Genomic DNA, 57,671 nt, shown 5'->3' with positions numbered 1-57,671 from the left:
AAAATTGCACCCTGAGTACCATAATGAGGCCCCCAATGCCCCGCAGCACCAGCAGATATCTCAAATGTCCCATCTAAGCTTGGATCGGGCTGTGAAGTACCACGGTGCCTTGGCTGATGACATTTAATACAAGTATTACTTAAACCATCAGGATCTGCATATTGACTTGTACCATCAACTTCAAGATTAGCAAAAACGTTGTTCTCATTTTCGTTAAGAAACATATTCACAGCGTCGGTATAATGCAGAGTGTAATCTTCGCGCGTGTAGCTTGTGTGAATTTGGTGACAAGTATAACATGACATGGCTGCCGCCTCTGGATGAGAACCTCCAAAATTAGTTCCATCTTCAACAGCCTTCATAAAACCATTATGTGAATGACACATTGAACAGGAACCACCAGCATAGTTGGCATATCCCACATGCTCGGCTCCTCCGGTAAAATGCAAAGAATGTTCGAATTGAGCTGTTTTTATGGCTAGCTCGTTATCATTTGTATGACAGGAGATACAACCAGCAGTACCATCTATACCATTGGTGCCGTCAATACCATTAGTTCCGTCAGCTCCGGGAGGCCCCTGAGGACCTTCTTTTGTACAGCTGGCAAAAATTACAGCGAACACCATAACTAACAGCTGAATGATTTGTTTATTTCTTTTCATAACATTGGACTTAAAATTAACTTCATCAATTCTTCTTTTCTCCTTTGAACAATTTTAATCATTCTGAACTAGATTAGCACGATGTAAGTTATACGCGTATAAAATGATGAAAATCAACGAAACACATCTATAAACCTCATTATGTGGTATTTAAGTTTCCATTTTTAATTAAAGAAGATTATATCTATTTAAATTCAATCCAACTAAAGAAAACACTTATATCACTGATTTAATATACCTTTAAACTATACATCCATTAAACAATCACCAACTCTGTAACGTTAGCTATTTGGTATCTATTTAAAAATAGATTACTTTCATAAACTAGTAATAGCTAATTAAGTACCGTATGACCATTAGAAACAATAAACCCTCTGAATGTGACAGATGCCACGTTAAATTTATAGGATTTGAAAATCTTAGTCATGATGAATTGAGTGCTTTCAAAGAGTCGCACTGCAAAGTGCAATACCAAAAAGGAGAAACACTTATAAAAGAAGGTACAAGATGCAACAATATTATTTGCATCAAAAGAGGATATGCTAAGCTTTACATTAAAGGTCTTGAAGACAAGTCGATTATTATTAAAGTACTTAAAGAGGGAGATTTCATTGTCAGTCCAGGCTTATTCACCGATAATCTTAACCATTTTTCAGTTAGTGCCCTCACCGAAATGGATACCTGCCTGATAAGTGTCGACGCTTTTACAAATGCATTTAGAAACAATGTTAGTTTTGCTGAAAGTGTATTGAAATTAAACCATGGCATTACAAATGATTTATACAGTCAATTAATCAACTTTTCGCATAAAAAGATGACAGGCAGAATTGCCAATACGATCATTTACTTATCGGAGAAAATCTATAATTCACGTAATTTCTACACCACCCTAAGTCGTCAGGATATGGCTGATTTATCAAGCGTTTCAAAAGAAAGCCTGATTAGAGTTCTGAAAGACTTTAAGGAAAGCGGCATTCTTTCAGTAACAGGTAACCACATTGAAATAACATCACCTAAAACACTTTACAACATTAGTAGAGTTGGATAAGCGCACTAAAAAGCAAACTCGAGGCCTAACTTAAAGGCCCAGTTATCGGCAGCATCTGGTAATCGATAAGCTCCATATCGGTAATGAACTGATAAACCGTATTGGAAGATAAAGTTTGAAAACAAATTCTTGAGGTATAATCCAGATTCATAGTACCCTTTATTAATGGTTGAAACCCCGTTGGGGGCATTGCCCAATGCCACATTGGTACTTAAAACAATTTCTGGCTTGATACGATTATCATTATTTAGTGCTAAAGGGATTCCATGAGTAAAGTATAAAGCCGCAAACTCACTGGCTCCAAACTCATTTAGACGCATTGTTCCGAATGTATAGGGCACCAGAATCGTAAATGATTTATAGCCACCCAAGGCACTGTATAGTAATGTGCTTGGATAATCACCTGACAAATAACCACCCTCTATGCGAATGGTGGTATACATCGAATTAGTATAATTGAACTGCTTATGTATCCTGGATTCAAAACGGCGATATGAATATTTTTCTTCTGCAGAATTTCCATCACCAAGTGAAGCATTTACCCATATAACAGGCCAATTGGTACCATTAGAAATCATGCCAAAAGGTGAACTAACAAATGTTTCTTTATTGGCCCATTTGAATTTCACACCAGTTTCTTTTAAATCAAAGGATTCAGCAACAGCATCATCATTCATATAGCGATACGCTTTTTGTGGTGCAATATCGTATTGAGAATAGTACATCCCGGCTTTAAAAAACTTTAAGAAACGAAAATCAACACCAGTACTCCAGCCTTCACTCAAATCCATTGTTTCAATCAAAAAGCGTTTAAAGCGCTCCGTCGAAAGTGATTTAGAGGCATCCATAAACTCGTATGTTCCGGTAGCGTATACATCATCTTTATAATTGAAGTAGAAACGGTTGTCTTTATTTTTAAAAGGTGTTAAGTTAAACTTAAAGCCGTACTTGCTTCTCTTATCGCCAAAACCATATGTATAATACCCACCCGTTGAAAAGTTCTCCGATAGTTCGGGACTCGTATAAATCCCTGCTCCTAACTTAAGTCCTTCAAAATCGTTATAGTCAATCAGCTTCGATAAATCGAGCTGGAGGTATCCCATTGGCAAATAGCCCTTCAGCAGCGAAAGTTGCGTTTTTATTAAAGCATCTAAATGATTTCTCCTACCAATGCTATCTAAAATATGGTAGGTTATAGAGTCGCGTGCTGTCAATGGTTCATATCGGAAGTTATCAACACTTGCCGAGTGTTTCGATGAAGCAATATCTTCCATCACAACATTATCAAACTCTTTGGCATCAAACTGGCGATTTGTATTAATGGCTGTCACATAACTTTTCCCCGTTCCAACCAAAGGAAAAGGAAAGCGACGTGTCGCTCCGAGGCTTCCAAATTCCAAACTGCTTTCTAACTGTTTGGGAAACCATAAACCATTATTAGTTGGCTGGTACTTTTGACGAATAAACAATCGCATCCCATTTTCGGTACCTGCCGTTGTGGCCGACACGGTATTAATAGCCATTGACTGTCCATCAATGTGAAAGGCTCCGGTCATGCCCCTGAAACTTTTATCGGCTTTGGGACGATACGATATATAAAACACAGAATCACCAGCAGTATTAACATATGTAGCTTCCAGAATAAACTGATAAGATGACAAACCTGCTTTGGAAGCCGGATTTAGATACATAAACCCCAATAATTTAATGTATTGATCGTAAAATGAGAAAGGTTGTAACATCACCGGAAAAGAGGCCAATAAAGGATCTTTTAATCCACTGACCCGCCCTGATATAACCTTTTCTTTACCAACTCCTTTTTTTAAGTGTTTCTTCTCCGACACCGATTCAAACAGAAACATGTATCCTTCAGTATTTACACCCAATGAATCTTTGAGCTCTTTTATTTCTTCCTGGCTTAATTCAGCTGGCCACTCAAAATCGAGGGTCATTTTATGATACATGATGCAGCTAAACGGATCATAATTATCCGGGTTATGCCGATGCCTGTTTTCTACAACTTGTCGCATAACCTTTAAGGCTGGATTCTCTGACGGTAGGACATCTACAGCCGGCAGACTGTATTTGAGAGGACTAAGCCTGATTTTCCCATCATCTGCTAAGTCTTTAACCGAAATTACCTCAAGCTCGTAGCCCAAGCAACTCACCCTTAAATCCCTTACATAAACGTTGGTGTGAATTTCAAAGCGACCATCTATATCAGTCACTGTGCCTGCCCCTTCGCTGTATACGACGTTAACAAAAGCGATAGGCTGTTCAGTTTTAGCATCAAGTACCTGTCCTTTATACACTTGAATCTGCGACCACGAATAAAAACAGGTCGCCATCACTAAAAACAAAGTACCTAATATCTTTCTCATACATCAGCCAGCTATGGTTTACTCTATCGAAATTAAAAAACTGAATTGGAAATAAAAAAAATCCCCTGCTATTCAACATTAACAGGGGATAATATTATTTAAGCATTCCGGCTTTTAAACGCGTTACTTCTTTATCTGATAAATAGCGCCATTTACCTCGTGGCACATTCTTTTTGGTTAATCCCGCAAAATAAACGCGATCCAATTTCATCACCTTATAACCCAAGTGTTCAAACATACGGCGCACAATTCGGTTACGACCAGAATGAATCTCAATACCAACTTGTGTTTTATCTTCTTTCTCTACAAAACTAATGGCATCGGCATGAATTGGTCCATCCTCCAAAGTGATTCCTTGTGCCAACTGATCAAGATGACTGGCAAATACTGGTTTATCCGTAAATACATGGTAAATCTTTTTAGCATTGTATTTCGGGTGTGTCAACATTTTAGTCAAATCACCATCATTGGTTAGCAAAAGCAATCCTGTTGTTTGCTTATCCAGGCGTCCTACCGGATAGATGCGTTGCTGACAGGCATCATCAACTAAATCCATAACTGTATGCTTGGCATGCTTGTCCTCAACCGTAGTTACAAATCCTTTTGGTTTATTCAACAATACATAAACCTTTTCCTCCGGATTTAACCGATTACCATTGTATCGAACATCGTCTTTAAAGCTAACTGTTGTTCCCAGTTCTTTTACGACCTTAGCGTTTACAGTAATCTCACCTTTTTCAATCAACTTATCAGCATCTCGGCGACTGCAAACCCCTGAATTGGCAATATATTTATTTAAGCGCATGGTATCTTTCACCACGGGCACTTTGCTTTCTTCTGCTTTCTTTAATGGCTTACGGTGCGAAAACTCCTGCTTATTTTCTTCATCACCCTTGCGTTTAAACGACTTTCTTTCGTCTCTTTCAAACGCTGGCTTTCCAAATTGCTTCTTTCCGCCCTTTTTATTAAAATCTCTGCTCATTCTATAATCTGTTACCTCATTCACACACAAACATTTGCATGTGGCTCTAAATAATTCTGCAAAGTTGATAAAAAAGTGTTGAAAAAGAGACGATTCAATTAAAAATAAAAACAAAATATAAAATGAAAGATTTTTAATTTACCATCAAGCATAAATAAAAAGCTTTCGAAAGAGTCATATTTATGCAATATGCTTATTTAAAATGTTTCGTAAGAAAATATTGGCTTTTTAAAAAATATCAACCAAATTTGCATACTCATATAAAAATGATTGAATTATGACCTTAATAAAATCCATTTCCGGAATCAGGGGCACCATTGGTGGTCGCTCAGGAGAAGGGCTTTCTCCTTTAGATGTAGTAAAATTTGCATCGGCCTACGGCCAATGGACTAAACAAAGACACAACAAACGTATTAAAGTAGTAGTTGGTCGCGATGCCCGCATCTCTGGCGAAATGGTTAATAACCTGGTAATCGGCAGTCTTCAGGGACTTGGAATCGATGTGGTAAACATTGGTTTAGCAACCACTCCAACAACCGAAATAGCGGTTACCAATGAAAAGGCGCATGGTGGAATTATTTTAACAGCCAGCCACAATCCTAAGCAATGGAATGCGTTAAAGCTTTTAAATGAAAAGGGTGAATTTCTGACTGCTGCTGATGGAGCTGAAGTACTAAAAATTGCTGAAGAAGAAAGCTTTATTTTTGCTGAAGTGGACGATTTAGGTCAGGTCACAACAAACGATACTTATAATGCTTTTCACATCCAGCATGTGTTAGACCTTAAAATGGTGGATGTTGACGCCATTAAAAGTGCCAACTTCACGGTTGCTATCGATTGCGTTAACAGCGTTGGTGGCGTTGCTATTCCGGCACTATTAAAAGCTTTAGGTGTTAATAACATTATTGAATTGTATTGCGAGCCTAATGGCCAGTTTCCACACAACCCAGAGCCATTACCTGAAAACCTGACGGAGATTTCAAACGTGATTAAGGATAAAAAGGCAGATGTTGGTTTTGTGGTTGACCCTGATGTGGATCGTTTAGCCATCATTAACGAAGACGGTTCGATGTTTGGTGAAGAATACACACTTGTTGCTGTGGCCGATTATTTGTTAACTCATAAAAAAGGAAACACGGTTTCTAACCTTTCTTCATCGCGTGCTCTGGCAGATGTAACGCGTGCTCATGGAGGTGAATACGAACCCGCTGCAGTTGGTGAAGTAAACGTGGTTGCCAAAATGAAAGAGAACAATGCTGTCATTGGTGGCGAAGGTAATGGCGGCGTCATCTATCCTGAAAGTCATTATGGACGTGATGCATTAGTAGGTATCGGCCTTTTCTTGACGCATTTGGCTAAAAAAAGCATCACATGTTCTGAACTACGAGCGCAATATCCTGAATACCATATTTCGAAAAATAAGATTGAACTGACACCTGAAATAGATGTGGATGGTATTTTAAAAAGCATCGAGGATAAATATAAAAACGAAGACATCAACACTATTGATGGTTTGAAAATTGATTTTCCTGATAAATGGGTACAGTTGCGAAAATCAAACACTGAACCAATCATCCGCATATATGCCGAAGGACAATCGATGGCTGCGGCTGATGAATTGGCACAGACGATTATTAGCGATATCAAAGCGCTAATATAAAGTTAGTAGTTAACAATATTTAACAATAAGCTCGTTAATAAACGGGCTTATTTTCGTTTATATCTATAACTTTTTAACTATAATCGTAGTTCTAAACCCATTGGAATAAAAATATGAATAAGAGAATCTACTTTAGCTTGGCAATTATTGTCATTCTTGCACTTTTTTTTCTGTTACCCTCTTCCAATAATTCAGATATCTACCTGACTACCAAAATCAAAAAAGGAAAATTCATCTCAGAAGTATATGCAACGGGACAGTTACAAACCGAGAATTCTGAATTGATTGTTTTGCCTAAAGAGATGTCGAGCCGAAATATTGATTTGTACGAGATAAAAATCACGCACATCATTGAGGAAGGCACTGTTGTTGACTCGGGCAGCTACGTGGCTACCCTTGACCATGCTGCTGTTGAGGAGCTGAAAACCAAAGCTAATGACGATTTAGAAACAGCATTAAATGCCTATGAAGATGCTAAAATAGACACCAACCTCAACTTAAGCACTCTGAGAGACGAATTACTTAATGCCGATGTGGATTTAGAAGAGAAGAAACTGATACTGGAACAATCGGTTTATGAATCGCCAGCTGTAAAACGACAATCGAAACTGGACGTTGAGCGTTCACAGCGAGATCTGGAACAGAAAAAACGAAACTATACGCTTAAACAAAAGCAGGACGAATACAAGGTGTATCGCGCTTACGAAAAGGTAAAGAACAAACAAAACAAAGTGGACGACATCAACAAGCTTTTTAAAGTACTGGATGTTAAGGCTCCAAAACCAGGCCTGGTCATCTATAGCTTCGACCGCTTTGGAAAGAAAATTAAAGCCGGCTCAACCATTAGTCGCTGGAGATCCAAAATTGCCGAACTGCCTGACCTGAGTTCCATGATTTCAAAAACATTCATCAACGAAATTGATATATCGAAAATCAAAGTGGGTCAGAAAGTAAAAGTAGGTATTGATGCTTTCCCGGAGAAATCGTTCGATGGAGAAGTTGTAACCGTTGCCAACATTGGCCAGGTTATCCCCAATGGCGATGCTAAAGTATTTGAAGTTACCATCAAAGTACATGGAACCGATAAAGATTTGCGACCAGCCATGACCACCAGCAACGTTATTAAGACCGCCTCGCTGGAAGAAACACTTTATGCACCTATTGAAGCAGTATTCAATAATGATTCGCTCAGCTACGTTTTCGTTAAAGAAGGAGCCGGAGACTATCGAAAGCAAATAATTCAGACCGGCATCACCAATGAAAATCATGTTCAGATACTGAAAGGGGGAACCGAAGGAACAGTTCTACTATTAAATGAACCCAACGTAAGTGAAGATTTACCATTTGAAGGCATTGATATTTACCAGCAGATAAGTGCGGAAAAAGACAGTACCAACGTTAACAAATAATGCCGGATAAATGAAAAAATCACCAAAGCAAATATACCTGCGGTATTCACATAATGTGATTATCGCCATTGAGGCTATTCTTTCCAATAAAGTCAAGTCGCTTCTAACAGCATTGGGCATAATGTTTGGCGTGGCTGCTGTTATTAGTATGCTGGCAATTGGCAAAGGTGCTCAACAGGAAGTACTCGAACAAATCAAACTGGTTGGTGTCAATAACATCATTATCACACCAGTTGAACAGGAAATTGATGCTGATGGTAACACAAGTAACGGAGAAAGCAACAAACGCAAATTTTCGCGTGGCTTGCATTCGATGGATGCCCTGGCCATAGCACAAACCATCCCTTCAGTCAAAAAGGTAAGTCCGGTTGTTTCTATTAATTACCACGCCATAAAAGAAGGTAAAAGTTATCCGGTAACCCTCGAAGGCACATCAGAAGATTATTTTGAAATGTTGAACATCGGAATTGACAAAGGGCGAAAGTTTAGTCAGCAACAAACAGAAAAAGGCGTTCCGGTGTGTATTATTGGTAATAACATTAAGGAAAAATTCTTTAACCAAATTAACCCAATTGGCCAATATATCAAATGCGGACAAGTATGGTTACAAGTTATTGGCACCATCGAAAAACGAGATTTTACCAGCTCAGCATCTGATGAGATGGGCATTAGCAGTAGTGACAATAAAATCATCATTCCCATTAAAACCATGCTAATGCGTTTTCAGGATAAAGGAGCCATCAAACCCGAAGTAATGGATAACATGGCTGGTGGCGGCTTTGTGTTTTTTATGGGTGGCAGCGATGAAGAAGAAGCCCCTCAGGCGAAGGGAAAAACCATGCATCAGCTCGATAAAATCATTGTTCAGGTTGATGAAACAGAACAACTTTCGGCAACTGCTGATGTTATCAAACGACTTATTCTCAGAAGGCATTCCAACATGTATGATTTCGAAGTAACAGTACCTGAACTATTACTGAAGCAACAACAAAAAACGAATGAAATATTCAACATTGTGCTAGGCGCCATTGCGGGCATTTCACTCATTGTAGGAGGTATTGGCATTATGAATATTATGCTGGCATCAGTTTGGGAGCGCATCCGCGAAATTGGCACACGCCAGGCCATCGGTGCATCGCGCAAGGATATTATTGTGCAGTTTTTAGCCGAATCCACCTTAATCAGTATTTCTGGTGGTTTGATTGGAATTATTCTTGGTGTGCTTTTGGCCCACCTCATCCAAATAACAGCTGATATTAAAACCATTGTTTCCGTTTTCTCAATTGTTGTCGCTTTTGGCGTTTCGGCCACGGTAGGTATCATTTTCGGATATATACCGGCTAAAAGTGCTGCCAACCAAGACCCTGTTGAATCCTTAAGACATTAAACTATGCGTCGAATAAAATATATACTTTGCCTTTTTCTAACTGGAACATCACTCATTGCTCAAACGGCATCTGACTCCTTAAAGCAGCAAATGCGCCTAACGCTCGATGAAGCCATTAACCTGGCCAAACTACAGTCGTTGGCCAGCTTCAGATCTAAAAATATGTACCTGGCCAGCTACTGGGATTACCGTAGCTTTAGAGCTTCTCAACTTCCGGGCTTGAGAATCAACACTACCCCATTATACTACAACCGTTCTATTTCTGCTCAATACAACTCGGTTACAGGCGAATATGATTTTGTACCTGATGAACGCATTTCATCTGACATTGGCTTATCAATTAATCAAAACGTAACTTTTACGGGTGGTCAATTAAGTCTAAACTCTGATTTTTCGCGCATGGAAAACATTGAGTCAGGCAACATAAGCTATCGAACAGTTCCATTAAGTATTAAATTAAGTCAACCGCTAAATGGCTACAACGAGTTTAAATGGCAATCAAAACTAAAGCCCCTTGAATTTGAACAAGCAAAAAAAACCTTCCTTTCTGAAATGGAAGCGCTTTCGGAGCAAGCCGTTCGTGTATTCTTCAATTCAGTTGGTGCTGAAATAGACTTAAAAATAGCCGAAACCAACCTGGCTAATGCCGATACTTTATTTAATGTTGGTAAAGGGCGATTTCAAATCGGAACAGTCACCCAAGATGAACTACTCGATTTGGAGCTGACTTATCTGAATGCCAAAATGTCAAAAACACGTGCTAAAGTTAACCTGCAACAGGCACGTAATACTTTAAATTCCTTTTTAGGATTTGACAAAGACCTGGTAATCATTCCTCTTATCCCTGACGAAGTACCTGACTTAAAAGTTAAAGCTGATGAAGCCCTGACATTAGCAAAAGAAAATAACCCTCAGATATTGGCATTAGAAGCCCGTATGATTCAGGCCAATGAAAACATTGCCCGCACAAGATCCACCAGTGGCTTAAGTGCCGATTTAAGTGCTAATCTGGGCATTAACAAGCAATCCAAAGACTTTGATGAGGCGTATAAATCACCCTTTGGCGATGACCGTGGATTGGGAGTAAGTATTAATGCGCCCATCATTGATTGGGGTACTCGACGTGGGCAGGTTCTTATGGCCAAATCAAATAAACAAGTTACTGAAGCCGAAGTGAAGCAAGCCCTTATTGATTTTGAACAAGATGTTGTTATGAATATCCTGGAGTTTAATCTACAGGAAGAACAAGTAGCCATTTCAGCCAAAGCAGATACTGTTGCCCAGCTAGGTTTTAATGTCACCAAACAGCGTTTTATGATTGACAAGGTGGATGTGCTAAAATTAAATGCTGCCCGTAATAACCTTGACAATGCCAAGCGTAACTACATCAACGCCTTATCCAATTACTGGCGTGGTTATTATACCATTCGTCAAATCACTTTGTTTGATTTTGAGCGCAATGAATCATTAATCAAATCGTTGGACTACCTTCTTGACAACTAATTATGGACAAACGAAAACTAAGCCTTATAATTGCCCCAATCGTACTTCTTACTGTCATCATCTGGCAGCCATGGAAAACTCTTTCCAGTTCACACAAGACCATTAAAGTGGAAAAAGGGCTTTTTGAAACGACAGTAGAAGCTACCGGCGAATTAAAAGCCGAAAAAGCGGTTGATATAACAGTACCAGAAGTAAGTTTTAACGACGAAGTCGACATCTGGGCCATGAAAATACTAAGCCTGATTGAAGAGGGTAAAATTGTTAAGAAAGGTGATGAAGTTGCTCAACTCGAACCAACCGAAGTAGAAGAAAATCTGACGACGGTAAATGAAAAACTAAATGAGTTATACACCCTGGTTGAGGATGCGAAAATCGACTCAACACTGGCATTGGAAGCTCAGCGTGAAACCATTCAAAAAGAACGTGACCGAGTATTAGATGCTGAATTGAAAGTTGAGCAGTCATCCTTTGAATCGAAGGCCGTTCAGCGCCAAACAGCTATTGAATTGGAGAAGGCACATCGTTCACTTTCAAAATCAAAACGCGATTTAATAACCAAAACCCAAAAGCACAAAACCCTTATTGCCAGAAATGAACGAAAAGTAAAACGCTTCGAATACAAAAAAAACCTGCTTGAGCAACTCCGAAGCGAGCTAATCGTAACATCACCAGCCGATGGCATGATTATTTATGGTAATGGTTATAATGGCCAAAAAGTAAAAGTTGGCTCACGAGTTGGCCGATGGATGCCTTTAATTGCTACCTTGCCTGATTTAAATACGCTCATCTCAGAGATGTATGTGAAAGAAATTGACATCGCTAAAATTAAAATCAATCAGGATGTTAACATTACTATCGATGCCTTTCCTAAAAAGATATTTAAAGGACGCATTACCAGCATTGCAAATATTGGCCAGGAAATACCAGGCGAATTTCAGAATGGTTTTAAAGTAATAGTCAAACTGATGGATTTTGAGGAAGAACTGTTACCTGGCATGACTACAACCAACACCATTATTACTAATAGTTTTAAAGATGCCCTTTATATCGACAAAAAAGCGGTATTGGGCAATGACTCCATTAACTATGTCATTCAAAAGAAGGGCTTATCACTTATCCGTAAACAAATAATTACTGGTCTTGAAACCGACATGTACTACCAGGTTATTGATGGACTGGAGGAAAATGAGAAAGTCATTCTTCACCGACCAGAAAATTCTAATGATCTGGAATTGGTGGAGCTGAACTGACACAATACATCATTATTTTCCTGTCGTCTTGTCAATCTGTCATTTTTACTGACAGCATTTTTGTTTTTTTCGAAGCTTCACTGTCAATATTGCACAAAAAACAGTGCATTGTGTCTTGGCACACCATTTGATTAATAGCTCACCGTAATAATTGAAAACAATTAAAAGAACAACAATATAATTACATAACAATGGGAAAAATTATTGGTATCGACTTAGGAACAACCAACTCATGCGTTTCGGTAATGGAAGGAAACGAACCGGTTGTGATTCCAAACAGTGAAGGTAAAAGAACAACGCCATCTATCGTGGCATTTGTTGAAGGCGGCGAACGTAAAGTTGGTGATCCTGCAAAACGTCAGGCTATTACCAATCCTCATAAAACAATTTATTCAATCAAGCGCTTCATGGGATCGATGTACGACGAAATTCCTCATGAAGTAACACGTGTACCATACGATGTTGTAAAAGGTGATAACAACACTCCTCGTGTGAAGATTGATGACCGTTTATATTCTGCTCAGGAGATTTCGGCTATGACACTTCAAAAAATGAAGAAAACAGCTGAAGATTATCTTGGACAAGAAGTGACAGAAGCAGTTATTACTGTTCCTGCCTATTTTAACGATGCTCAGCGTCAGGCTACTAAAGAAGCTGGTGAGATTGCCGGTTTAAAAGTGAGCCGTATCATCAACGAGCCTACTGCAGCTTCATTGGCTTATGGTTTAGATAAGATGGACCGCGACATGAAAGTGGCCGTATTCGACCTTGGTGGTGGTACTTTCGACATTTCTGTTTTAGAGCTTGGTGACGGTGTATTCGAAGTGAAATCAACAAACGGTGATACTCACCTGGGTGGTGACGACTTTGATGATGCTATCATCGATTGGTTAGCGGAAGAATTCTTGAAAGATGAGAACATTGACTTGCGTAAAGATCCAATGGCTCACCAGCGTTTAAAAGATGCTGCCGAAAAAGCAAAAATTGAGTTATCTTCATCAACAAGCACAGAGATTAACTTACCATATATCATGCCGGTTGACGGTATTCCAAAACACTTGGTAAGAACATTGACTCGCGCACAGTTTGAGCAAATTTGCGACAGTTTGATTCAACGCACTTTAGAGCCATGTAAAACTGCTCTTAAAGATGCTGGTATGACGCCTTCTGATATCGACGAAGTAATTCTTGTAGGTGGTTCAACTCGTATTCCAGCTATACAGAAAATTGTTGAAGATTTCTTCGGTAAAGCTCCTTCAAAAGGTGTGAACCCTGATGAAGTAGTAGCAGTTGGTGCAGCAATCCAGGGTGGTGTATTAACCGGTGAAGTAAAAGACGTACTTCTGTTAGATGTGACGCCTCTTTCATTGGGTATCGAAACGATGGGTAGTGTAATGACGAAGTTGATTGAAGCTAACACCACAATCCCAACTAAAAAGTCGGAAACATTTACGACTGCAGTAGATAACCAGCCATCGGTTGAGATTCACGTATTGCAAGGCGAGCGTTCAATGGCTAAGGACAACAAAACCATCGGTCGTTTCCACTTAGACGGTATTCCACCGGCACCACGTGCAACACCTCAGATTGAAGTAACGTTTGACATTGATGCCAACGGTATCCTTCATGTAACAGCCAAAGATAAAGCCACAGGTAAAGAGCAAAGTATTCGTATCGAAGCATCTTCAGGTTTATCAGATGACGAAATCAAGCGCATGAAAGACGAAGCAGAAGCAAATGCTGATGCTGACAAGGCTGAAAAAGAAAAAATTGATAAGTTGAACGGTGCTGATAGCTTGATTTTCCAAACTGAAAAGCAATTGAAAGAGTTTGGTGACAAATTGCCAGCTGACAAAAAACAACCTATCGAGGCGGCTCTAGAGAAGTTGAAAGAAGCACACAAAGCGCAAGATATTGCTGCTATTGATGCTGCTACCAATGAGCTAAACACTGTTTTCCAGGCTGCATCGCAAGAAATGTACAACGCCAGCCAGCAAGCCGGCGGACAGTCAGGACCTGATGCTGGTGCTCAACCAGGACCAGACGCAGGTGCTCAGGGTGGTAAAGACGACGAAGTAACTGATGTTGACTTCGAAGAAGTAAAATAATTACTACTGACATATATATTCTAAAGAAAGTCTCCTTTTTAAGGGGACTTTTTTTATATTTTTGAAACCTGTTAGGTAAATAAAAGTAACACACAACAGGCACACTATTTGTGTCAGAAAACACCTGTTAAAAGCGTACATAAAGATGAAGTTATTTATTCTTTCAACCATCATTGCCATTGTAAGCCTAAATGCATCAGCTCAAACCGATGTATTTGGCAACCGCGTACCATCTAAAAAAAGTAAAGTGGCTCCTATTCCGGCCAATTATAATCAAACAGATGCCAATGGCTTAAAGCAAGGCCCCTGGGAAAAACGTTACACCGATGGTTCGCCATTGTATAAGGCAACTTTTAAGAATAATAAGCCCGTTGGAAAATACACACGTTACTACCCTAATGGTAAAATGAGCCTGGAAATAGTATATGATGAAAATGGTGTGTATGGTGATGCGAAGTTATTTAACGAAGATGGTCAACTTTCATCTCAGGGGAAATACAAGGGCCAATCAAAAATTGACACATGGACGTATTACAATACCAAAGAGCAGATACTGGCTACCGAGCAATTTATGGATGGACAGCCTCATGGTGAATACAAAGTTTTCTATACCAATGGTGCTGTTGCTGAAGTGCTAAACTGGCAAAATGGCAAAAAACATGGCGAGTGGTTGAAGTTTTTTGACAACGGAGCTCCTTTACTGCAAGCCAGTTATATTGATAACAAACTACAGGGCAAATATTTGTATTATTTCAAAAATGGTCAGTTAGAGATTGAAGCCAATTACAATAACGATAAGGAAGATGGTAAGTGGACCTTTTATCATGCCGATGGCAAAGTCAATTATGTTTTAAAATACAAAAACGGCACCTTGCTTAATCCGGAAGTATTGGATGAAAGAAGAGAAAAAGAACGGGCAGATTTCGAGCAAAGAAAAGACTCATTGAAAGATCCGGAAAAGATGCGAAACAATCCTGATATGTACATGAGAGGATATTAATGAAACAACTGATAGCCATATCTCTTCTTCTTATAAGCTTTACTATATCTAAAGCCCAGAATGGCTATTGGGTTTCTTTCACCGATAAAAAGGATTCCCCCAACTCCGTTGAACAACCCCAAGCCTTTTTATCGCAGCGTGCTATTGAGCGCCGGCAAAAGCAAAACATCGCCATAAGCGAAGAGGATTTCCCGGTTAATGCATCTTATGTTGATAGCCTAAAAAATGCTGGCATTGATGTCAGGCATACCAGTAAATGGCTCAATGGCGCTATTGTTTTCTCGGCTCATACTGAACTGATGGACACCTTAGCCAGGGTATCATTTATTGCTTCAGTTGAAAAAACAAAACAAGTAACAAGCGCCAAAACTTTCGAAAAGTTTGAAGCAATCGCGCCTTCATTAAAAAGCCAGGGCGAAAGTGATTATGGACAGGCCTGGAATCAAATCAGCACTGTCAACGGGCACAAATTGCATCAGAATAGTTTCACCGGCGAAGGAATGATCATAGCAGTGATCGATGCTGGCTTTTACAAAGCAGATGAACTCCCGCTTTTTCAACACCTCTGGGATAATAACCAGATACTTGGCACCAAAGATTTTGTTGACCCGCACTCCAATATATTTGCAGAACACCGACATGGCATGAATGTGCTCTCCATTATTGGAGGAAAGATGAGCCAGCAATTCATCGGCACTGCCCCAGATGCTTCGTTCTGGCTTTTGCGCAGTGAAGATGCCGATTCGGAATATCCAATAGAACCCGATTACTGGGTTTGCGCAGCAGAATTCGCTGACAGTGCCGGGGTGGATATTATCAACACCTCATTGGGTTACTATGAATTCGATTCGCCTGCAATGAGTTATACATACGATGATTTGAATGCCTCCAGTCGTGCATCAAGAGCATCCGATATTGCTTCGTCAAAAGGCATGATCGTGATAACCAGTGCCGGCAACGAAGGCAACGATAGCTGGCGTTATATTGGTGTGCCTGCCGATGCCAAAGAGTGCCTTGCCATTGGAGCCATGACTTCCGATAGCGTGAAAGCTGGTTTTTCATCCTTTGGCCTTGAAAACGGCCCCATCAAACCAGAAGTGACGGCCATGGGCGTTTCAGTGGCCGTTCAAAATACATCAGGTAGTATTAGTACCGGAAACGGCACTTCATTCTCTGCTCCTGTCATTACCGGGTTGGCGGCTTGTTTGTGGCAAGCCTTGCCGGAAAAATCAGCAAGCGAAATACGCCAATTGATTATTGACAGTGCTCATCAGAGTGACAACCCGGATAATGAATTAGGTTATGGCATTCCTGACTTTAACCTGGCTTATCATGTTGATGTTCCAGAACTAACAAGGGATGAACAACAATGGAGCATTGCTCCCAATCCATTTAAACAGCAGTTGATATTAAGTAATCAGGCCTATAAAAATGTAACGGTCTCGCTTATTGATTTAACCGGACGACTTCGATTTAAAAAGCAATACATCAACGAAAAACGCATCGTGATAAATGAAGTGGCTCACCTGCCTAATGGCATATACATCGTTTCAATCGAAAACAAACACTTCAGACAGCATGTTAAAGTGATAAAAAGCCGCTAATTCTATGTCGCAAGAACATCTAAGCCTTTCTGAACTTAATCAGAATATTAAAGAACAGATAAAAGATGCCTTTCCTTCAACTTATTGGGTTGTAGCCGAAATTAGCGAGATTAGAACTGTCAGAAGTGGTCACTGCTATCTGGAGCTAATCGAAAAAGATGTGTCATCCGACCAGGTTAAGGCTAAAGCTCGCGCTACCATCTGGGCGTTTACCTATCGGATGTTAAAACCTTATTTTGAAACCACCACCAAACAAACTTTGTCTGCCGGACTTAAGGTACTGCTTAAGGTTAGCATTGAATTTCAGGAAGTATATGGTTTCAGCTTAAATGTAAAAGACATTGATCCAACTTTTACCTTAGGCGATATAGCACGTCGCAAACTGGAAGTCATCAGGCAGTTGGAAGAAGATGGTGTGATGGAGATGAACAAAGAAACTTACCTGGCCGAAGTTCCGCAAACCCTTGCCGTTATATCCTCACCTACCGCAGCCGGTTACGAAGACTTTGTTAATCAACTGAAAAATAACGCCGGCAACTACAAAGTGTATCACAAATTATTTCCGGCTATTATGCAGGGCGATGAAGCTGAAAGCTCCATTATCAATGCTCTGGATCGCATTTATGAACACGAAGCCTTATTTGATGCCGTTGTTATAATCCGTGGTGGCGGGTCAACAGCTGACTTAATGTGTTTCGACAATTATGAACTAGCCCTTAACATCGCTCAGTTTCCTTTACCTGTACTTACCGGCATCGGTCACGAAAGAGATGAATCAGTTGCTGACATGGTGGCACACACACGGCTTAAAACACCCACTGCTGTGGCCGAATTTATCATTGAGCGGATTCATAATTTTGATGCTTATTTGATGGATTTAAAAGAACAATTTGTTGCCTCCACCCAACAAATGATTAACGATGAAAAGCACCGTTTTGAGATAGCTGCTTTAAAGTTTCAACCGGCAATTAAAACGGCTCTGTCACAAAAGAAACAATACCAGATAGATGCTGCTCACAGGCTAGACTTCACTGTTAAAAACTATTTTCAAAAGCAACAAAGTTACTTTGCGCACGTGAAAGAGTCGGCTCACTATCTTATTAAAAAGCAACTGCGTGCCGGTTTTCAAAAACAGCAGTTTGCAGTTACGCGCTTAAAACTTGAAACCTCGGCATTTGTTAAAAACCACAAGCAAAAGCTGGCCTTGTCGCAACGCACCATAGAATTAAGCGATCCAGCTAATATCCTAAACAAAGGGTATTCAATCACATACAAAGATTTCAAGACTATAAAAAATCTGCAAGTCATCAGCTTAGGCGATGAAATATTGACACAAACAAAAGATGGCGAAATTATTAGTAGTATTGAAAAAATAACGGCCAAAAGTTAACGGTATGTGCCTCTCTTTTTATATTTTGTGCTCTGTTTAATAAGCCTAGCACATTTCGATGACAACCAAACTCAATCAGGAAAGAAAATCTGTTTCAACGGGGTGCCTTATCGCACTGCTGTTTTTTTGTCTTACAATTAACGGACAAGAAGCTTCAGAACACAAAGCTTATCAATTGATTTCGTATGCCGAAAACACCAATTCGGTTGAAGAGGTAATTGACTATTGCGAACAAGCCATTGCCACAATCGACAACTCACTCGAAGCAAACACCCAATTTGACATATATCAAAAAGTGGCGCTTACTCTGTATAATCATAAGCAATATGGAGTCTCTAAAAAATACTTTGGCGAAGCATTAAAACTGAAAAGCAAAATCAACGACATAAATTTGATTGCTGACATTGAAGGTTACCTTGGATGGATTGAAAGTGCCAATAATCATTATGAACAAGCCATTGTGCACTTTAACGCAGCACTAAAGCTATATGCTCAAAGTAAAAATCTGGAAAAAACAGGTAATACATACAATAGCATTGGCGCCATGCATTGGTATCAGCGCAATTACCCATTAGCACTCGATAATTTTGATAAAGTACTGAGCATTGGTGAGAGAATGGACAACTCAACACTAATTCGGAAAGGGCTGACAAACAAAGGTGTTGTACTTAATACATTGTCCCAATACAACGAAGCCTTAGCATGCTTTGAGAGCGCTCTTGAAATAGCTCAGCTTGATAATGATAAAAAAAGCCGGGCCGCCCTGCTTAATAATATTGGAAACCTCAATTCAGAACTTAAACAGAACGAAACGGCGCTTCATAACTTTAAAGAAGCCCTGCAGTTATATATTGACTTAGATGACAAAGATGGCATCAGCGGCTGCTACAACAACATGGGTGAAGTTTACCTCCAGCTAGGTAATACACTTCAGGCACTGGAAAACTACCAGACATCATTAGCTATTTCAAAACAAGAGGGTGATAGTGCAAGTATAACCATTTCATATGTTAACATTGGTCGTGCACACCAAAACGGCCAACAGTACAGTAAAGCTATATCGTATTACGAGAAAGCATTAAAACTGATGCTTACGTTTGACGACCCTTCATTAAAAGCTGAAACATATCTGCACTTGGGGCAAACGCTGCTAATCAACAGGCATTACGATCAATCGAAGAGCTATTTGGAAAAAGCCTGTCAATTAGCCAATACGCTTGAAGAAAAATCATTACAAGCACAAGCTTGCAACAGCCTGTCAGAATGGTATAGTAAACAAGGTGATTATGAAAAAGCCTTAAGTTATAAGTCGGAGTATGCCGAACTAAAAGACGCCATCACGGATGAACAAGCCATGCTGAGCAGTGCCAGAATGGAAGCTGTGTATAAGTTATTACAGAAAGAAGAACAGATATCAATACTTGAACAGGATAATATTGATAAAACGGAAAGCCTGCAATTGGCGCGTAACACCCGCACAGTATACCTGATTATTGCCGGCATGCTGTTGGTTATTCTAATTGTATTGTTTGTGTCTTTTCGGGCAAGAAAAAAGGCCGAACATTTGCTGAAAGAGAAAAATGAAGAATTAAAACAATTAAATGCTACTAAAGATAAGTTCTTCTCTATTATTGCACATGACCTCAAAAGTCCGTTTAGCTCACTGATGGGTTTCGCCGAAATGTTAGCGCTGAATGCGGAGAGTAAAAACACCAGTGCTGTGGTAGAATACTCACAAATCATCCATAACTCAACAAAGCGACTGCTCGGCCTGGTTGAAAACCTACTGCAATGGTCGCGCACACAAATTGGAACGACAGAATACAAACCAAGCCAACTCGACATCTCGATACAGACGCACAATATCGTATCATTACTACGCCTCAATGCTGAGGAAAAAGACATTGTTATCAGTCCCAAAATAGAGCGCAACCTGATTGCCTGGGCCGATGAAAACCTGTACAACACAACACTGCGAAACCTAATTAGCAATGCTATTAAATTCTCGCGTATTGGCAGCGTTATTTATGTGACAGCAGGCATTAAAAACGATATGATTGAAGTGTCAGTTGCCGACTCGGGTGTTGGTATCCGACAGGAAAATTTGGAGAAGCTATTTACTGTTGACACCACTTTTAGCACCAAAGGCACCTTAAACGAAAAAGGCACCGGCCTGGGACTGGTTTTGTGTAAAGAGTTTGTTGAAATCAATAAAGGGACTATTTGGGCAGAAAGTGAACTGGAAAAAGGCAGTACATTTTATTTTACATTACCTTTGCTGCACAACAATTAGAATCCTATAGCATGACAAAAAAGAAGCTTACTTATAACGATGCCGTTAGTGAAATTGAAGAGATATTACAGCAAATTGAGAACGAAGAATTAGATGTTGATGATTTGTCGGCTAAGGTAAAACGTGTAAGTGCATTAATTAAAACATGCAAGGACAAACTGCACAAAACAGAAGAAGAAGTAGAGAAAATATTGAAAGATATTGAAGAGTAATTAGTCTAAAAGGTTAATTTGATTATTCATTGATTTGTTAATCTACTGAAAAAATGAAGTGTTCATTGAACAATTAATTAACTGAAGGCGTGATGAATTGGCTAATTGATAAATTGTTGATTCCTTGAACTAAGGAATAAGCGACTCCAACCCCAAACCCCAAACTCGAAACTCGAAACCCAGAACCCGAAACCTAAACTCTCCTCTCCCATCCTTTTTCCCTCCCGCCACCTTCCATCGAACAATTGAATTAAATAGTTGCAATTTTTAATTTGATTCGCCTATCTTTGTCTGTAATCAAAAAACGGAATTGAGATGAGAATAGAATACGACATTAAGTTGGGATTCAAAGACGTCATGTTCAGACCTAAGCGTTCGACGCTTAAAAGCCGCTCGCAAGTTAACTTGCAACGCACCTTTAAATTTATGCATACCAGCATCGAATGGACAGGTGTACCTATTATGGCGGCCAACATGGACACAGTTGGGACTTTTGAGATGGCTATCAAACTAGCCGAAAAAGAAATGTTTACTGCCATGCACAAACACTACACGGTGGATGAGTGGAACAACTTTCTAAAATCTGCACCAAAAGGTATTGAGAATTATATTGCTGTCAGCACAGGAACAGGTGCCAACGACCTTGAAAAGGTACAAGCCATTTTTAAGGACAATGAACACCTTAAGTTTATTTGTATTGATGTGGCCAATGGCTATTCAGAGCATTTTGTTGCTTTTGTAAAAAAAGCCCGTCAGTTATTCCCCGATAAAGTAATAATGGCAGGTAATGTGGTGACCGGCGAAATGGTGGAAGAACTTCTTTTGGCCGGTGCCGATATTATTAAGGTAGGTATCGGACCTGGGTCGGTGTGTACCACACGTGTTAAAACGGGTGTGGGTTATCCTCAGTTATCGGCTATTGTGGAGTGTGCTGATGCAGCCCATGGTTTAGGTGGTCAGATTATCAGTGATGGTGGTTGTGCTGTTCCGGGTGATGTGGCTAAGGCTTTTGGTGCTGGTGCCGATTTTGTAATGTTGGGCGGTATGTTAGCCGGGCATGATGAAAGCGGTGGTCAAACCATAGAGAAAGATGGCAAGAAATACAAGCAATTCTATGGCATGAGCTCTGCTATGGCCATGGACAAGCACGCCGGTGGTGTGGCCGAGTATCGTGCCAGCGAAGGCAAAACTGTGGAAGTGGAATACCGCGGCCCGGTCGAAGTAACCGTGCAGGATATTCTTGGTGGTGTGCGCAGTACCTGTACCTATGTGGGTGCGTCACAGCTAAAAGAGTTGACCAAGCGTACCACGTTTATCCGCGTTGCAGAACAGGAAAATCGCGTTTATACGAAATAATCCGATTGAATAAATTGATAGATAAAGCCGCTACTGTTAGCGGCTTTGTTGTTATATCAATTATTAGCGTAAATCAGCGTCATCTGCGGAAAATAAACTTCTCTTACAAAAATACCTCGCCAGGAATACGCAACTCAACCTCCTGCTCTGTAAGCTTTAAACCAGTATTACTAATAGCAGCTTCAACCACCTTTTTGTTATAATTATTAACCTCTTCGTGGTTTAAAAAGACATCCACATCCATCCAACGCGCTTCCAGTATCTCATCGGCATCGTTGATGAATATTTCGTGGCTTAAAGCCCTGGCCGTGCAGACAAAATACAAATTAGACTCGCCAAACTGACCGGCATTAAAATGCCCTATATTCATAATCGATTCCAGCACTACCTCAACACCTGTTTCTTCGAGCACCTCACGTTGCAAAGCCGCTTTTAGCGTTTCGCCTTTATCAATATGCCCGCCGGGCAACTTATAGCCGGGCTGAAACTTGTCTTTTATCACCAGCAACTTATTGTTGCGCAACACCACTGCCCCTACACCGGCAATATAGTTGCGGCTGGTGGGTATATAGGCATTCTCAGTCAACCGCTTTACCAGCATCACGCTTCTTTCGTCGCAATGATGAAACTCAAAACCCAGGTTGGTCAATACAGGTATAAAAGCAGATTGCTCGATATTAACCTTCACCCACAACAGCTTTTTATTGTGTAAGCTGAGCATAAGTTGTTCCAGCTCACTTCTAAAAGCAGCTTCTGACAGGCTGATATCGCTTGTTTCAATGGTTATTCCCTGGTAGCGGTCTTCGGTTATTGCTAGCATGCTTGACTATATTAAAAACAGGGACAAAGATACATTATTGAGGTTATAGTTAGAATAGCACTATCAGCCATTCGATGTTAACCTATGATACTAAATGAATCGCAGTAGGCAGCTAAATGCAATCTGCGACTTCGTTTCTATTACTTTGTAGTATCAGACTAGATTATAGCCAATATAGATACAATCGATGCCGAACAGGTATTACAACGGCCTGCCGTATGATGCGTAGCTTGTGTTGCGCCTGCGGCAAGCTATGCTTTATTAGCCATTGTTGGCGCGTCGTTTTTTATTATGTAATTAGATAAATTTCCCAATGTGTGCAATATCAATTTCTCCTTTGTTAATAATAACAATTCTTTCTTTCGAGTTTTTAATGAATTTTACATGGAGCTCACATTCATCTCCTAGCTCATTTACGCAGTAAAAAGTAAAGATGTCATTCCCATCATCGTCTTGAATCATTTTATTGCTCTTATACACATCATACACTTGTTTGATTTTTGTGTAGACGGTTATTCTTTCTTTAGGTGTATTGAAAACAATAAGAAAGGAGCCATCTTCCCATTTATTCCAATTATCTGTATTTTTCTTTATGGCTACTTTTGAGGTACGCATCTTATAGACACCTTCCGACGAGAATAAAGACTCTTTTTGTAACTCAATAAGTCCTTTGTTAATTTCTTTATCAAGTGCTTTCATTGCTTCCTCTAGATAATCGTCATTTGATTGGCATATACAGACTTGACTAATGAATAAACTCAATGCAAATGTAGTTAGTTTTAAAAGGCGATTCATTATATATTAATTAGGTTGTGTGTTTTTAAATTCTGACTATTATAAAAAAATAAGCGCCAGGATTTCAGCTATTTTGATGTCCCCATTTTACGTTAGCTTAAGAAATCCAAACCTTAAAAAGTATTAATTAACTTGATTTTAAATTAATACTATGGGTTTATAGGGGAATGCGCGCCAACGTTTGGCTAGATGAAGCGATTGGCAATTTAACGAAACCTTACCTCCAAAACTCCGCTGAGCCAAATCTTTTATTTGTTTTTATCTTTTCATCTCTAAAGCCAAATCAAAGATTTGGCGGTGGTCGATTACCAAACTTAACATCCAAGAACTCACTAACGCCAATTGCTTTATACTAGCGTGTTGTGCGTAGGCTTTTATTTCTTATAATAGTCAATCTCATCTCTCATTAAACTCTCAATTTCTTGCCAAAGAACTTCCATTCTTCTATTTCTATCTTCGTGTCCAATGCTTTGCAGTTGCTTTACATTGTAGTCTAAATCGCTAGATGCAGATAGATTACTTAATACCGTTTGAAATTCAACTGTATAATCATTAATCAATGACTTGCATTCTGCAATTTTAGGCAGTAATTTTTTACTTGAAACTAATTTTAATTTGTTGAGTTCCGAATTAACAATCATCATCGGTTGAAGCGAATCTTTGGTGGTTTCTAAAAGATTTTCATTGAATTTAAGCAGTGCTTTATTTATGCGTTCTTCGTCTCCAGAAATCATTTCAGCCATAAACTCTGTTGAAATTCCATACGCAGCCTTTGGGTCTTTTCTCAGATTTAAATTCATCTCGTCCATTTGGTCCATAAAATGAGAATAGACATCAAATCTTTTTTCTATTGCTTTATCAGCCTTTTGGTACTTTCGATTTAGTCTAAACTGAATAATACCCCAAATCCAACCTACGATTCCTAAACCAATTATAATATAGTCTTTAGTTTCCATTCTCTTTTTTTAGCTTACGCACAACGGCCTGCCGTATAAAGCGTAAAGGAAATTAACCTTAGATACTTTTCATATTTAACAGAGCCAAAGCGCTGTATTTTGTTTTAAGTTTTCATTTCAAAAGCCAAATCAGTGATTTGGCGGTGGTTGCCAATGCTCCAAACCAACCCAATTGCACTATGCCCTTTATGCTTTATAACGGTTTGTTAGCTACTGGCATTGTTAAATAAAAATAATCCTAATCAAATAATATGATAGTCCGACCAAGAGTAATGGTAATAAATTCAATATAGCTTTAACAATTCCATATTTATTTAAAGTCCGAAAACCAATTACCAAAATAGTCATTGTCCAAATCCAGAAGATTAAGGAAATAATTCTTAATGTCCAAAATTGAATTGTAGAGTCCAGAAATGGTTCTGAAATATACTTCACTGTCAATAATATAAAAAAGCTCAAAACCCCTGGAACTAATGAATAAACAATTGAGGTTCTCGTGTCAGCAACAAGCCCTTTACTTCCAAGCAATTTACCAAACCAATAAAAAATGTATGTAAAGATATAACTATATAAAACGATACTAATTCCTACTGATATGAGTATTAAAAACAAACACAATAAGACTAACCAAAATCCAGACGCTATTTCTGTTAGAAGTTCATATTCCATAAAGCAGGAATAAACAGCTAGAAATGCTCCAAATATCACAACAAGAGTGTTACTATTTGAGTCTAAATCTTCTTCATACAGATTATCTAACCTGTTAAAGACTACAGTTGGTTTATATAATATCTCAAATATATTATTCATTCTGAGTATGTTTTTTTGCTTGTAGCTAACGTTTTTATAAACGTATGGCATTTATTTCTTCTTTACGAATCCTAAAGGTGCACAATACATACCATATGGGCAAGTATTGTGCACCTAAATATGTTAACTACACAACATCTAATTCAGTGCATACAAACAGATATTAGCCATATAAAAGGGTGCCACAACCGGGCACCCTTATCACCTACACCACATGTTATTCTTGTTTAATTATTTGTTATCTGCAAATCGTCAGCATTATGGCGTCGGCGTCTGATGATGCTGTTGGCCGAATCAATTAATAAGGCCGATTTGGAGCATAGGTTGGTATACAATTCCGGGGCCACCTGAATCATAGCGCGCAAATACACCACCAGTCGCTCATTCACTACTTTCAACAATTCTCGTTTAACAGACGAAGCATTCTCCGTTAGTTGCCCAGCCGATCGGGCATTGTTCCAGGCTTCTTCTGCTGTTTTAAATTTCGTTTGTTCACCATCCAGCTGGCTTGTTAAGTCTTTTAAACCCGGCAATAGCTCCACCTTAGTGGCTACTTCGGGTTTCGCCATATCTTCTAAAAAAGACTCTGTTAAGGCCGACTGTGCACCATAGGCTTCGTTTACCAAATCAAAACCGTACTTATCAATAACTGTATCTACTTCAATGGCCGCTTCCCTTATTTGAGCATCCGGATGGTGCAGGTAGCCCTTTGCCAGGTACAAAAGCGAACGGTAAACACCATCGCGAGCCGCATCGAAACTATCTAAGTCAGATGCCGCTTTATCTTTATTAATAGCGGCAAGCAGTTGATTATTCAGTGGCTGAATCTGCTCTTTGAGCTTAAGCATGTGTGCATCGTCGGCAGGTGCTTTTTCAATTTCATTCAGAAGGTTAGTTGTTAAATCGGCCATTTCAGCCACACGAATGTCATTAAATACTTTACTAATTTTTCTCATAATACTTGTTTAAGTTATAATTGTGTAGGTGTAAGTTTTATTAGATAGTTGTGCATGTACAGGCAAAGCCTGGTGTATGGAAAAGTTAGGACATGCACAAACTGGTATTGGTCGACTGCCAAAAAAAGGAGCCGTGCACAAGCGTGCATAGGTCGTTTCACCCCAAAGTGGACCCATGCATAAACGTGCGTGGCTTGTTTATTGAAAAAGTGAAGGCATGCACGTTTGTGCATGAGTGATGCCGGAGTTTTTGCAAAAACGCTCTCCGATAAGTAGTGAGTTGACATGTCTGGTTAAATTGTGTTATCTACCTATTAATTGCACAAACACGAAAACGTAACACCCTTTTACACACTTATTTTACATTTCCTTGATGAACGACATTATTTTGCAGACAAACGGTATGTATTATATGATTAAAGGCACCTTCTATTTAACAGCTACTATACGCCTTTTACCAAAACCCTAAATCTCAAACCCTAAACCCTAAACCCCAAACCCCAAACCCTAAACCCTAAACCTTAAACCTCAAACCTTAAATCTAAATCACTACCTTTGCGCCATGCCAACAGATATAAGCATAACTAACTACTTACAGACCTATACACACCTGCCTTTAATCGATGTTCGTTCGCCGGGCGAGTTCGCCAAAGGACATATTCCGCATGCCATTAACATCCCGTTGTTTAGCAACGAAGAGCGTGCACATGTGGGAACGGTGTATAAACAAGAATCGCAGAAAGCAGCTATTGACCTGGGTTACCAATATGTAACACCTAAGCTGCAGTGGTTTATTGATGAATCGCTGAAAGCAGCGCCTGATAAAAATATTATTATTCATTGCTGGCGGGGTGGCATGCGCAGTCATGCTTTTGCACAACACCTTAAGGATAATGGTTTCAACGAGGTGTATGTGATTGAAAAGGGGTATAAGGCCTACCGCCGCGAAGCGCTCAACAATTTTAATGTAGGGACCATCAACCTGCTGGGCGGATACACAGGCAGTGGCAAAACACATATCCTGCATCAGATTGAGGCCACAGGCCACCAGGTGCTCGACCTCGAAGGACTGGCTTCGCACAAGGGTTCGGCCTTTGGTAATATTGGCATGGATAAACAGCCAACTACCGAACAGTTTGAGAATAACCTGTATTGGCAATGGCGTCAGTTCGACTACTCACAACCTATCTGGGTTGAAGACGAAAGCCCTAATATTGGCAATGTGAATATTCCGATGCATTTATTCCATAAAATGCGCGAATCGCAACTGTTTTTTATTGAGATAAGTAAAGAAGAACGTGCCAAACTGCTGGTTGAAGAATATGCACTGGGCGATAAAGCCAAGCTGGCCAACGCCATCAATCGCATATCAAAACGCCTGGGTTACGATGTCACTAAAAAAGCGCATCAGCTATTGGAGCAAGATAATTTTTATGAGGTAGCCCTGTTAACCCTTGGTTATTACGACAAATACTACAAACGCGGCATTGACAAACGTAACAAAGACGACATTCATTTCATTGATATGCCGGGCACCAATGCCATTGATAATGCCAATACCTTAATCGAATATACTAAACAACATGTCTGATATTAAACTCACAAAATACAGCCACGGTGCTGGCTGCGGATGCAAAATAGCCCCATCGGTTTTAACCGATATTCTTAAAAGCAACATCACCCCTATTCACGACGATAAGTTGATTGTTGGCAACAGCAGTCGCGACGATGCTGCCGTATATGACATGGGCGATGGCACGGCCATTATCAGCACCACCGATTTTTTTATGCCCATTGTTGATGATGCTTTTACCTTTGGCAAGATTGCGGCTACCAATGCCATCAGCGACATCTATGCTATGGGTGGTCAGCCCCTATTGGCCATTGCCATATTGGGGTGGCCGGTTGATAAGATACCTGCCGAAGAAGCATCGAAAGTAATGGATGGCGGACGCCAGGCTTGTAAAGAAGCCGGCATTGTTTTGGCCGGTGGGCACAGTATCGACAGTCCGGAACCCATCTTTGGACTGGCCGTGACAGGCCGTGTTGATTTGGATAAACTGAAACGCAACGACACAGCTACTAAAGGCTGTAGGCTATACTTAACCAAACCTTTGGGAGTTGGCATCTTGTCAACCGCACAAAAAAAAGGTGTGCTAAAGGAAGAACATGCCGCTATTGCGCCTGGCCTGATGAGTCAGCTCAATACCTTAGGACAGAAACTAGCCCCTATTACCGGTGTTAAGGCCATGACCGATGTGACAGGCTTTAGCCTGATTGGTCACCTGAGCGAGATGTGCGAAGGCAGTCAGCTATCGGCTAAAATCGATTATAACAAAGTGCCTAAGCTCGATATGCTGCAGGAATACATTGAGCAGAAATGCATGCCGGGCGGCACTACACGCAACTGGCTCAGCTATGGCTGCCAGGTTGAGCTAGCCGACGACAGCTATAAAAACATCCTTTGCGACCCACAGACGAGTGGCGGTTTATTACTTGCAGTTGAAGATGATGCGATTGAAGTAGTCGAAAACTTACTTGAGCAAAACAATATTGAACCCACCTGCTTTGGCGAGCTGATGGAGCAAGGCGATAAACTGATTTATGCAGAGTAATCAATGATTTGATAAAACACGATACTAAATAATAACCACCAAGTCACGAAGAGCACGAAAAACCCCCATGGCTCTGTATGATTTTAATTACGCTGTACTCTGCTGGCCTACGGCAAAAAAAGGATTGATATTTCTAATGTTACTTAGTGAGACCGGGAAGCTGAGAACTTGTTCGAAGCTCACCCGGCCGAAGTTAGTAAGAGATATATTATCAATGTTTTTTTTTGCAGTTAGCCTTGATTTTTTTGTTTCGTTTTTGCATTAAGGCAAAAATGAAAAGCCCGTCCGGCTAGAGGACAATGGTATGAGAATAGGCATTACTTACCCACTGTAATTCATATAGCACGAAAAACCCTTCAAATTTTCACTTAGCGTCCTTTGTGACTTGGTGGTAAGAAAACTCCACAATTCACCAGCTTTTCAAATTAACGAGTCAACTCTTAAACTCCTCTGAACATCTCTCCCACTATCTGAACTTCATACATTCATTCCGCTGTAGCATTCGCCGTATTTTTGTTTCAATAATTTAAGTCGAATAATATGTTACAACGTCTTCTCATCGCATTATGCCTTTTAGGTTTATACACTGGTAGTGTTACAGCTCAAAACAAACGTCCTAATGTCATCATCGTACTCACCGACGACCAGGGCAGTATTGATATGAACTGCTATGGTGCCACAGACCTCTATACACCAAACATGGATGCCCTGGCTGAATCAGGCGTGCAGTTTAACCAGTTTTACGTGGCGGCTCCCGTTTGTTCGCCATCACGGGCTTCGATGCTGACAGGACAAAACCCACACAAAGCAGGGTTACCCGGCAATGCTTCGTCGCAGGAAGGTCATGAAGGCATGCCCGCGGAGAAGATAACAATAGCCGAAATAATGAAGGAAGAAGGCTACAAAACAGCGCACATTGGCAAGTGGCACATTGGCTATACACCTGAAACAATGCCACTCGGACAAGGTTTTGACTATTCCTTTGGTCACATGGGCGGCTGCATCGATAATTATTCGCACTTTTTCTATTGGAATGGCCCCAACCGTCACGATTTATGGGAAAATGGACAAGAAGTATGGCACGATGGAGCGTACTTTGGCGACTTAATGGCCGAGAAAGCTGACAGGTACATTAAAGAGCACAAAGACCAGCCGTTTTTTATGTACTATGCCATCAATATGCCACACTACCCACTTCAGCCCAAGGGCAAGTGGCGCGATTATTACCAACATCTAGAGATGCCTCGTCGCGACTATGCGGCTTTTGTCTCTACCATCGATGAGTATATCGGTCAGCTTATCAGCACCCTTGAAGAAGAAGGCATTCGTGACAACACCATCGTCATTCTGCAATCGGACCATGGGCATAGCAACGAAACCCGCACGTTTGGAGGTGGCGGCAATGCAGGGCCTTACCGCGGATCAAAATTCTCCTTATTCGAAGGAGGCATTCGCGTGCCTGCTATCATCAGCTATCCGGATAAAATAAAACCTGGTCAGCAACGTCAGCAAATGGCTTTTAACATCGATTGGTTGCCAACTGTTGCCGATTACTGCGACATTTCATCATTACCAGATGCTATTGAAGGCTTAAGCCTTAGAAAAGTGATTGAAAAGAACAGCGCAAGCGAACATGAACAGTTTATTTGGAAAAGTGGTGGTAGCTGGGCCATACGAAAAGGCGACTGGAAATTGTTGGGTTACCCGCAAGACAATAGTGGCAAAGGAACACTTAACCCCGATGAGGATTTTCTATTCTTATCCAACATCAAAACCGACCACTCGGAAATGAAGAATCTAGCCAGTCAATATCCTCAAAAAGTTAAGGAATTAACTGCAGACTACTTACAATGGGCATTTGCCAGTCCTGATGACATCCCCCAAAAAAGAGCAACCATTCACCACAAAGCTGTTGGAAAACAAATTGAATTACTTACATCGCCCCATGCTAAGTACAAAGCTAATGGTGCTTCTACTTTAATTGATGGTAAAACAGGTTCACACTTTTACAACGATGGTGCCTGGCTGGGCTATGAAAAGAGTGATGCCGAATTAGTTATTGACTTTGGCGAATCAATCGTCTTAAACGAAATAAAGCTCAATGCCATGCACAACCCTGAAGCTTGGATATTTCTGCCACAAGAATTGGAGGTAAGTTGGTCGAATGATAATAAGACATTTAGCGCTCCTATTAAGAAACGTGTAGCTGAGCCAAAACAAAAAAACAACTATTCGCAACAGCAGATAGTTATTCAGCAGGAAGATGTACATGCTCGTTACCTTCGTATTACTGTTAAGAACATAGGTGTATGTCCCGACTGGCACAAAGGAAAAGGTCATCCGTCATGGCTATTTATTGATGAGGTCATCATTAATTAATCGAACAGGATTGTAAGAATTTCATTAGCACCCAAAAAAATTTGTATATTGAAAAATCAAATTTCAATGGGAACCTAATAAATGAAAGCGGCTCTAAAGCTAATCCTTTACATCTATGTCTTCTTTATCTGCGTTTCGGCAGCAGGCATGCAAGTGCCTGACACCGTCGTATTGCAACTAAAATGGAAGCACCAGTTTCAGTTTGCCGGCTTTTATGCCGCCATTGAGCAAGGATACTATAAAGATGCTGGCATAGCAGTAGTTGTTAAAGAAGGAAGCACCTCCATTAATTTTGTTGAGGAAGTGATTAGCGGGCGAGCCGATTTTGGTCTAGAGTCATCAAAACTTATTATTGCCCGTAACCAAAACCAACCAGTGGTGGCCCTGGCTGCCATCTTTCAGCACTCGCCAGAAATATTATTGACACGAAAAGACAAAGGCATCCGCTATATCGAAGACATGGAGGGCATGCGTATATCTATCGGACAAAATGGCTTAGCCTCTCCCGTTGCCCTCCTCAATAAGTTCAACATATCTAAAGACACCTACAGTTACGGTAGTAATGTTGGTTATATTAATGACTTAATCAATGATAGCACCGATGTCATATCGGCCTATATTACTGATTCACCATTTCAGCTTGAGCAGGCCGGTATAGACCCCTTGGTGTTTAAGCCCCGCTCCTATGGAATTGATTTATATGGCGATGTTTTGTTTACATCGCAACAAATGGTGGAAGATAATAAAGGGCTCACCGAAGGCTTCGTTAAAGCATCTATAAAAGGTTGGGTATACGCCATGGATAATAAAGAAGAGCTGATAAACCTGATCATTAACAAATACAATCCAGAGCTAGACAAAAAGTTGCTCGTTTATGAAGCCACCCAGATGGAAGACCTGGTAATGCCCAAGTTGATTGAACCCGGGCATATGAATCCGGATCGCTGGACTTATATTGCCGATACCTTTGTTGAGATTGGCCTGCTGCATCCGCTGTACTCGCTTGATGGTTTTTTATTTGAGGACTATCAGTTATTTAATAACCGGCGCACAAAAAAACTGTTGTTTATACTGTTGGGGGTAGTCATTCTGTCGCTTATCAGTTTGTTGATTTTCTTCTTGTTTAACCGACGTCTTAAGAAAGCGGTGTTACAAAGAACCGAACAGTTATCCGCCTTAAATTACAGTTTAAAGAAAGAGATAAATAAGAGCCAAATAGCACATGCAAACCTTACCTTAAGTGAAGAACGATTTAAGCTATTGTTTGAAGATTCGCCCATTTCATTATGGGAAGAAGATTTTAGCGCTGCAAAACAAATGGTCGATGAACTAAAGAACAGTGGCGTTAATGATGTTGAGCATTACATACGAAGTAACCCCGACTTTATAAAACAATGCGCTAGAGTTATCAAAATCAACAATATCAATAAGGCCACTATTCAATATCTAGAAGCAGACAACAAAGCTGATATTCTAAATAATATAGATAAGATTTTCAACGAAAAAGCATTATTAGATATCACAGAAGAAATCATATCTTTCTGTAATGGGAAAATGATTTATGAGACCGAATCAGAGCATATGACGCTCAAAGGCAATAAAATATATGTGTCTATAACGGTCAAAATACCTTATGGTCATGAAAATTCCTGGAGTAAGGTTATTGTTTCCCTGATTAATATTACAGATTTAAGGCAAACAACCGATGAATTAAAAATAAAGGAAGTACTGTTGCGTCAGCAAAACGAAGCTTTGAAAGGCATTAACGAAGAACTTAAAAAATCGAAACTCAAGGCCGAGGAGAGCGACCGTCTAAAAACAGCCTTCCTGTCCAATATGAGTCACGAGATAAGGACGCCCATGAATGGGATTGTAGGCTTCACTGATTTGCTAAAGGATGAAACAATAGAAAAAACAGATCGTGTGCGTTATCTTGATATTATTGAAGAAAACTCACAACAATTGCTGCGCATTATATCCGACATTATTGATATATCAAAAATTGAAGCTTCGCAACTGAAAATAGTCAAAAACGAGATAGACATAAACCAACTCTTCGAACGATTATTAGCTATTTTTCAACTTCGCCTGAAACGATTGGATAAAGAGCACATTACCTGTTGTTATAACATTGATGCTTCCCTTGCCGATTCAACACTGATTATTACTAGTGACATAACGCGTTTGCGCCAGATCTTAACCAATCTGCTTGAAAATGCTGCTAAATTTACCGAGCATGGCTCCATCGAATTTGGCGTGTATCCAGCTAATGACAAAAACTCTCTAATATTCTATGTTAAAGATACCGGAGTTGGCATTAAGAGGGAGCGCGTTGCGCAGATTTTTGAACGTTTTTTTAGAGAAGAAGAGCGCTTTGGGGCCAACCTTGGTGGTACAGGCCTGGGCCTATCCATTGCTAAAAACCTGGTTGAACTACTAGGCGGATCTATTAGCGTAGAAAGTGAACCGGGCAAAGGAGCCAATTTCTACTTCACTCATCCTTACAATAACTAACTCAATTTGTTCTGTTTTTTCTGACGCACCGTCAGCTTTATCATTTCATCCAGTTGCCAGATAATAATAAACAGTACCACTGTCATAATGGGGTACCTCAACGATTTAATATCGAAACCACCCAGCTCAAACTGAATCATTGGTAGAGTAATGCTTACCGCCAAACCAAAAATAGCTCCTATTAAGAAAAAGAACCATGACAGCCGAAGGTTTTTAATAATGGAATGTTTACCGTGTAATTCAGTTTTTACACGCGCCATCATTTTATCTTCAAAATCAGAAAATGGCATTTCCAATTGACTATCTTTCAGTAAGGCCTTGAGTCGTTTATCATGTAATTCATCCATCATCTTTAAGGCTTTATCAGATTATTAAACGTGATTCATTTTTTAATAAAGCATTTAGCTGCGAATAAAAGCTTTTGCGCGCCCGGTGTATCACCACTTTTACCTTACTAGTCGACCAGCCCGTTACATCCTTTACTTCTTTAAGCGACAACTCTTCGAGGTAAAATAGGCGCAAAGCCAGACTTTCGTTGGCAGATAGTCGACTTAAAGCTTCATTAATGTAGTATTTGCGTTCATCACTCTCAAGGGCATCAAAGGTATTTTCTTCAATGGTGTCGGCCACCGATACCAGAGGCTCATTTTTCCATTTCTTTTCCTTATCCAGCTTACGGAAAGCGATATTAACGATGATGCGATACAACCAGGTACTGAATTTCGATTGTCTTTTAAACATATGCATTTTCTCAAATGCTTTCATAAAAGACTCTTGCACCACCTCTTCAGCCAAAAACTCATCCTTTACAACAGAAACAGCAATGGAGAAGGCCATGTCCTGGTACCGCCTTATAAAGTAACGGTAGCCCTGCTCATCGCCTTCTATTACCTTTTTGATGTAAATATCTTCCACTACTGGTTTTTCTTTTGGTCGGTAAAGTGAGCTAAAATCATTCCCAAACCACCAAACAATATGGTTGAACCAAATACAAATGGTTCATCTATTCGGCCCAATGAACTTGGAAAGATTGCATGTGTCATTACAAACCCAAACATTAATCCAAAGGCAATACCAACGGCTAACAAACCAAACTTTAACCAGGGAAAACGAAACCCTTTTCGCTCTGGTTTTTTGGCGTAAAAGTTACTGGCATCGGCGCCTTTGTCAATTAGTAAAGTGCGTTCTTTTGTGCGTGCTTGCAGAAAAAAGTACCAAGAGAAAAATACGGCAGCAAATAGTGTCAACCAAATAATTGCAAGTGCAAAATCATTCATAATCCTATCTTTTTATTTGTTTCTCTGGTGAGATACAAGATAGAAAAGAATGGTTACAAATTTTTCAAATAAATTAAAAGATGGATTCGATTGCTATACGACCTGTTAATACCATCCACCCAAAAACAGAAAAGAAAATACCGAGAAGTGCATAAAAGATACGAGCTCCTCTACGCCCCATGGCCTTTACCATTGTTTGAGCACGGCGCTGTTTAAAAAACCATTCCCAATTCGTTAGTGCAGCTACGAAAATAATGGCACCAACTCCCATCATCAGGTAAAAAAGAATATCCTTGTTCATTTGTTAAAGCTTAATTAGCTAAACATCTTTTCAATTTTTACAAAGCTGGAAGGCATAGCAAAAAGCACCACTTTATCATGTGGTTCAATCACCGTATCTCCACTGGCAATGATGGCTTTTTCGCCACGAATCACACCACCTATATTAACGTCCTTAGGCAAGCTTAATTTACGGAGTGCTCCTTTGGTGATCTTGGAATCAGGCTGCGCTATTAACTCTAACACCTCGGCATCGGTAGCAGTCAGGCATTTAACATGCGACACCTGAGCTCTTAATGTATAGCGATAGATGTGGCTGGCTGCAATCAGCTTTTTATTTACCAAGGTACCAATGCCAATATTCTCAGCTAAGTCGATGTAATCGATATTCTCCACCTCAGCAACCGTTTTTCGTACGCCCATTTTTTTAGCCAATTGACAAGCCAAAATGTTCACTTCGGAGTTACCTGTTACTGCCACAAAAGCATCCATCTTTTTGATACCTTCATCTTTTAATAACTCCAGATTACGACCATCACCGTTAATCACAAGCGTATCGGCTAATACATCTGCTAAACGAGCTGCTTTTTCCTTATCTATCTCAATCAGTTTAATGCTGTAATTTCCTTCCAGCTTCTGAGCTACTTTTTTACCAATACGGCTACCTCCCAAAATCATCACATTTTTGATTTCGAACTGTTTCTTACCGGCATCTTCCATCACTTGTTTAACAGCCGACTTAGTGGTAATAATATAAACCAAATCGTTGTGCTGAAGGGTTTCTTTGCCTCGCGGTATAATGGTCTCACCGTCGCGGTTGATAGCTACAATATTATATTCCTGGTTTTCGTACATGGCCGAAATCTCAGCCAGGGTTTTATTAACAATACGGGCATTGTCGCGAACTTTAAGGGCAAACATCACAAGCTTACTACCTGTAAATTCGTACATCTGACGGGTACCAACCTGCTTGAGTGATGCAAACACTTCTTTGGCGGCTAACTGTTCAGGATAGATTAACTCATCAATACCCAGCTTACCAAAGAACTCTTTGTTTTCCTCAAGTAAATACTCATGGTTATTAACCCTGGCTACAGTTGTTTTTGCCCCTAACTGTTTTGCCAGGATACACGATAAAATACTCATATCCTGGTAAGGCGGAACGGCAATAAATAAGTCACACGACTTAACATTGGCCTCACGCAAATCTTCAATGGAAGAGATGCTACCAACAATAGTCATTAAATCGAAATGAGAATCAATTTGCTTTAACTTCTCTTCATCTTCATCCATTAATATAACATCATGATTAGCAGAACAAAGCATTTTGGCCAAATGCGTTCCTACTTCCCCTGCACCTGCTATAAATATTCTCATAACCTTTGTTTATTCTTTAGTTTGAATTGCCGCCTGGCAAAAACAACGCAAATTAATAGATAATACTTCTAATCCTCCAAATAAAAATGAATTTAAATCACATCAGCTTTCCATCGACAACAAAAAGAACACCATCCTTTGATATATCATGCACATTCTCAATATATGTTGAATGCTCTTTTAACCACTTTCGTTTATGGTACCATTTCCAACCATTAGATATAACCAATTGACGCACACGCATGCTGGCTCTTAGTTCTGCCAGAGTCATTTCTGGCTTACCAAGCAAAATCAGTAAATCAATATGAGAATGCTCCATTTGATGTTCCCACACAGCACGCTCTGACACGATAGCAATACGTTGATTACCTATTAGTTTAACAATGGGGCGATAATTCTGTTTATCCACAACTATAGTTGAAACCTTACTGTTGGCTAAACAATATGCCCATAAACCACCAAAAGCAAAATCAATCTCTTTCTCTGTCAGCTCTTCATTTGTATAAATAATATTGGTACTTGCATTGAGGTAGTTAACCACACTCTTACCTTTCACGTTGGCAACATAGAGTAACTCATCGGGTAAACGCTCTTTTCTGATATACACACTGGCCAATGCAATTATTAACGAAATCAGAGCATATTTCAAATAACGAACAAAGCGATAATCAACATACACCAATAAAAAGATAATTGATGTATATATACCTAGTAATTGAAAACTATTAAGGTATAGATTGGTAATTATTGAGTTAGGCAAAGACTCAATGTAAAGGGCAGTTTGTTCCATAAAAGTCAGAAGGTCGCCCAATGCCGGAACCAACACAGCCAATACAAACGATGAGAATGAGAAAACAGAGCTAAATACGGCCAGCACTAAAATTGGTGTCACAACAGGAATCAACATAAGGTTGGTAATAACGAAATAGAGTGGAAATCCATAAAAAGCATAGATACAGATTGGTAATGTGCCAATTTGAGCCGCTAATGAAACCGCAGTAATAGACCAAAACCAACGAAAAGGCGGAAACCTAAATCGAAACCAACTATTGATTTTAGGATAGAAACACACAATGGCCGCCACCGCACTATGGCTTAACCAAAAGCCAATATTAAATATTGATAAGGGTTCAATGATCATGATGATAAACATGGACGCTCCTAATAAATTAAAGATGCCAGTTTTTCGTTTTGATATTCGTCCAATCTCAAGGATTGTAAACATTAAACTTGCCCTTAAAACCGATGGAGAAAAGCCTGTTATAAAAGCATAAAGCCACAAAATAGATATAACCAAACACGCTACTGCCACATTGCCTTTTTTTAAGCCCAAAGCTGTCAATAATGAAATTATCAACATATAGATGATTCCCACATGCAGCCCACTCACGGCCAACAAATGCATGGCTCCTGCATTTGAAAAAGCGACCTTTTGCTCATAAGTTAACTTACTTTTATCGCCAAGAAATAGAGCATTTAAAATAGCTACTTGCGATTTTGTGAGCCCTGCCGATACAAACCGTTCTCTTAGATAGAGCTTCAATCGAGCACTTTGTATAAACAAACTATTAGAAACACCCTGATTACTTAACTTTTGATATTCACTAATAATAAATCGAAAAGCAATTCGCTGATTTCGCAGATACCCCGAATAATCGAAATCAAACTCACAATCGGGTTCTGAAAATGGTATAAATCGACCAATTGAATGGATAACAGCACCCGGATATAGCGTTTTATCTTCTTGTTTCTTAGGGATAAATACAATACCTCTGCTTTTATTGGCCATTGCTAATGAATCATTGTCAATAGCCAATAAAATGGCTTCATATTTATAGTTTTTATTTGTTTCGCCAATGTTTTCTACAAGCTGCAGTTTAATGGCTTGTTTTCTCTCCAATGAAAATGTTTGTGGCATGCGCATTTGCATATAAAACATAGCAAAAAGGAAGAACAGCATAAAACCAGCAAAACCTGTTATATATCGGTATTGATATAAAGCTGCGTGCTTAAACCAATAACTAACACTCGCAAAACATAAAAAGGCAATTAGCACTGCGAATAATAGCTCTTGTTGGTGCTCAGGAATTTGAAAAGCAACATATATTCCTGTAATTAACGGAATTATAAGTCTTATGAAAGGTGACCTTTTGAGAAACAGATTAAGCATAGGATTTTATCAATTAAATAAATTTATGATATCCTACTCTTAAATTCAAGTTATCATCACGAACTACATATCTTCCCTGTAAGGATATTAAAAATGGCTTTACAGAAGTACTTTACATCTGTTAAAAATGGAGCTTTTTCTTTTGCAGCCATATATATGCGCTCCGCAACAACATTTCCCTCACTATTTGGCATATTTAGAGCTACATACGGTGGAATACAACCCGGCTTAAATTTTATTCGTTTTTCTTGCACATCTTTTGGCAACTCGTTAAATCGCGTCTGACTTAAGGGACGCATACCAACGATAGCCATATTCCCTATTAAGACGTTAATAAGTTGAGGCAGTTCGTCCAACCAATACTTTCTAAACACTCTTCCCCATCGGGTTAATCTAAAGTCATTGGCAGGTTTTCCTACTTCATTATAGCCATTCAAGCGAATAACATAATCTTGCAGGTATTCAGAGTACGGGTGCATTGTCCTGAATTTATAAACCTTTATTAATTTTCCATTTTTACCAACACGCCGCATACCAAAAACAGGCGAATAAGATGGGTACATATTATGATCTGGTTCATGCGTTTTTATTACCACAAAATATATCTTACCCTCTATCTCTTTAAATTCAATAATTTCAAAACCACAACTAACCAGGCGCCCTAACACCTCCGCGACAGTCAACCACCTATACCGACCTTTTGTCAAGTAAAAATATAGTTTTCTCAACTTAGGAACCTTAGGCCAAACCCGGTGGACAAAGAAGCAATACAACCAAACCAGTTGTGTCCAGAGGTTGTGTTTACCTTTAAAAAGCTTAATTTTCTTATTACTTGTAGATTCAACACAGCCAATAAACAAACCAGCATCAGGAAGGCATTCATTAACCTTGCACAAGTATTTGTTAATATACCTCACATCATTTATCTGTCGAATATTAACAACACTTCGAAGATTGGCTTGTTTTGATACGGGAATATGCGTATGGGAATTGTCAGAAATTAAGGCGGTTGAATGTGATTCGATGGCAACATGTTGATTGATGTAATTGCTCACTTTCTTTGTTAATGCAGAATTCAACACTTCCTTCGAAGGCACATTCTCTACGATGAGGTCGGTGACCAATTGTTTTGGTACCGACAAAACTCTACCAATGGCACTTATCGATTCAACATTCCTCATTTTCCCGAATAATTATCTCACCATGCAATTTACGGGCTTCTATTACATTTGTACAGTTGCTTTACACGAGCATTAAGTGTTCATCAAATAGCTAACCATCAATATTTAATATTCAACATTAATATTGTAATATTCCCGTATAAAAAAACAACGTTTATCAAAAACACATTATCTATAATTGATTTTTACGAATGTCAATAAATTCCTGATAATCGTTAAGATTGTTTTAATTAAAAATTATGCTTTAACTTTCTTACCGGTTGAGTTAATATTTAATTTATCAATAAATTCAACTAACTGTGGCACTTTATAATTAGCCAACTTGCTGGCACAATACTGTTTTACTAACTCTTCCGTGATATTATTTTTTGTTGTATTAATCACCAAAATAGCCTTTATAGCTTCACCTAATAGCTCATCTTCTACGGCTTCAATTGAACAGTCAATAACGCCGTCAATTCCAACAATCACCTCCTCAATCTCTTTGGGGCTTACCCGACGACCGCCAACTTTAATAATCTCCTTCTTTCTGGCAGCATGATAGATAAAACCATCTTCATCAACTTTGGCCAAATCACCAGTATAAAGCCAGTTGTCTCTTATTGTGCTTGCAGTTTCCTCTGGTTCATTATAGTAGCCAAGCATCACATTATCTCCCTGAGCAATAATCTCACCTATCTCGCCAGGCTTAACCTTTTCTCCTTCTGAGTTAACAACTCGCAACTCTACGTTTGGTATGCCTTTCCCTAACGAACCTAATTTATCGCTCAAACGCTCAACAGGCAAATAAGACAGTCGTGCTGTAGCTTCAGTCTGACCGTACATCACAATGAATCTTATATCAGGCTGACTCTCGCAAAATTCTTTAATAAAAGTAGTATGCAATTTACCGCCTGCCTGTGTCACATATCGCAAGTGCGAAAACACAGTATTTTTGAAAGAATCTGATTTACGAAGCAATATCTGAAAATGACTGGGTACGCCTGCAAATCCGGTACATTTATACTTTTGAAAATCATCCAGCACCGAACTAAGAAAGATAAAGGTATTATTGAGCACCACACTACCTCCCACTTTTAAATGTGTATGCAGTAATGACAATCCATAACAATAGAAAAACGGCAAAACAATCTCAATTATATCGTCTTCTGTCAATTGCAGATATTCTATTATTGAACTTGTATTGGCGATAATATTTTTATGAGAAATCATAACGCCTTTAGGCTTAGCAGTTGAACCTGAAGTAAATATAATTTGCGCCAAAGCATCTGGCTCGATTGCACTGTGCTGCCAAGTTGCTAACTCATCTGTATTAATTACAAAATCGATTTCACTTTCAGTTACAATTGTTTCTATTTGCGGATTAAGTCGTTTTCTCAATTGGACTGAAGTTATTAAAAGTACGCTTTTGCAACGGCCAACAATATCATTAAATCCCTCAGCTTCAATAGTTGGATTAAGTGGTACCACAACATTACCCGATTTCATAATGGCTAAATAGCTGATCACCGAATGTGCTGAATTAGGCATCATCAGCATCACATTCCGACCTCTTCCAATCGTAGTTTCAAGCCAGCTACTCAATTTCAGCACTCCATCTATCAATTTTGGATATGTCAATGTAGCCCCTCGCCCAAGAATAAAATCTCCTGATCGTTCCTGATGATCTTGCAATAAATAATCGACACAATTCATGATATGAGTATTAATAGTTATGAATTGGCGGCATGCGAAGGTATTCCGTCGTCTTCTTTTTTCGTTCAAAATTTTTAAACACCTTTTCCACTTCGTCTACTTCTTTCTGCAACGCTACTGCAACCTCTGCAGGTGAATAGTTATTTTCCCATCCGTACCACAATAAATCCATCATTTCAAAAGGCATCTGGTAAAAGAATTCTTCCTGTGTTTGTTCGGCTGTATAAGTATCGGTTGTGGGAATCCGATCAATTATATTCTGCGGAACTCCTATATGACGAGCCAATTCATATACCTGTGTTTTATATAAATTGCCAATTGGCATCACATCAGCACCGCCATCGCCATATTTTACAAAAAAGCCTTGCTGTACCTCGTGTTTATTTGGAGTTCCGATGACTGCATAGTGCTTCGCCTCGGCATGGTAATACAACATGGACATACGACTGCGCTGCTTAAAATTGGAAGCGGCCACAATTTGCAGGTATTCATTCATAGGTAGTCGCTCACTTTTTTCAGAACCATCTGCAAATATTACAGTCACGTAAAACACCGGAGGCAAATTAGTATTAAGAAACTCCTGAGGAATGCCAATCTTCATTTTATCAACCAATGGATTGAACTCCGGTATAACTCGTTTGACTGCCTCATCGCGTCGCGAATAACATCCAAAACCATCTAAAGCTCCACTGATATTCTCTTCAACTACCTCAACACCATATTTGCTGGCTAACTCCAGTGCAAACGCTTTACTGTCATCGCTTGAATCTTTCTCGGGCAACATTACTCCAACTACATTTTTTGCTCCTAAAGCTTTAACGGTCAAAGCTAATGTGACTGAAGAATCAATTCCTCCACTAATTCCAACAATACCACCTCTGCGTCGTAATTGCTTTGCTACATCATCTTTGAGTTTCGCCACCAGATGCTCTATTGTAGCATTAACATCGGCGAGTTTAATTATGTCTTTTGTAAATTTAGGTTTAGCCATTGGTAAAAGTTTATTGAATAATTATTTGCTTATTTTTCACGTCTCCTTTTAACAGATCTTTTTCATTCAAACTTTGATGAGCAGAAATGAACTTGTGATGCAGTATTTGTGTAGATAAAACCGCAATTAAGGCCATATTATCTTGCTCGGTAATGGGTTTTCCACTTTGCATTTTTTTCAATAAAAGGCCTATTTTCTCTTTACTAAACAAGCCTGCATTGCTAATCTCATCAGGATTTAAATATTCTTCCAACAATGATGGTTCATTCAAGATGGCTTGTGCAACAGGAGCACGGTAAGCTTGCTTCGGTCGATTCAAAACCACCCCAGGCAACTGGCCTTTCATCATTTCTTTAAGGAGCACCTTTTCGTTTAATCCACGAATTTTGAATTCATCAGGTAAGGTGGCACAAAATTCGGCCACCCTATGGTCTAAAAATGGATAACGGCCTTCGACCGAATTAGCCATAGCTACCCTATCGCCTTGCGATGATAACAGATAACCTGACATAAACAATCGTGATTCTATCAATTGCGCCTTTTCAAGCAAGGTAAAACCTTCTAACTCTTGCTCTAATTGCATTGACAGTTCATCAACAGGATGATAGTATGCAAGCTCACTGGCAACATCTTTAGCAAACAAATTAGTTAACTGCTGCCCATTTTTCCATCGTAACAAATGTGAATAAACCGGCGAATTAGTTTGATTCAGCTGATAGCCAAAAAATAATTTCAACATCATTGACGATGCATCCTTCAATTGTGGAATATAGGGATATAACGTTCTCAACAGTAAAGGTCTGATTTTTGAGTCAGGCTGTCGTGCCCAGAAATGCCGAATAATGGTTTCTTTAAAAATATTATACCCACCCAACATTTCGTCTGCACCTTCGCCAGTCAAAACCACTTTAATACCATGCTGTCGCACAAGAGATGAGAGTAGCATCATGGGTACAGGCGATGTGCGTAAAATTGGAGCCTCGGCATGATAAACGGCTTTATGAAGTGCCATAGCAATAGAAGAGTTATTGCACGAGATGCTTTGATGATTGGTATTGAAGTATTGCGCCACCTCATTTTGGTACGATGATTCGTCATAGTTATGTTCATCAAAGCCAATGGAAAAAGTATTTAATACATGAGGTTGAATCTCTTTAACCAAAGCTGTCGTTACGCTCGAATCCAAACCTCCACTTAAATAAGCGGCAACTTTCACATCGGCTCGCAAGCGTAAATCCACACTACTTTTCAATAAACTACGAAGTTCTTCAGCTGCTTCGTTTAGTGTGCCGGAGAATTTTTCTTTATTAAAATTATATCGCCAATAAGACTTCACTGCTAATCCCTCATGATTGGCTATAAGATAATGACCTGGAGGCACTTCCTTAACGTCATCAAAAACGGTATTGGGCGAAAGAGGTGCCCAGAATATCAGTGATTCTTTTAAGCCTTTTATGTCAATGGCTCTATTCGTTATTGGATGTTCAAACAAACACTTCACTTCTGAAGCATAAATCAATTGTTCTTCTTTCTGCGTATAAAACAAAGGTCGGATACCAAAGCGATCACGAGCTAAAAACAGCGATTGCCTTTTTTCATCCCAAATAGAAAATGCAAACTGACCATTTAATTGCTCTAGACAAGCCGGACCATATTCTTCAAACATGTGCAATACAACCTCTGTATCGCAATTGGTTCTGAAACGATGTCCTTTTTGCTCAAGTTTTTTCTTCAGCTCAATGTGATTATATACTTCCCCGTTGTAGGCAATCCATAAAGTTCCATCGCTATTACACAAAGGCTGCTGGCCTGAGCTTAAGTCAACAATACTAAGGCGCACATTGCCCATGGAACACTGCTGATGAATGTAAAGCCCTGTTTCGTCGGGTCCACGATGCCTGATGCGGGTAAGCATTTTATTGAGTACATGCTCTTTTTGCCCCACATTAAAACCATCGTTAATAAACCCAACAATACCACACATAGGCCCTAGTTAACAAGTGACTTTTTACGTTCTAAGAACGCTACAATAGTATTTATACTCTGGAAATTTTCTTCAGTCAAATCGGAATCGTCAGTTTTAACGCCCATTTGCTCATCCAAAAAAGTAATCAGACTTAGCAAGCCCATTGAATCAAAAATACCTTCTTCAAAAAGCTTTGTTTCATCTGCTATTGTACTTTTATCAACAAATGTTATTTCTGATATAAATGTTCTGATATCTTCTTTCATGATATAATATTTGATTTAACTACATTAACGCTGTCCATAATTGGCAATTCCAACCGTAACAACTATACACCACATTACGTTGAATATTTCTCCCCTTAATAGGATTTATAAGTTAAGGATATAAGCCTTTAGATGCTTCCTTTTTTGTTATACAGGATGAATCTTTACACTAATGTTTAAATATTGATGGCTAAAAACTAAATTCCCTCACTTATAAAAAACTATGAAGCCATTCCTCAATGTTGGTAAATCCATTTTCATCATCATCAGCATGAGGTTCTGCAGGTAAATCTAATTTCCTTTCACCTGCCTCATAGACCCAGCCACCCACTTCAGATGGTAGTGCAATTCGATTACCTGTTTGTTTAATAACATCATTAATTATTCGGCTATCAATTTCGTCTCTTGATTGGGCCTGTGCACCACAGTTTTTTATTAAGTAATTCGTTAATATAGTTGCATTTATAACTTGAACATTCTTGACATCATCAGACATTTCAGTATTAAAAACCGCTTTATTGCCGGGATTGTGTAACATGTCACGACTATATTGATCAGTAGAGTTAACACCTTTGGTCATATTGCCATGTACATAAACTTTACCATTGTTTTGAAAGTTTTCATGAATAGAAAGCAACTTATCATTGCGGTTTCTCTTACCTAGTATGTAATAGTTGCCTACTATATCAGCTTTCATTGGTGTTTTACCCTCCCCCGACATACCTAAATAAACAGCATGAGTATCGCTATTGTAGATTAAATTATTGATAATCTGAACACCATAAGTGTCTCCCCAAACAAGCGGATTACGATCAGAATTATGCACAAACATATTTTTGATAACACTTATCCTTTTTGAATGCATAGATAGAAGACCTTTGGAATGGTTCATATGAGTAAGGCATTCACTAATGATACAATTGCTAATTGTAATTCCATCCCCCCCATTTAAAATACCAATGTTTTCATCAAGTGCCCATGAAACACTGCAATGATCAACCATAATGTTGTATAGCTTTGTTGAATCATCAGCAATATTAATTCCATCAATTTGTTTGTTAGATGCTGTTCCTGGTCTAACTTTTATTCCCTGAACTAGCACATCATGCGATGATATTCCTAAAGGATAATTTTTAAGAGTTATTCCAGGAAAAGGAGCTGTTTGAGCAGCAATAAACACGTAAGGAGAATTAATTCTCAATGTTCTATTTAATTCAATAACTCCGCTAACCTCGAAGATAATAATCCTGGGATACTGACGATTGATAGCTGCCCTTAATGAGCCTGGTCCTCCATCATTAAGGTTGGTTACCTTAATAATTTGTGGCAATTGTTCTCCTGCATAAGCGCCACGCGATTGTGCCCCAAATCCTTCAGCACCAGGGAACATACCTTGAGCACTTGTAGATGAAATGACACATCCTATTAACACTATTAAAACTATACTATACTTCCATTTTTTCATTATTCAAAAGTTGATGATACAGCTTAATATATTTCTCTGTCATTTGTTTTTCAGTAAAGCGTTCAAGAATTATTTGCTTACCATTTACCCCCATTTGAATAGAGCGTGTTTTATCTGACAAGAGTTCCAGAATCTTTTCTGCCATTGCTTGTTCGTTTCTAACTTCCACTAAAAAACCAGAATTATCAGCCTCTACCAATTCTCTATTCCCTTCTACATCTGAGGCTATAACGGGCTTTTCAAATGCCATATATTCCATAATAGAGTTGGAGATACCTTCTCCAAATGAAGCTAATATGCCTACGTCAAAAACCGAGATAAAACGATCCACATCCTGCCTTTTGCCTAGAAAACGAAAGTGTCTTTTTTGTTTTTCAGGAATCATTTCTTTCACATCTTCTTTGTCTTCTCCATCTCCAATGATAATAAAGCAAACATTTGTTGTTTGCTTTAAAACCAATAATGCTGATTTGATGAAAGTTGGATAATCTTTTCGCCAATTGATACTTGCAACCATACCAATTAAAGCCTGGCCATTAGAAATGTTAATCTCTTTTAATGTTTCTTTTCTATTATACACAACATTCAGACGCTGTATATCGAATCCATTAGAAATCACAACTCCCTTTTTATCACTCACTCCATAAGCTTTAATGCCTACGTTAGAATTCGAAACAATCACATCTGAAAGTGGAAAAGACAACTTTGAACGGTTCCAATCCATTGTAAAAGGCTTACATTCCGAATTGGCAATCATCCCATTAACTAACTTCTTCTTGCACCATAATGACGATAGTCCTGCCAGCACAGATGGAACACCACCCCAGGAGTGAATGACATCTGGGTTCGTTTCTTTACATATTTTAAACAACTGAAAATAGGTAAATACATCAAATCGGAATCGTTTTTTAAGTACAATCAGTTTAATGGGTAAATCATGTACTTCTTTGTAATGAATGGCGTCACGAAACAGTACCAGGACAATTTCATGCTGAGCACTCAAAAGACCTTTTATAAGTTCTAAAAGGCGACGTTCACGTCCTCCCATGACTAAATTATCTGCAACATGTAAAATCTTCATCTGTATATACCTAGACTAATTTTGTAATTGAAACCGTTCTTTAAGGACTTTTCGTTTTTGCTGATCGGTCATTTTCTTTAAATCGAATTTGGCCGGACTCATTAAATACATCCGCTTTTGTATTTTTGTATTCATGATTTTTTTGGCCGGATTACCCATGATTAAGGAGTCGTCTTCAAACTTCCCTTTAACAACTGCACCTGCGGCCACAATGCAATTTTCACCAATTACTGTATTCGGTAAAATAATGGCATTCATTCCAATAACCGTATTGTTACCAATAACAATCTTTCCAAAAACATCCAAATCGGGATACTCATCCCTATAAATCCATACTGCACCATCATGAGTGATAAATCGCACTCCATTCGATACTGCTACATGATTTCCTAAAGAAATCAGATAGGGTTCTGTTGAAAAATCAGCATTAAATATCATGCAATCATCACCAATTTTTACGCCTCGTTTCCTTAAAATAGCTATACGGATTTTCCCAACGGTTATTCGGGTCAATATTCTGGCCGTTAAATGTAAAATTTTACTAATCATAGAGCTTATCTATTAAACACGTCTATAATTTTCTTACAAAACATTGGATATGCTTTTTCGGCTAAAACAGTATTCGGATGCGAATCAGACGGGTCTTCTGCATATTTGTCTAATAGATACAAACCTCCTTCTGTTTCTAATTCTCTAAAGTCCCATAAATAAACATTATCATCGGGCTTATCCCATTCATTTTTCATCCACGAATAAAACTCATTCATATTAAAAGCCCACTCTTCCTCTGATTTCTTTTTCGTTAAAGCAGGTGGCGTCCATAACAAAAATTTAGTATCGGGATACTTCTGAAATTCTTTATGGAGTGCCTCATATTGCAACTTGTAATTCTGAATAGTACGTTCCTCAGAGTTAATATCAATATTATCCTCATCACTTTTAAGCTTACTGACAGGGAAACAATGCTTTAGAATTATCACTCTATATTGCTTAGTAAGTATTTTTAATGTAGGTTCTTCCAAATAATATTCTTCATGCCCATTTTTAACCCAGATATTGTAATAGTCGTAAGGGTAATTATTCCAACCATAAGGTTCTTTGGCCGGGAAAGCTCTCTCTTCTATTTGGTAACTTGTACCGTGTTGACGATTGTATTTCTTGAACCAAAGTTCCATTGCAGATGTTAAACCAAGTTTTAATTTTACTTTCTGTACAAAAGTATTTCCCCCACGCCATATCGTTTTACCTGTACTGTGGTGTAAAAAAATCGCTTTAGAATTAATAGAATTAGGTTCCATATTATCATTATTTGTTGAACATGACATGACAACACTTAAAGCCAGTGTTATAAAAAGTAGTTTCTTACTCATATGCCTTATTGTTTTTAAATCCCCTTAGTTTGTTAAAAAATCTAGCCCACCATTATTCAAATAATGATGTTTGAAAAAATTACAAAAAAAAGTAGTTGTTGACCACTCATTTTTGACCAACAGTCAAAAAATCAGGCACCAATGACATATATTTCTTAGTTTAGGGATAAATGGTTATTTCATGAAGAATATTGGAATTCTCATACGCTCCCTAAAACCAGGAGGTGCTGAAAAGCAAAGTGCATTACTTGCATCTGTACTAAGTGATGATTATCGTGTTTTTGTTTTTTATCAATACAAAGAAGCTGCACCAGCTAACTTGAAGCTCATTAATCACGAAAACATAGTACAAATTCATCTCAATGGTAATATTGTATCTAAAATAACTCAGTTAAGAAAAGTAATTGTCAAAAATGAAATTCAATGTCTGTTTGCTTATCTAAGCAGTGATAACCTAATTGCTTCATTAGCCACCTTAGGACTTTCTAAATGTATAGTATTCGGAGGCATCAGAAGCTCTAAATTACCTTATCATAAATTCATCATTCTTAAATTCTTACATAAGCATTTTCAAAAAGCGACTATTTTCAATAACCACTCAGGTCAAGATCAATTCATTAGTCATGGATTTTTAAAAAACAAATCAATTGTCGTACCTAATGCCATTAAGATTAATGGTTCCTCTCTTTATGAAAACCACAATGAACAAGTAATTATAATTAGTGTAGGACGCTTCGTAAAAGCCAAAGATTATCAAACGGCTTTATTTTCAATTAAAGAGCTAACAAGAATAAGTTCTAAAAAAATCATGTACTACATTGTTGGATTTGGACCTGAAGAACAAAGCATTAGAGATATTATCTTCAAAGAAAACTTAAACGATAAAGTTGAGATTATTATTAAACCTGATAACATTGAAGAGTATTATAAAAAAGCGGATATTTATTTGTGCACATCCATTTTTGAAGGGTTATCTAATTCTATTATGGAAGCACTTAATTATCATCTTCCTGTTGTTGCAACCGATGTAGGTGATAACAAACGATTGGTTATCCATAATCAAACCGGTTTTCTGACCAAAAAATCAGACCCGGTTGAAATTTCAAATCATTTAAAGTACATTATTGATAATCCTAAACTTGGAGAATCTTTGGGAAAAGAAGGCTTCAAACATTTAAAGGCCAACTATTCAACCGACAAATTTAAAGAACGTTACAAACAACTCATAGAAAGTCAATAAAATAGTTAACACGTATTTTAACCAGATACAAACACCTTGCACATGAAAAAGTCCAAAGTTGTATTTTACGGCATAAAGTACTTCCCTTCTAAAGGAGGTACCAGCAGGGTAGCTGAAAACATTATCAGTCAGCTAAAAGACAAATACGACATTACCATACTTTGTTATAAAAATAAGATGGCTAAGACTCATATGGATGGAGTTAATGTTGTTGAGTTTAGTCAATGGCCCGGAGGAAGCTTAGGAGCATTACTATACTTCCTGAAAAGCGCATTATATCTAAAATTCAGAAGGTTTGATTTAATTCATTTGCATAAAATTGATGCAGCTTTCTTCTTACCCCTATTCCGTAGAAAAACTAAAATAATTGCTACATCTCATGAATCTGCATATTTAAGAGACAAATGGTCGTCTATTGAAAAATGGTATCTCCAAAAAGCAGAAAAGATATTTCTGAAGTCCAGTGCCACGCTGACCTGTATTTCAAACCCATTGACTAAAATTTATAACAATGGCTCTAGTGATAAGGTCACTTATATACCAAATGGTATTACAATTAATGATGAATACAAAGAAAAGGAAGCCATTGAATTACTTGAAAAATATCAACTTCAGGCAGGTGAATACTACTTCTTTGCTGCTCGAAGAATTATGAAAACCAAGGGTTGTCATACAATGCTGGAAGCACTTGATAAGCTGCAATTCAAAGGTAAAATTGTTGTTGCTGGCGACCTTAGTCATACCAAAGAATATGTTGGTGAGTTAAAGGCTAAATATAAACACCTTAACGTTATTTACCCTGGTTATATTGGTGATTTACCACTTTTATTAACGCTAATTAAAAAAGCCCGACTATTTATCTTTCCTTCTGAAACTGAGGGTATGTCAATAATGCTTCTTGAGGCTGCTTCAACACTGACACCAATTTTAGCCAGTGACATAAAAGAAAATAAAGAAGTTTTTGACAATGAGCACCTCACCTTTTTTGAGGATCAAAACAGCAGTCATTTAGCAGAACAAATTCAGTTCATCGAAGCCAACCAGCTTGAAACAAAGATTAAAGCCCAAAATGCTTTATCACATATAAAAACAAAATATGACTGGGCAAATATTGCGAATTACTATGATCAAATTTACCAACAAACCATAAACTAACTACTGCAATGAAAGCCCTCTCAACATTAAATCCCGTTATTGTATTAGATATAACGCATGCCGGTTATGGCATTTTAAAATCTCTATATAGATACAAAATTCCATTATATGGTTTCACTTTCTGCCATGAGCATATTGAATTAAAGACCCGTTATGCCCAAAAAACTTTCATATACAATTCGCTGGAAAACCTTAAATTTCAACTTATTGAACTTTCTAAAAATTCAATTCTCAAGCCTGTACTGATGCTGACCAACGATGAGAAAGTTGAGTTTGTAATGAAAAATCTCAATGAATTAAAGCAATATTTAATCATTAATGTCCCTGAACCTAAAATCGCCAACTCTCTCACAGATAAAATTTTACTTAAAAAAATCGTTAAAGAACTAAAAATTAGAGTACCACAAACAGTTAACATTGAACAAAAGGAAGATAGTCTAAAAGTCAAAGAGTTAACATTACCGATTATCGTGAAACCTTTTCTCAAATCTGACGAATGGCATAATGCCGGTTTTTCAAAGGCACATATTTTTGAAGATTATAATTCATTTGAAAAGGTGTTTCCAAAAATGTTTGAGGTAGAACCACGCATAGTTGCTCAGGAATTTATTCCGGGAGGTGATAATAACATTTACTACTGCTTAACCTATTACAATAGCAATGGTGAATGCATCTGTCATTTCACTGGTCAAAAGATAAGACAATGGAAAGTTTTAACAGGTTCTACAGCTTCAACAAGGCCTACCATCAATCCATTTGTAACCAATGAAACCTTGCGAATTTTTAATTCACTCAAATTAAAAGGCCTTGGTTCTATAGAGTTTAAAAAACATGAAATAACAGGAGAATTTTATATGATAGAACCTACTGCCGGCCGTGTTAACCTGCAAGAATATATTGCAACATGTGCCGGTGTAAATATCCCCCTTAAAGCATATTGCGATATGACAGGTCATAAGATACACCCACTCGAAAAAGTAAATCCAAATGTTATTTTTATTGACGAGCGCTCAGAGCTCCTCAGCTTCTTTGAATATAATTCCCAAAAGAACTTAAGTATTTATAAATGGTTTGAAAGTGTAAAAGGAAAAAGATACTATAGATTGCTTAATAGCTTCGATTATAAAATTTGTCTGAGTATTCTACTCATTACTACAAGAAGACTATCCGGATTTTTTTTAAGAAAATCCTTAAACATCAAAAGACCATAATATACTATACATCAACCAGCATCACTACACACCTAGCAATCACATCATAATACTGCAAACCGTACTTTATTTGCTTGAAGCTGTTGAGCTATCGTAACTGTATTTATTATTGAATTCAAATAGATGATTATTGGCATATACATATCTTGAATGTGGCTCAACAAATAAGGAGTCTGCTAAGCTCAGTTTTCTTATAAAAGATTGATATTTAATATTAGCTAAATCTGCTAGAGTATAAAAGAGGTTATCGTTTGTGGACAACATTTCCTTATGCATTTGTATATTATCAAATTTAGTCCAATTATCATCTAAATACTTATTAGAACACCATATAAAAAGAGGTATGTGAGTCTCTATCTCCGTCGGATTAGCAGCTCCATATCCAAACAAAGAATGACCGGCATCAAAAAGATGAGTAGCATGATCTGATGTGAATAGAAAAAAGGATGATTTCTCTTTATCTTCCAACTTTTTAATTACGCTAGTTAACACATAGTCTTGAAATAGAATTGTATTATCATAGTCATTAATAAAGATATTAGCATTTTCAATAGAAAGAACAAAATCTTCTAAATTACTATTGGGTGTAAAGGTATCAAAACTTACAGGAGGACGCTCGTGTGCACCTCGCATATTAATAACTATAAACTGTTTTGAATCTGCACTTTGCCTCAATATTTCATCAACTGTAGGTATTATTCCAAAATCGGTATTATCTGGGTAATTTGTTCTAAGATTATAGAAGAAATCAGCTTCATCCCGATTATCTAGATACCGCAAAGCACCACTTGAACTCGATATCCAACTAGTCTGATAACCAGCCTCTTTAAAAAGAGAAACGATGGTCTTTTGAACAAAAGCATCGTTATATGTTTGTGCTGATGCCTGTGTAAGTAATAATGGGAAAGCATTGGCAGTACAATTGGCATTAGAATAATGTTTAGAGTATGAAACTAAATTATTCAACTGTTTTAAACCAGGACTTGTCTCTTTACAGTATCCGTTAACCGACCAGTTTTTATAACGCATTGCTTCTCCAATGACAAAAATAACTATCTCTGGTTGTCGATTATCAGCAACTTGATTGACATTGAATTGAAATTGACTCTTTAATACCTGACTTTTTTTATTTCGATGATTATGAACCATTAACCTTGCTGTCCGATAATAAAAATTAAACGGATGCTCATAGATATAACAACTCCTGATGATGAGTCTTACACGATTCTTACCCGAATAGAATTCAGAATTTTCCCTCAGTTTCAAAAATGACAATCCAACTGAAACAGCTATTAAGACAAAAGCACTAACAATCAACTTATTATTTATCAAGACTCTATTATTAAAGCTTTTATAACGCTTAAGTACAAAACTATAACAAACGAGCAGCAATATTGGAATTACAAAGTACACTCTAAATTTTTCAAAAAATTCAACTAACTCATTATCCGAAAGGTAGTAGAGTGCCTTTAAACCATCGGAACTTATATACCAATTAACCGCAACAATATTAATCACCTCAGCCACAGAAGAAAGTATATAAGGAATACCAAGAAGCAGATAAACATAGAAATATGACTTAACTACTTTTAATAACAAGATGCCCATTGCAATTAGCAGGCATATTTTTGAAATTATAACCCCTATGCTTAATACATCATTTTTAAAATGTAGCATTATATCAGGAATAATTAATATTATCACTGATAATGCGATTAAGACAACCTTTGTCAGCTTTAAATTCCTGCGGCGCATTTTAACAATAGTTTATTAATTATTACTAATAGCTTTACCGGAAGCTATTATTTAGCACTATATATTAGAAACTTTCTTATTTCACTCCGGTATACAAGTATTTATTTAGCCAGTTTTCAAGATTAGTGAAGCCATCATTATTATCATCACTATGAGGATTATCTGGTAATTCCAAAGTGTGCTCACTAGTTTCTTTTACCCACCCACCAACTTCATGTGGAAGAAGAATTTTACTCCCAGTATAGTTTATTACATCATTAATTATACGCTCATCTATACAATCTCTATTACCAGGTTGAGCACCACAATTCTCGATTAAATATTTTTTTAAGTTGGCAGTTGACAGTAAATGGACATGTGGTAATTTAAAAGGAATATCTGCAGCTTTTAATGACATATTTGCTGGATTGTGAATATACTTATCACTCCAGGGATCATCATCATTCACATTTTCGGTTTTGTTACCATTCAAATACAACTGACTTTGAGGATTAATGCCAGGATTGATAGATATAATGTACTCATTACGATTTCTTTCACCAGGGAAATAATAATTACCAATAGCTGCAGCTCTCATTTTTCTTTTCCATTCACTCATTGAACCGAAATAAATAACATGAGTATCACTATTGTAAATCAAATTATTTGCAACTAAAGCTTCTTTTGTATCTCCACTAACTAAGGGATTACGATCTTCATTATGAACAAACAAGTTTTTTATAATGCTTACTTGCCCTGTACTAGTCGCCAGCATACCACATGAATGGTTCATCTGATTAAGGCATTCACTAATAATACAATGACTAACCGTAACTCCATTACCACCATTAAGAATACCAATATTCTCATCAAGAGCCCATGAAATACTGCAATGATCAATGATTATATTATGAAGTTTAGTTGAGTCATCAGCAATATTAATCCCATCAATTTGTCGACCAGAAAAGTTACCAGGTCGAACTTTGAGTCCTTGAACTAAAACATCGTGAGTAGAGATTCCGAGTGAATAATTTTTTAATGTAATTCCTGGATATGGTGCCGTTTGAGCAGCTATAAACACATAAGGATCATTAATTCGTAATGTATGCCTTAATTCGATAACACCTCCAACTTCAAAAACAATAATTCGCGGATATTTTTTATATACGGCAGATCGAAGAGAGCCTGGTCCACCATCTTTGAGGGTAGTTACTCTGATTATTTCAGGTAATGTATCGCCACCATATGCTCCTCTCGACTGCGAACCGAATCCTTCTGCACCAGGAAACATATTTTGAGAATGAACTTGAATGCAAAAAAACAATAGAGCAACAACTTTTATAAACCCTTTTTGACAAATCATCAAAAAACTATTGCTATAAAGCTGCTTAATTATCAATTCTCTAATACAGAATCTTAATAAATCTGCACTTTTATGTAATTCCATATCTAACTCTGAAGATTTTCACTCACTTTTTTTTCAGAATCGATAAATTACAAAAAGTCATACCGAAAGTCAACTACGTGATTATTAACAACTAATAAAGAACTCAAATACAATCATAGTTTACACTCCCAATTTTGGGCATCATACACAATAAGTTCAGTACCTCTATTTAACGTGTGTGCCGCATGTGCTTTCAAACCTAACGTTTGAGGATTTACCTCTTCAACCAACTCCTCTTTATATTCTTCCTTACTAAGTTTGACAACTTTATTTATTTTGATACACCCTCCGTATTTGTCAAAACAATCTTGTGATGGACGATATAGTTGGCCATTTTCCCAATAAAGCTTACCGGCAGGACGTGCTGCCGAGCTATCTGTTACAATTGGGTTTTGTGGATGTGGTATCCATTCCTCATTAATAAAATCTTTTGCGTAGAATAGGAACAACTGATCATACGAACCTCCATCAATCATCCCTTTTGAAATGGTAAACATCCACCACACATCATTATAGTACAAGGGTGTAAAATCTAAGAAGCGTGTATCACTTTGAATTTTCTTAAGAAACTTCCATTTGTACGGAAAATCCGTTGCCTCATATAACCTTAAACTCTTGTCTGCAGCTGATTCCGGAATCATATACCAAGTATTGTCAAGTTGAAATATATTAGGATAAGACAAATGAAAATCCTCAACAACAATATTAGAGTATTCTTTTATAGCATTATCACCATTCAGTTTTGCTGCCACTAAATGCCCTTTACCTGTGTCTGCATTAATCTGCTCGACAAATAAGTATTTATCAATGATAAAAGGATCGGCCCAACCATCTTTTCCTTCAGGAAGAAGTTTTGTGAACTTATTTTGCTTGTTTTTAATGACTACAAACCATCGTTTATAAAACAGTAATTTCCTAAAACGTTTTATAACTCTTGACAAGACTGTCTTACCCCAATGAATATAAGTCCTCAGCAAACCAGGTATTCTAAAACATGACGGAGCTGTCCTTTCCATTTTTTTATTAGAGCACCAGATACTTTCTATTGATTGTTTAAATGCTGCTTTGAAAAATCCACTGTTTTTATCAATACTATATTCCATTGTTTGGAACATATGATTCCAAATAGCTTTTCCATCAGAAAACAACTGATATGGCTGCCTGGCCAATAAAAAACGTTGTAAGAAAGCAACAACTCCCTTAAAACCATAAAGCGTCAATTCTTTAGGAAGATAATACTGTTCTTTAGCAACCGACTTTTCTCTCTTGTCAAAATATAAGCTTGTCGATTCTTTTTCCACTTCGATATCAAGCTTTGTGCAAACAATAACATTGTCTTGATTACTAAAGTACGCCTGAATTTCTATAGGTTTGAAATTTTTAAACTTCTGTCGGAAAATTAATTGCTCAATAAGAACAATTGGTAAAAATACTTTTTTGTTATTCTCACCTTTTGTCTCTAATCGATCATATAAAAGGTAAATTTTCAATGCTGGATTATCATTGGCTAGTGAAGTAATTACCTCAACTAACCAAGCAGGCAAAACAACTGAATTAACACTGACAACCAACGGCTTAATTATTTCTTTTTTAACTATATATTCTAAAGATTTGTTATCCATCAATTATTCCTTTGATTGATAATTCGGCCCTTTTTTTCCAGGTATACTTTTCCT

At 38.2% G+C, this 57,671-nt stretch carries 46 protein-coding genes (1 of these 46 running past the window's edge); 20 read left to right on the top strand and 26 right to left on the bottom strand.

Features of this window, described 5'->3' with window-relative positions; all coding sequences use genetic code 11:
• Window positions 1–662, bottom strand: partial view of a hypothetical protein gene (locus tag J1N10_RS05435; RefSeq protein ID WP_262325666.1) — the 5' portion only. The gene continues 457 nt to the left of window position 1, outside the view; the window shows 662 of its 1,119 coding nt (coding positions 1–662); the start codon lies at window positions 660–662; its stop codon lies beyond the left edge, outside the window.
• 349 nt (window positions 663–1,011) lie between these two features.
• Here J1N10_RS05435 and J1N10_RS05430 point away from each other — a divergent pair, with 349 nt between their 5' ends.
• Window positions 1,012–1,710 carry a Crp/Fnr family transcriptional regulator gene (locus tag J1N10_RS05430; RefSeq protein ID WP_262325665.1) on the top strand — a complete coding sequence of 233 codons (699 nt, stop codon included), beginning with the start codon at window positions 1,012–1,014 and terminating at the stop codon, window positions 1,708–1,710.
• Between the two features lie 5 nt (window positions 1,711–1,715).
• Here the strand turns inward: J1N10_RS05430 and J1N10_RS05425 are convergent, their stop codons facing one another.
• Window positions 1,716–4,091 (bottom strand): DUF5686 and carboxypeptidase regulatory-like domain-containing protein, encoded by a 2,376-nt coding sequence (locus J1N10_RS05425; protein WP_262325664.1) that lies wholly within the window; start codon window positions 4,089–4,091, stop codon window positions 1,716–1,718.
• Between the two features lie 94 nt (window positions 4,092–4,185).
• Window positions 4,186–5,073 carry a pseudouridine synthase gene (locus J1N10_RS05420; RefSeq protein ID WP_262325663.1) on the bottom strand — a complete coding sequence of 296 codons (888 nt, stop codon included), beginning with the start codon at window positions 5,071–5,073 and terminating at the stop codon, window positions 4,186–4,188.
• Window positions 5,074–5,350: 277 nt separating this feature from the next.
• Here J1N10_RS05420 and glmM point away from each other — a divergent pair, with 277 nt between their 5' ends.
• The 12 genes from glmM to J1N10_RS05360 all read left to right on the top strand — a co-directional run bounded on the left by glmM (window position 5,351) and on the right by J1N10_RS05360 (window position 22,245).
• Window positions 5,351–6,733, top strand: coding sequence for a phosphoglucosamine mutase (gene glmM / locus J1N10_RS05415; RefSeq protein ID WP_262325662.1), 1,383 nt, complete (start codon window positions 5,351–5,353; stop codon window positions 6,731–6,733).
• Between the two features lie 113 nt (window positions 6,734–6,846).
• Complete coding sequence (locus J1N10_RS05410; RefSeq protein ID WP_262325661.1) at window positions 6,847–8,142, top strand: efflux RND transporter periplasmic adaptor subunit; 1,296 nt, start codon at window positions 6,847–6,849, stop codon at window positions 8,140–8,142.
• A 10-nt stretch (window positions 8,143–8,152) separates the two neighbouring features.
• On the top strand, window positions 8,153–9,529 hold the full coding sequence (locus J1N10_RS05405) for an ABC transporter permease (RefSeq protein ID WP_262325660.1): 1,377 nt from the start codon (window positions 8,153–8,155) through the stop codon (window positions 9,527–9,529).
• A 3-nt stretch (window positions 9,530–9,532) separates the two neighbouring features.
• Window positions 9,533–11,032, top strand: a complete 1,500-nt coding sequence (locus tag J1N10_RS05400) for a TolC family protein (protein WP_262325659.1) — start codon at window positions 9,533–9,535, stop codon at window positions 11,030–11,032.
• Window positions 11,033–11,034: 2 nt separating this feature from the next.
• Entirely contained in the window at window positions 11,035–12,282 is a 1,248-nt protein-coding gene (locus J1N10_RS05395; protein ID WP_262325658.1) for an efflux RND transporter periplasmic adaptor subunit, read from the top strand.
• A gap of 191 nt (window positions 12,283–12,473) precedes the next feature.
• Window positions 12,474–14,390 carry a molecular chaperone DnaK gene (gene dnaK / locus J1N10_RS05390; protein ID WP_262325657.1) on the top strand — a complete coding sequence of 639 codons (1,917 nt, stop codon included), beginning with the start codon at window positions 12,474–12,476 and terminating at the stop codon, window positions 14,388–14,390.
• Window positions 14,391–14,535: 145 nt separating this feature from the next.
• Window positions 14,536–15,390 (top strand): toxin-antitoxin system YwqK family antitoxin, encoded by an 855-nt coding sequence (locus J1N10_RS05385; protein ID WP_262325656.1) that lies wholly within the window; start codon window positions 14,536–14,538, stop codon window positions 15,388–15,390.
• The gene (locus J1N10_RS05380; protein ID WP_262325655.1) at window positions 15,390–16,994 is read left to right on the top strand and encodes a S8 family serine peptidase; all 1,605 of its coding nucleotides are present in this window, start codon (window positions 15,390–15,392) and stop codon (window positions 16,992–16,994) included. The genes J1N10_RS05385 and J1N10_RS05380 overlap by 1 nt, the downstream gene beginning before the upstream one ends.
• A gap of 4 nt (window positions 16,995–16,998) precedes the next feature.
• Window positions 16,999–18,384 carry an exodeoxyribonuclease VII large subunit gene (xseA, locus tag J1N10_RS05375; protein WP_262325654.1) on the top strand — a complete coding sequence of 462 codons (1,386 nt, stop codon included), beginning with the start codon at window positions 16,999–17,001 and terminating at the stop codon, window positions 18,382–18,384.
• 58 nt (window positions 18,385–18,442) lie between these two features.
• Entirely contained in the window at window positions 18,443–20,677 is a 2,235-nt protein-coding gene (locus J1N10_RS05370) for a tetratricopeptide repeat-containing sensor histidine kinase (RefSeq protein ID WP_262325653.1), read from the top strand.
• 11 nt (window positions 20,678–20,688) lie between these two features.
• Window positions 20,689–20,889: an exodeoxyribonuclease VII small subunit gene (xseB, locus tag J1N10_RS05365; protein ID WP_262325652.1), complete on the top strand. Its 201-nt coding sequence runs from the start codon at window positions 20,689–20,691 to the stop codon at window positions 20,887–20,889.
• 315 nt (window positions 20,890–21,204) lie between these two features.
• On the top strand, window positions 21,205–22,245 hold the full coding sequence (locus J1N10_RS05360; RefSeq protein WP_262325651.1) for a GMP reductase: 1,041 nt from the start codon (window positions 21,205–21,207) through the stop codon (window positions 22,243–22,245).
• 103 nt (window positions 22,246–22,348) lie between these two features.
• On the opposite strand, the gene J1N10_RS05355 is transcribed toward J1N10_RS05360, so the two are convergent.
• The 5 genes from J1N10_RS05355 to J1N10_RS05335 form a co-directional block, all read right to left on the bottom strand.
• On the bottom strand, window positions 22,349–23,065 hold the full coding sequence (locus J1N10_RS05355; protein WP_262325650.1) for an NUDIX domain-containing protein: 717 nt from the start codon (window positions 23,063–23,065) through the stop codon (window positions 22,349–22,351).
• Window positions 23,066–23,362: 297 nt separating this feature from the next.
• Window positions 23,363–23,764, bottom strand: a complete 402-nt coding sequence (locus tag J1N10_RS05350; RefSeq protein WP_262325649.1) for a hypothetical protein — start codon at window positions 23,762–23,764, stop codon at window positions 23,363–23,365.
• 470 nt (window positions 23,765–24,234) lie between these two features.
• Window positions 24,235–24,816 carry a hypothetical protein gene (locus J1N10_RS05345; RefSeq protein ID WP_262325648.1) on the bottom strand — a complete coding sequence of 194 codons (582 nt, stop codon included), beginning with the start codon at window positions 24,814–24,816 and terminating at the stop codon, window positions 24,235–24,237.
• Window positions 24,817–25,038: 222 nt separating this feature from the next.
• Window positions 25,039–25,626 (bottom strand): YIP1 family protein, encoded by a 588-nt coding sequence (locus J1N10_RS05340; RefSeq protein WP_262325647.1) that lies wholly within the window; start codon window positions 25,624–25,626, stop codon window positions 25,039–25,041.
• Between the two features lie 227 nt (window positions 25,627–25,853).
• A complete protein-coding gene (locus J1N10_RS05335) occupies window positions 25,854–26,582 on the bottom strand; it encodes a DUF6261 family protein (protein ID WP_262325646.1) in 729 nt (242 codons plus the stop codon).
• Window positions 26,583–27,144: 562 nt separating this feature from the next.
• Between J1N10_RS05335 and mnmH the strand changes: the two genes are divergently transcribed.
• The 4 genes from mnmH to J1N10_RS05315 all read left to right on the top strand — a co-directional run bounded on the left by mnmH (window position 27,145) and on the right by J1N10_RS05315 (window position 34,090).
• On the top strand, window positions 27,145–28,173 hold the full coding sequence (mnmH, locus tag J1N10_RS05330) for a tRNA 2-selenouridine(34) synthase MnmH (RefSeq protein WP_262325645.1): 1,029 nt from the start codon (window positions 27,145–27,147) through the stop codon (window positions 28,171–28,173).
• Window positions 28,166–29,197: a selenide, water dikinase SelD gene (gene selD, locus J1N10_RS05325; RefSeq protein ID WP_262325644.1), complete on the top strand. Its 1,032-nt coding sequence runs from the start codon at window positions 28,166–28,168 to the stop codon at window positions 29,195–29,197. The genes mnmH and selD overlap by 8 nt, the downstream gene beginning before the upstream one ends.
• Before the next feature lie 540 nt (window positions 29,198–29,737).
• Window positions 29,738–31,576, top strand: coding sequence for a sulfatase family protein (locus tag J1N10_RS05320; RefSeq protein WP_262325643.1), 1,839 nt, complete (start codon window positions 29,738–29,740; stop codon window positions 31,574–31,576).
• A gap of 81 nt (window positions 31,577–31,657) precedes the next feature.
• A complete protein-coding gene (locus J1N10_RS05315; RefSeq protein ID WP_262325642.1) occupies window positions 31,658–34,090 on the top strand; it encodes an ABC transporter substrate-binding protein in 2,433 nt (810 codons plus the stop codon).
• Here the strand turns inward: J1N10_RS05315 and J1N10_RS05310 are convergent.
• The 15 genes from J1N10_RS05310 to J1N10_RS05240 form a co-directional block, all read right to left on the bottom strand.
• Window positions 34,087–34,440 carry a hypothetical protein gene (locus tag J1N10_RS05310; RefSeq protein ID WP_262325641.1) on the bottom strand — a complete coding sequence of 118 codons (354 nt, stop codon included), beginning with the start codon at window positions 34,438–34,440 and terminating at the stop codon, window positions 34,087–34,089. The two genes, J1N10_RS05315 and J1N10_RS05310, sit on opposite strands and share 4 nt — an antisense overlap.
• A 13-nt stretch (window positions 34,441–34,453) precedes the next feature.
• On the bottom strand, window positions 34,454–35,005 hold the full coding sequence (locus J1N10_RS05305; RefSeq protein WP_262325640.1) for an RNA polymerase sigma factor: 552 nt from the start codon (window positions 35,003–35,005) through the stop codon (window positions 34,454–34,456).
• Window positions 35,005–35,367 carry a DUF6249 domain-containing protein gene (locus tag J1N10_RS05300; RefSeq protein ID WP_262325639.1) on the bottom strand — a complete coding sequence of 121 codons (363 nt, stop codon included), beginning with the start codon at window positions 35,365–35,367 and terminating at the stop codon, window positions 35,005–35,007. The genes J1N10_RS05305 and J1N10_RS05300 overlap by 1 nt, the downstream gene beginning before the upstream one ends.
• 73 nt (window positions 35,368–35,440) lie before the next feature.
• Entirely contained in the window at window positions 35,441–35,668 is a 228-nt protein-coding gene (locus J1N10_RS05295; RefSeq protein ID WP_262325638.1) for an immunity 17 family protein, read from the bottom strand.
• Window positions 35,669–35,682: 14 nt separating this feature from the next.
• Window positions 35,683–37,023, bottom strand: a complete 1,341-nt coding sequence (trkA, locus tag J1N10_RS05290; protein ID WP_262325637.1) for a Trk system potassium transporter TrkA — start codon at window positions 37,021–37,023, stop codon at window positions 35,683–35,685.
• A 97-nt stretch (window positions 37,024–37,120) separates the two neighbouring features.
• Window positions 37,121–39,193: a ComEC/Rec2 family competence protein gene (locus tag J1N10_RS05285; protein ID WP_262325636.1), complete on the bottom strand. Its 2,073-nt coding sequence runs from the start codon at window positions 39,191–39,193 to the stop codon at window positions 37,121–37,123.
• Window positions 39,194–39,249: 56 nt separating this feature from the next.
• Entirely contained in the window at window positions 39,250–40,374 is a 1,125-nt protein-coding gene (locus tag J1N10_RS05280; RefSeq protein WP_262325635.1) for a sugar transferase, read from the bottom strand.
• 237 nt (window positions 40,375–40,611) lie between these two features.
• Window positions 40,612–42,069: a class I adenylate-forming enzyme family protein gene (locus J1N10_RS05275; protein WP_262325634.1), complete on the bottom strand. Its 1,458-nt coding sequence runs from the start codon at window positions 42,067–42,069 to the stop codon at window positions 40,612–40,614.
• Window positions 42,070–42,079: 10 nt separating this feature from the next.
• A complete protein-coding gene (gene nadE / locus J1N10_RS05270) occupies window positions 42,080–43,060 on the bottom strand; it encodes an NAD(+) synthase (protein ID WP_262325633.1) in 981 nt (326 codons plus the stop codon).
• A gap of 10 nt (window positions 43,061–43,070) precedes the next feature.
• A complete protein-coding gene (gene asnB / locus J1N10_RS05265) occupies window positions 43,071–45,044 on the bottom strand; it encodes an asparagine synthase (glutamine-hydrolyzing) (protein WP_262325632.1) in 1,974 nt (657 codons plus the stop codon).
• A gap of 5 nt (window positions 45,045–45,049) precedes the next feature.
• Entirely contained in the window at window positions 45,050–45,292 is a 243-nt protein-coding gene (locus tag J1N10_RS05260; RefSeq protein ID WP_262325631.1) for an acyl carrier protein, read from the bottom strand.
• Between the two features lie 211 nt (window positions 45,293–45,503).
• Window positions 45,504–46,757 carry a pectate lyase gene (locus J1N10_RS05255; protein WP_262325630.1) on the bottom strand — a complete coding sequence of 418 codons (1,254 nt, stop codon included), beginning with the start codon at window positions 46,755–46,757 and terminating at the stop codon, window positions 45,504–45,506.
• Window positions 46,738–47,838, bottom strand: coding sequence for a glycosyltransferase (locus J1N10_RS05250; RefSeq protein ID WP_262325629.1), 1,101 nt, complete (start codon window positions 47,836–47,838; stop codon window positions 46,738–46,740). The genes J1N10_RS05255 and J1N10_RS05250 overlap by 20 nt, the downstream gene beginning before the upstream one ends.
• Window positions 47,839–47,853: 15 nt before the next feature.
• A complete protein-coding gene (locus tag J1N10_RS05245; RefSeq protein WP_262325628.1) occupies window positions 47,854–48,387 on the bottom strand; it encodes an acyltransferase in 534 nt (177 codons plus the stop codon).
• 5 nt (window positions 48,388–48,392) lie between these two features.
• A complete protein-coding gene (locus J1N10_RS05240) occupies window positions 48,393–49,208 on the bottom strand; it encodes a hypothetical protein (RefSeq protein ID WP_262325627.1) in 816 nt (271 codons plus the stop codon).
• 181 nt (window positions 49,209–49,389) lie between these two features.
• On the opposite strand from J1N10_RS05240, the gene J1N10_RS05235 reads away from it, so the two are divergent.
• From J1N10_RS05235 to J1N10_RS05225, 3 genes are read left to right on the top strand one after another with little or no spacing between them, the layout of a single operon-like run.
• Window positions 49,390–50,448: a glycosyltransferase gene (locus J1N10_RS05235; protein ID WP_262325626.1), complete on the top strand. Its 1,059-nt coding sequence runs from the start codon at window positions 49,390–49,392 to the stop codon at window positions 50,446–50,448.
• A 42-nt stretch (window positions 50,449–50,490) separates the two neighbouring features.
• Entirely contained in the window at window positions 50,491–51,603 is a 1,113-nt protein-coding gene (locus J1N10_RS05230) for a glycosyltransferase family 4 protein (RefSeq protein ID WP_262325625.1), read from the top strand.
• 8 nt (window positions 51,604–51,611) lie between these two features.
• Window positions 51,612–52,814 carry a carboxylate--amine ligase gene (locus tag J1N10_RS05225; protein ID WP_262325624.1) on the top strand — a complete coding sequence of 401 codons (1,203 nt, stop codon included), beginning with the start codon at window positions 51,612–51,614 and terminating at the stop codon, window positions 52,812–52,814.
• A gap of 66 nt (window positions 52,815–52,880) precedes the next feature.
• On the opposite strand, the gene J1N10_RS05220 is transcribed toward J1N10_RS05225, so the two are convergent.
• From J1N10_RS05220 to J1N10_RS05210, 3 genes are all read right to left on the bottom strand, one after another.
• Window positions 52,881–54,569, bottom strand: coding sequence for a phosphoethanolamine transferase (locus tag J1N10_RS05220; protein ID WP_262325623.1), 1,689 nt, complete (start codon window positions 54,567–54,569; stop codon window positions 52,881–52,883).
• A gap of 76 nt (window positions 54,570–54,645) precedes the next feature.
• Window positions 54,646–55,995 (bottom strand): right-handed parallel beta-helix repeat-containing protein, encoded by a 1,350-nt coding sequence (locus J1N10_RS05215; RefSeq protein WP_262325622.1) that lies wholly within the window; start codon window positions 55,993–55,995, stop codon window positions 54,646–54,648.
• Between the two features lie 113 nt (window positions 55,996–56,108).
• Window positions 56,109–57,617, bottom strand: a complete 1,509-nt coding sequence (locus tag J1N10_RS05210; protein WP_262325621.1) for a glucosamine inositolphosphorylceramide transferase family protein — start codon at window positions 57,615–57,617, stop codon at window positions 56,109–56,111.
• Between the last annotated feature and the right edge of the window lie 54 nt (window positions 57,618–57,671).

Source organism: Carboxylicivirga litoralis, from assembly GCF_025499605.1.
Taxonomy (GTDB): Bacteria; Bacteroidota; Bacteroidia; order Bacteroidales; family Marinilabiliaceae; genus Carboxylicivirga; species Carboxylicivirga litoralis.
The sequence above is the reverse complement of the archived record's forward strand: the minus strand, read 5'-3'. Positions and strand labels throughout refer to the sequence as shown.

What these genes read in the sequence shown, in the direction of transcription:
- J1N10_RS05335 (WP_262325646.1), bottom strand. Translation starts at nt 26,582, where the DNA reads ATGAGAAAAATTAGTAAAGTATTTAATGACATTCGTGTGGCTGAAATG.
- J1N10_RS05395 (WP_262325658.1), top strand. Translation starts at nt 11,035, where the DNA reads ATGGACAAACGAAAACTAAGCCTTATAATTGCCCCAATCGTACTTCTT.
- J1N10_RS05230 (WP_262325625.1), top strand. Translation starts at nt 50,491, where the DNA reads ATGAAAAAGTCCAAAGTTGTATTTTACGGCATAAAGTACTTCCCTTCT.
- xseA (WP_262325654.1), top strand. Translation starts at nt 16,999, where the DNA reads ATGTCGCAAGAACATCTAAGCCTTTCTGAACTTAATCAGAATATTAAA.
- J1N10_RS05345 (WP_262325648.1), bottom strand. Translation starts at nt 24,816, where the DNA reads ATGGAAACTAAAGACTATATTATAATTGGTTTAGGAATCGTAGGTTGG.
- J1N10_RS05285 (WP_262325636.1), bottom strand. Translation starts at nt 39,193, where the DNA reads ATGCTTAATCTGTTTCTCAAAAGGTCACCTTTCATAAGACTTATAATT.
- J1N10_RS05315 (WP_262325642.1), top strand. Translation starts at nt 31,658, where the DNA reads ATGAAAGCGGCTCTAAAGCTAATCCTTTACATCTATGTCTTCTTTATC.
- J1N10_RS05235 (WP_262325626.1), top strand. Translation starts at nt 49,390, where the DNA reads ATGAAGAATATTGGAATTCTCATACGCTCCCTAAAACCAGGAGGTGCT.
- asnB (WP_262325632.1), bottom strand. Translation starts at nt 45,044, where the DNA reads ATGTGTGGTATTGTTGGGTTTATTAACGATGGTTTTAATGTGGGGCAA.
- J1N10_RS05310 (WP_262325641.1), bottom strand. Translation starts at nt 34,440, where the DNA reads ATGATGGATGAATTACATGATAAACGACTCAAGGCCTTACTGAAAGAT.
- J1N10_RS05355 (WP_262325650.1), bottom strand. Translation starts at nt 23,065, where the DNA reads ATGCTAGCAATAACCGAAGACCGCTACCAGGGAATAACCATTGAAACA.
- J1N10_RS05410 (WP_262325661.1), top strand. Translation starts at nt 6,847, where the DNA reads ATGAATAAGAGAATCTACTTTAGCTTGGCAATTATTGTCATTCTTGCA.
- J1N10_RS05260 (WP_262325631.1), bottom strand. Translation starts at nt 45,292, where the DNA reads ATGAAAGAAGATATCAGAACATTTATATCAGAAATAACATTTGTTGAT.
- J1N10_RS05245 (WP_262325628.1), bottom strand. Translation starts at nt 48,387, where the DNA reads ATGATTAGTAAAATTTTACATTTAACGGCCAGAATATTGACCCGAATA.
- J1N10_RS05210 (WP_262325621.1), bottom strand. Translation starts at nt 57,617, where the DNA reads ATGGATAACAAATCTTTAGAATATATAGTTAAAAAAGAAATAATTAAG.
- J1N10_RS05400 (WP_262325659.1), top strand. Translation starts at nt 9,533, where the DNA reads ATGCGTCGAATAAAATATATACTTTGCCTTTTTCTAACTGGAACATCA.
- J1N10_RS05255 (WP_262325630.1), bottom strand. Translation starts at nt 46,757, where the DNA reads ATGAAAAAATGGAAGTATAGTATAGTTTTAATAGTGTTAATAGGATGT.
- J1N10_RS05405 (WP_262325660.1), top strand. Translation starts at nt 8,153, where the DNA reads ATGAAAAAATCACCAAAGCAAATATACCTGCGGTATTCACATAATGTG.
- xseB (WP_262325652.1), top strand. Translation starts at nt 20,689, where the DNA reads ATGACAAAAAAGAAGCTTACTTATAACGATGCCGTTAGTGAAATTGAA.
- J1N10_RS05430 (WP_262325665.1), top strand. Translation starts at nt 1,012, where the DNA reads ATGACCATTAGAAACAATAAACCCTCTGAATGTGACAGATGCCACGTT.
- J1N10_RS05300 (WP_262325639.1), bottom strand. Translation starts at nt 35,367, where the DNA reads ATGAATGATTTTGCACTTGCAATTATTTGGTTGACACTATTTGCTGCC.
- J1N10_RS05350 (WP_262325649.1), bottom strand. Translation starts at nt 23,764, where the DNA reads ATGAAAGCACTTGATAAAGAAATTAACAAAGGACTTATTGAGTTACAA.
- trkA (WP_262325637.1), bottom strand. Translation starts at nt 37,023, where the DNA reads ATGAGAATATTTATAGCAGGTGCAGGGGAAGTAGGAACGCATTTGGCC.
- J1N10_RS05275 (WP_262325634.1), bottom strand. Translation starts at nt 42,069, where the DNA reads ATGAATTGTGTCGATTATTTATTGCAAGATCATCAGGAACGATCAGGA.
- J1N10_RS05320 (WP_262325643.1), top strand. Translation starts at nt 29,738, where the DNA reads ATGTTACAACGTCTTCTCATCGCATTATGCCTTTTAGGTTTATACACT.
- J1N10_RS05370 (WP_262325653.1), top strand. Translation starts at nt 18,443, where the DNA reads ATGACAACCAAACTCAATCAGGAAAGAAAATCTGTTTCAACGGGGTGC.
- nadE (WP_262325633.1), bottom strand. Translation starts at nt 43,060, where the DNA reads ATGGCTAAACCTAAATTTACAAAAGACATAATTAAACTCGCCGATGTT.
- J1N10_RS05425 (WP_262325664.1), bottom strand. Translation starts at nt 4,091, where the DNA reads ATGAGAAAGATATTAGGTACTTTGTTTTTAGTGATGGCGACCTGTTTT.
- J1N10_RS05215 (WP_262325622.1), bottom strand. Translation starts at nt 55,995, where the DNA reads ATGGAATTACATAAAAGTGCAGATTTATTAAGATTCTGTATTAGAGAA.
- J1N10_RS05220 (WP_262325623.1), bottom strand. Translation starts at nt 54,569, where the DNA reads ATGCGCCGCAGGAATTTAAAGCTGACAAAGGTTGTCTTAATCGCATTA.
- J1N10_RS05295 (WP_262325638.1), bottom strand. Translation starts at nt 35,668, where the DNA reads ATGAACAAGGATATTCTTTTTTACCTGATGATGGGAGTTGGTGCCATT.
- selD (WP_262325644.1), top strand. Translation starts at nt 28,166, where the DNA reads ATGTCTGATATTAAACTCACAAAATACAGCCACGGTGCTGGCTGCGGA.
- mnmH (WP_262325645.1), top strand. Translation starts at nt 27,145, where the DNA reads ATGCCAACAGATATAAGCATAACTAACTACTTACAGACCTATACACAC.
- J1N10_RS05385 (WP_262325656.1), top strand. Translation starts at nt 14,536, where the DNA reads ATGAAGTTATTTATTCTTTCAACCATCATTGCCATTGTAAGCCTAAAT.
- J1N10_RS05340 (WP_262325647.1), bottom strand. Translation starts at nt 25,626, where the DNA reads ATGAATAATATATTTGAGATATTATATAAACCAACTGTAGTCTTTAAC.
- J1N10_RS05380 (WP_262325655.1), top strand. Translation starts at nt 15,390, where the DNA reads ATGAAACAACTGATAGCCATATCTCTTCTTCTTATAAGCTTTACTATA.
- J1N10_RS05225 (WP_262325624.1), top strand. Translation starts at nt 51,612, where the DNA reads ATGAAAGCCCTCTCAACATTAAATCCCGTTATTGTATTAGATATAACG.
- glmM (WP_262325662.1), top strand. Translation starts at nt 5,351, where the DNA reads ATGACCTTAATAAAATCCATTTCCGGAATCAGGGGCACCATTGGTGGT.
- dnaK (WP_262325657.1), top strand. Translation starts at nt 12,474, where the DNA reads ATGGGAAAAATTATTGGTATCGACTTAGGAACAACCAACTCATGCGTT.
- J1N10_RS05240 (WP_262325627.1), bottom strand. Translation starts at nt 49,208, where the DNA reads ATGAGTAAGAAACTACTTTTTATAACACTGGCTTTAAGTGTTGTCATG.
- J1N10_RS05280 (WP_262325635.1), bottom strand. Translation starts at nt 40,374, where the DNA reads ATGAGGAATGTTGAATCGATAAGTGCCATTGGTAGAGTTTTGTCGGTA.
- J1N10_RS05420 (WP_262325663.1), bottom strand. Translation starts at nt 5,073, where the DNA reads ATGAGCAGAGATTTTAATAAAAAGGGCGGAAAGAAGCAATTTGGAAAG.
- J1N10_RS05250 (WP_262325629.1), bottom strand. Translation starts at nt 47,838, where the DNA reads ATGAAGATTTTACATGTTGCAGATAATTTAGTCATGGGAGGACGTGAA.
- J1N10_RS05360 (WP_262325651.1), top strand. Translation starts at nt 21,205, where the DNA reads ATGAGAATAGAATACGACATTAAGTTGGGATTCAAAGACGTCATGTTC.